Source organism: Streptomyces sp. NPDC001056 (assembly GCF_053598955.1).
Window position 1 is genome coordinate 113,629 of sequence record NZ_JBSFLI010000018.1, and the last position, 54,434, is coordinate 168,062.

Annotated in this window: 58 protein-coding genes, 1 tRNA gene, 1 pseudogene and 1 riboswitch (2 of these 61 only partly in view); of the genes and pseudogenes, 34 read left to right on the forward strand and 26 right to left on the reverse strand. The window is 71.1% G+C overall.

The genetic code is table 11. From position 1 onward, the window contains the following. The 9 genes from ACWDD7_RS21875 to ACWDD7_RS21915 all read left to right on the forward strand — a co-directional run. Positions 1–480 carry the final stretch of a transglycosylase family protein gene (locus ACWDD7_RS21875; RefSeq protein WP_450458564.1) on the forward strand. Its footprint begins 627 nt before the window's first position, so 480 of the gene's 1,107 nt are visible here — the last part of the coding sequence; its start codon lies off the left edge, out of view; the stop codon is at positions 478–480. Between the two features lie 177 nt (positions 481–657). Next, positions 658–827: riboswitch (cyclic di-AMP (ydaO/yuaA leader) on the forward strand. A 4-nt stretch (positions 828–831) separates the two neighbouring features. Continuing rightward, positions 832–1,548 carry a transglycosylase family protein gene (locus ACWDD7_RS21880; protein ID WP_450458565.1) on the forward strand — a complete coding sequence of 239 codons (717 nt, stop codon included), beginning with the start codon at positions 832–834 and terminating at the stop codon, positions 1,546–1,548. Positions 1,549–2,129: 581 nt separating this feature from the next. After that, positions 2,130–3,410 carry a phosphopyruvate hydratase gene (gene eno, locus ACWDD7_RS21885; protein ID WP_351864102.1) on the forward strand — a complete coding sequence of 427 codons (1,281 nt, stop codon included), beginning with the start codon at positions 2,130–2,132 and terminating at the stop codon, positions 3,408–3,410. A 128-nt stretch (positions 3,411–3,538) separates the two neighbouring features. Further along, complete coding sequence (locus ACWDD7_RS21890) at positions 3,539–4,015, forward strand: FtsB family cell division protein (protein ID WP_450458566.1); 477 nt, start codon at positions 3,539–3,541, stop codon at positions 4,013–4,015. A gap of 45 nt (positions 4,016–4,060) precedes the next feature. Continuing rightward, a complete protein-coding gene (locus ACWDD7_RS21895) occupies positions 4,061–4,600 on the forward strand; it encodes a DUF501 domain-containing protein (RefSeq protein WP_351864096.1) in 540 nt (179 codons plus the stop codon). Further along, positions 4,597–5,568, forward strand: a complete 972-nt coding sequence (locus ACWDD7_RS21900; RefSeq protein WP_450458567.1) for a Ppx/GppA phosphatase family protein — start codon at positions 4,597–4,599, stop codon at positions 5,566–5,568. Before ACWDD7_RS21895 ends, ACWDD7_RS21900 begins: the two co-directional genes overlap by 4 nt. 5 nt (positions 5,569–5,573) lie before the next feature. Beyond that, positions 5,574–6,017 (forward strand): GNAT family N-acetyltransferase, encoded by a 444-nt coding sequence (locus tag ACWDD7_RS21905; protein ID WP_351864091.1) that lies wholly within the window; start codon positions 5,574–5,576, stop codon positions 6,015–6,017. A gap of 498 nt (positions 6,018–6,515) precedes the next feature. After that, entirely contained in the window at positions 6,516–7,889 is a 1,374-nt protein-coding gene (locus ACWDD7_RS21910) for an NAD(P)/FAD-dependent oxidoreductase (RefSeq protein WP_285563124.1), read from the forward strand. A 195-nt stretch (positions 7,890–8,084) separates the two neighbouring features. Continuing rightward, a complete protein-coding gene (locus ACWDD7_RS21915) occupies positions 8,085–9,383 on the forward strand; it encodes a class I SAM-dependent methyltransferase (protein WP_450458568.1) in 1,299 nt (432 codons plus the stop codon). A gap of 77 nt (positions 9,384–9,460) precedes the next feature. Here the strand turns inward: ACWDD7_RS21915 and ACWDD7_RS21920 are convergent, their stop codons facing one another. Both ACWDD7_RS21920 and ACWDD7_RS21925 read right to left on the reverse strand, forming a co-directional pair. Beyond that, complete coding sequence (locus ACWDD7_RS21920; RefSeq protein WP_450458569.1) at positions 9,461–11,989, reverse strand: ABC transporter permease; 2,529 nt, start codon at positions 11,987–11,989, stop codon at positions 9,461–9,463. Beyond that, positions 11,989–12,759, reverse strand: coding sequence for an ABC transporter ATP-binding protein (locus tag ACWDD7_RS21925; protein WP_351864084.1), 771 nt, complete (start codon positions 12,757–12,759; stop codon positions 11,989–11,991). Before ACWDD7_RS21925 ends, ACWDD7_RS21920 begins: the two co-directional genes overlap by 1 nt. A gap of 372 nt (positions 12,760–13,131) precedes the next feature. Between ACWDD7_RS21925 and ACWDD7_RS21930 the strand changes: the two genes are divergently transcribed. Next, positions 13,132–13,218: transfer RNA gene (locus tag ACWDD7_RS21930), tRNA-Leu, on the forward strand. Positions 13,219–13,420: 202 nt separating this feature from the next. Next, complete coding sequence (locus ACWDD7_RS21935) at positions 13,421–14,311, forward strand: Bax inhibitor-1/YccA family protein (protein WP_450458570.1); 891 nt, start codon at positions 13,421–13,423, stop codon at positions 14,309–14,311. 76 nt (positions 14,312–14,387) lie between these two features. Here the strand turns inward: ACWDD7_RS21935 and ACWDD7_RS21940 are convergent, their stop codons facing one another. Next, the gene (locus ACWDD7_RS21940; protein WP_351864080.1) at positions 14,388–14,618 is read right to left on the reverse strand and encodes a DUF4287 domain-containing protein; all 231 of its coding nucleotides are present in this window, start codon (positions 14,616–14,618) and stop codon (positions 14,388–14,390) included. A gap of 99 nt (positions 14,619–14,717) precedes the next feature. On the opposite strand from ACWDD7_RS21940, the gene ACWDD7_RS21945 reads away from it, so the two are divergent. After that, the gene (locus ACWDD7_RS21945) at positions 14,718–15,029 is read left to right on the forward strand and encodes a hypothetical protein (protein WP_351864077.1); all 312 of its coding nucleotides are present in this window, start codon (positions 14,718–14,720) and stop codon (positions 15,027–15,029) included. 30 nt (positions 15,030–15,059) lie between these two features. Here ACWDD7_RS21945 and ACWDD7_RS21950 read toward each other — a convergent pair whose 3' ends face one another. The 3 genes from ACWDD7_RS21950 to ACWDD7_RS21960 form a co-directional block, all read right to left on the reverse strand. After that, positions 15,060–15,857, reverse strand: a complete 798-nt coding sequence (locus ACWDD7_RS21950) for a hypothetical protein (RefSeq protein WP_351864074.1) — start codon at positions 15,855–15,857, stop codon at positions 15,060–15,062. A gap of 306 nt (positions 15,858–16,163) precedes the next feature. Beyond that, positions 16,164–17,384, reverse strand: a complete 1,221-nt coding sequence (locus ACWDD7_RS21955) for an acetyl-CoA C-acetyltransferase (RefSeq protein WP_351864071.1) — start codon at positions 17,382–17,384, stop codon at positions 16,164–16,166. 133 nt (positions 17,385–17,517) lie between these two features. After that, complete coding sequence (locus ACWDD7_RS21960) at positions 17,518–18,537, reverse strand: SGNH/GDSL hydrolase family protein (protein WP_450458571.1); 1,020 nt, start codon at positions 18,535–18,537, stop codon at positions 17,518–17,520. 156 nt (positions 18,538–18,693) lie between these two features. Between ACWDD7_RS21960 and ACWDD7_RS21965 the strand changes: the two genes are divergently transcribed. Beyond that, positions 18,694–20,085: a cystathionine beta-synthase gene (locus ACWDD7_RS21965; RefSeq protein ID WP_351864066.1), complete on the forward strand. Its 1,392-nt coding sequence runs from the start codon at positions 18,694–18,696 to the stop codon at positions 20,083–20,085. A 62-nt stretch (positions 20,086–20,147) separates the two neighbouring features. Here ACWDD7_RS21965 and ACWDD7_RS21970 read toward each other — a convergent pair whose 3' ends face one another. The 3 genes from ACWDD7_RS21970 to ACWDD7_RS21980 are packed head-to-tail and all read right to left on the reverse strand — an operon-like array spanning position 20,148 to position 21,360. Next, on the reverse strand, positions 20,148–20,336 hold the full coding sequence (locus tag ACWDD7_RS21970) for a DUF397 domain-containing protein (protein ID WP_450458572.1): 189 nt from the start codon (positions 20,334–20,336) through the stop codon (positions 20,148–20,150). Beyond that, complete coding sequence (locus ACWDD7_RS21975) at positions 20,333–20,527, reverse strand: DUF397 domain-containing protein (protein WP_450458573.1); 195 nt, start codon at positions 20,525–20,527, stop codon at positions 20,333–20,335. The genes ACWDD7_RS21970 and ACWDD7_RS21975 overlap by 4 nt, the downstream gene beginning before the upstream one ends. After that, the gene (locus ACWDD7_RS21980) at positions 20,524–21,360 is read right to left on the reverse strand and encodes a helix-turn-helix domain-containing protein (protein ID WP_450458575.1); all 837 of its coding nucleotides are present in this window, start codon (positions 21,358–21,360) and stop codon (positions 20,524–20,526) included. Before ACWDD7_RS21980 ends, ACWDD7_RS21975 begins: the two co-directional genes overlap by 4 nt. Before the next feature lie 121 nt (positions 21,361–21,481). On the opposite strand from ACWDD7_RS21980, the gene ACWDD7_RS21985 reads away from it, so the two are divergent. From ACWDD7_RS21985 to ACWDD7_RS22000, 4 genes are all read left to right on the forward strand, one after another. Continuing rightward, on the forward strand, positions 21,482–21,940 hold the full coding sequence (locus ACWDD7_RS21985; protein ID WP_450458576.1) for a hypothetical protein: 459 nt from the start codon (positions 21,482–21,484) through the stop codon (positions 21,938–21,940). Between the two features lie 163 nt (positions 21,941–22,103). Continuing rightward, positions 22,104–22,277 (forward strand): hypothetical protein, encoded by a 174-nt coding sequence (locus ACWDD7_RS21990; RefSeq protein ID WP_450458577.1) that lies wholly within the window; start codon positions 22,104–22,106, stop codon positions 22,275–22,277. Positions 22,278–22,330: 53 nt separating this feature from the next. Then, on the forward strand, positions 22,331–22,690 hold the full coding sequence (locus ACWDD7_RS21995) for a hypothetical protein (protein ID WP_392216116.1): 360 nt from the start codon (positions 22,331–22,333) through the stop codon (positions 22,688–22,690). Positions 22,691–22,794: 104 nt separating this feature from the next. Then, the gene (locus ACWDD7_RS22000; protein WP_450458578.1) at positions 22,795–23,232 is read left to right on the forward strand and encodes a VOC family protein; all 438 of its coding nucleotides are present in this window, start codon (positions 22,795–22,797) and stop codon (positions 23,230–23,232) included. 463 nt (positions 23,233–23,695) lie between these two features. Here the strand turns inward: ACWDD7_RS22000 and ACWDD7_RS22005 are convergent, their stop codons facing one another. Next, entirely contained in the window at positions 23,696–24,142 is a 447-nt protein-coding gene (locus ACWDD7_RS22005) for a hypothetical protein (RefSeq protein WP_392216120.1), read from the reverse strand. Between the two features lie 95 nt (positions 24,143–24,237). Continuing rightward, positions 24,238–24,882, reverse strand: coding sequence for a carbonic anhydrase (locus ACWDD7_RS22010; protein ID WP_450458579.1), 645 nt, complete (start codon positions 24,880–24,882; stop codon positions 24,238–24,240). Between the two features lie 387 nt (positions 24,883–25,269). On the opposite strand from ACWDD7_RS22010, the gene ACWDD7_RS22015 reads away from it, so the two are divergent. Next, entirely contained in the window at positions 25,270–26,112 is an 843-nt protein-coding gene (locus ACWDD7_RS22015) for a MurR/RpiR family transcriptional regulator (RefSeq protein WP_351864044.1), read from the forward strand. Positions 26,113–26,284: 172 nt separating this feature from the next. Next, entirely contained in the window at positions 26,285–26,839 is a 555-nt protein-coding gene (locus tag ACWDD7_RS22020; RefSeq protein ID WP_351864041.1) for a hypothetical protein, read from the forward strand. Positions 26,840–26,850: 11 nt separating this feature from the next. Here ACWDD7_RS22020 and ACWDD7_RS22025 read toward each other — a convergent pair whose 3' ends face one another. The 5 genes from ACWDD7_RS22025 to ACWDD7_RS22045 all read right to left on the reverse strand — a co-directional run bounded on the left by ACWDD7_RS22025 (position 26,851) and on the right by ACWDD7_RS22045 (position 30,716). Beyond that, a complete protein-coding gene (locus ACWDD7_RS22025; protein WP_351864039.1) occupies positions 26,851–27,225 on the reverse strand; it encodes a roadblock/LC7 domain-containing protein in 375 nt (124 codons plus the stop codon). 11 nt (positions 27,226–27,236) lie between these two features. Next, positions 27,237–27,728 carry a roadblock/LC7 domain-containing protein gene (locus ACWDD7_RS22030; RefSeq protein WP_392216125.1) on the reverse strand — a complete coding sequence of 164 codons (492 nt, stop codon included), beginning with the start codon at positions 27,726–27,728 and terminating at the stop codon, positions 27,237–27,239. Positions 27,729–27,759: 31 nt separating this feature from the next. Then, complete coding sequence (locus ACWDD7_RS22035) at positions 27,760–28,731, reverse strand: transcriptional regulator (protein ID WP_450458580.1); 972 nt, start codon at positions 28,729–28,731, stop codon at positions 27,760–27,762. After that, complete coding sequence (locus tag ACWDD7_RS22040) at positions 28,728–29,111, reverse strand: hypothetical protein (RefSeq protein WP_351864031.1); 384 nt, start codon at positions 29,109–29,111, stop codon at positions 28,728–28,730. The genes ACWDD7_RS22035 and ACWDD7_RS22040 overlap by 4 nt, the downstream gene beginning before the upstream one ends. Positions 29,112–29,291: 180 nt before the next feature. Continuing rightward, positions 29,292–30,716, reverse strand: coding sequence for a diaminopimelate decarboxylase (locus ACWDD7_RS22045; RefSeq protein ID WP_450458582.1), 1,425 nt, complete (start codon positions 30,714–30,716; stop codon positions 29,292–29,294). Positions 30,717–30,854: 138 nt separating this feature from the next. On the opposite strand from ACWDD7_RS22045, the gene hutU reads away from it, so the two are divergent. The 4 genes from hutU to hutI all read left to right on the forward strand — a co-directional run bounded on the left by hutU (position 30,855) and on the right by hutI (position 36,344). Continuing rightward, positions 30,855–32,519, forward strand: coding sequence for a urocanate hydratase (gene hutU / locus ACWDD7_RS22050; protein ID WP_450458583.1), 1,665 nt, complete (start codon positions 30,855–30,857; stop codon positions 32,517–32,519). 89 nt (positions 32,520–32,608) lie between these two features. Further along, positions 32,609–33,811 (forward strand): allantoate amidohydrolase, encoded by a 1,203-nt coding sequence (locus tag ACWDD7_RS22055; RefSeq protein WP_450458609.1) that lies wholly within the window; start codon positions 32,609–32,611, stop codon positions 33,809–33,811. Beyond that, the gene (locus ACWDD7_RS22060; RefSeq protein ID WP_450458584.1) at positions 33,808–35,142 is read left to right on the forward strand and encodes a formimidoylglutamate deiminase; all 1,335 of its coding nucleotides are present in this window, start codon (positions 33,808–33,810) and stop codon (positions 35,140–35,142) included. The genes ACWDD7_RS22055 and ACWDD7_RS22060 overlap by 4 nt, the downstream gene beginning before the upstream one ends. Positions 35,143–35,168: 26 nt before the next feature. After that, a complete protein-coding gene (gene hutI / locus ACWDD7_RS22065; protein WP_450458585.1) occupies positions 35,169–36,344 on the forward strand; it encodes an imidazolonepropionase in 1,176 nt (391 codons plus the stop codon). A gap of 106 nt (positions 36,345–36,450) precedes the next feature. Here the strand turns inward: hutI and ACWDD7_RS22070 are convergent, their stop codons facing one another. Continuing rightward, a complete protein-coding gene (locus tag ACWDD7_RS22070; RefSeq protein WP_450458586.1) occupies positions 36,451–37,347 on the reverse strand; it encodes an RNA polymerase sigma factor SigF in 897 nt (298 codons plus the stop codon). 246 nt (positions 37,348–37,593) lie between these two features. Between ACWDD7_RS22070 and ACWDD7_RS22075 the strand changes: the two genes are divergently transcribed. From ACWDD7_RS22075 to ACWDD7_RS22085, 3 genes and pseudogenes are all read left to right on the forward strand, one after another. Further along, positions 37,594–37,980 carry an STAS domain-containing protein gene (locus ACWDD7_RS22075; RefSeq protein WP_450458587.1) on the forward strand — a complete coding sequence of 129 codons (387 nt, stop codon included), beginning with the start codon at positions 37,594–37,596 and terminating at the stop codon, positions 37,978–37,980. A gap of 382 nt (positions 37,981–38,362) precedes the next feature. Continuing rightward, a complete protein-coding gene (locus ACWDD7_RS22080) occupies positions 38,363–38,959 on the forward strand; it encodes an ATP-binding protein (RefSeq protein WP_450458588.1) in 597 nt (198 codons plus the stop codon). 111 nt (positions 38,960–39,070) lie between these two features. Next, positions 39,071–39,608: pseudogene (locus ACWDD7_RS22085) on the forward strand (hypothetical protein). 91 nt (positions 39,609–39,699) lie between these two features. Here the strand turns inward: ACWDD7_RS22085 and ACWDD7_RS22090 are convergent. Then, entirely contained in the window at positions 39,700–41,205 is a 1,506-nt protein-coding gene (locus tag ACWDD7_RS22090) for a peptide MFS transporter (protein ID WP_450458589.1), read from the reverse strand. A 498-nt stretch (positions 41,206–41,703) separates the two neighbouring features. On the opposite strand from ACWDD7_RS22090, the gene ACWDD7_RS22095 reads away from it, so the two are divergent. Together ACWDD7_RS22095 and ACWDD7_RS22100 are read left to right on the forward strand one after the other, a co-directional pair. Further along, positions 41,704–42,381, forward strand: coding sequence for a response regulator transcription factor (locus ACWDD7_RS22095; RefSeq protein WP_020940464.1), 678 nt, complete (start codon positions 41,704–41,706; stop codon positions 42,379–42,381). Between the two features lie 41 nt (positions 42,382–42,422). Next, positions 42,423–43,694 carry an ATP-binding protein gene (locus tag ACWDD7_RS22100; protein WP_450458590.1) on the forward strand — a complete coding sequence of 424 codons (1,272 nt, stop codon included), beginning with the start codon at positions 42,423–42,425 and terminating at the stop codon, positions 43,692–43,694. 3 nt (positions 43,695–43,697) lie between these two features. On the opposite strand, the gene ACWDD7_RS22105 is transcribed toward ACWDD7_RS22100, so the two are convergent. Beyond that, positions 43,698–44,204: a GtrA family protein gene (locus tag ACWDD7_RS22105; protein WP_392216140.1), complete on the reverse strand. Its 507-nt coding sequence runs from the start codon at positions 44,202–44,204 to the stop codon at positions 43,698–43,700. Between the two features lie 228 nt (positions 44,205–44,432). On the opposite strand from ACWDD7_RS22105, the gene ACWDD7_RS22110 reads away from it, so the two are divergent. From ACWDD7_RS22110 to ACWDD7_RS22120, 3 genes are read left to right on the forward strand one after another with little or no spacing between them, the layout of a single operon-like run. Continuing rightward, positions 44,433–45,572, forward strand: coding sequence for a 5-(carboxyamino)imidazole ribonucleotide synthase (locus tag ACWDD7_RS22110; RefSeq protein ID WP_450458591.1), 1,140 nt, complete (start codon positions 44,433–44,435; stop codon positions 45,570–45,572). Continuing rightward, positions 45,569–46,090 (forward strand): 5-(carboxyamino)imidazole ribonucleotide mutase, encoded by a 522-nt coding sequence (gene purE, locus ACWDD7_RS22115; protein ID WP_450458592.1) that lies wholly within the window; start codon positions 45,569–45,571, stop codon positions 46,088–46,090. Before ACWDD7_RS22110 ends, purE begins: the two co-directional genes overlap by 4 nt. A gap of 5 nt (positions 46,091–46,095) precedes the next feature. Next, positions 46,096–47,274: a dipeptidase gene (locus ACWDD7_RS22120; protein ID WP_351876852.1), complete on the forward strand. Its 1,179-nt coding sequence runs from the start codon at positions 46,096–46,098 to the stop codon at positions 47,272–47,274. Between the two features lie 94 nt (positions 47,275–47,368). Here ACWDD7_RS22120 and ACWDD7_RS22125 read toward each other — a convergent pair whose 3' ends face one another. Both ACWDD7_RS22125 and ACWDD7_RS22130 read right to left on the reverse strand, forming a co-directional pair. Further along, positions 47,369–47,761, reverse strand: a complete 393-nt coding sequence (locus ACWDD7_RS22125; protein ID WP_450458593.1) for a VOC family protein — start codon at positions 47,759–47,761, stop codon at positions 47,369–47,371. A 19-nt stretch (positions 47,762–47,780) separates the two neighbouring features. Further along, the gene (locus tag ACWDD7_RS22130; protein WP_351876850.1) at positions 47,781–48,149 is read right to left on the reverse strand and encodes a VOC family protein; all 369 of its coding nucleotides are present in this window, start codon (positions 48,147–48,149) and stop codon (positions 47,781–47,783) included. A gap of 83 nt (positions 48,150–48,232) precedes the next feature. On the opposite strand from ACWDD7_RS22130, the gene ACWDD7_RS22135 reads away from it, so the two are divergent. After that, on the forward strand, positions 48,233–48,739 hold the full coding sequence (locus ACWDD7_RS22135) for a CGNR zinc finger domain-containing protein (protein ID WP_351876849.1): 507 nt from the start codon (positions 48,233–48,235) through the stop codon (positions 48,737–48,739). 122 nt (positions 48,740–48,861) lie between these two features. On the opposite strand, the gene ACWDD7_RS22140 is transcribed toward ACWDD7_RS22135, so the two are convergent. Then, on the reverse strand, positions 48,862–50,205 hold the full coding sequence (locus ACWDD7_RS22140; protein ID WP_450458594.1) for a UDP-glucose dehydrogenase family protein: 1,344 nt from the start codon (positions 50,203–50,205) through the stop codon (positions 48,862–48,864). Positions 50,206–50,404: 199 nt separating this feature from the next. Here ACWDD7_RS22140 and ACWDD7_RS22145 point away from each other — a divergent pair, with 199 nt between their 5' ends. Continuing rightward, entirely contained in the window at positions 50,405–51,562 is a 1,158-nt protein-coding gene (locus ACWDD7_RS22145) for an acyl-CoA dehydrogenase family protein (protein ID WP_285563242.1), read from the forward strand. 199 nt (positions 51,563–51,761) lie between these two features. Here ACWDD7_RS22145 and ACWDD7_RS22150 read toward each other — a convergent pair whose 3' ends face one another. Further along, positions 51,762–52,193: a tyrosine-type recombinase/integrase gene (locus ACWDD7_RS22150; protein ID WP_450458595.1), complete on the reverse strand. Its 432-nt coding sequence runs from the start codon at positions 52,191–52,193 to the stop codon at positions 51,762–51,764. A 61-nt stretch (positions 52,194–52,254) separates the two neighbouring features. Here ACWDD7_RS22150 and ACWDD7_RS22155 point away from each other — a divergent pair, with 61 nt between their 5' ends. Continuing rightward, positions 52,255–52,674: a hypothetical protein gene (locus tag ACWDD7_RS22155; protein WP_450458596.1), complete on the forward strand. Its 420-nt coding sequence runs from the start codon at positions 52,255–52,257 to the stop codon at positions 52,672–52,674. 51 nt (positions 52,675–52,725) lie between these two features. Here the strand turns inward: ACWDD7_RS22155 and ACWDD7_RS22160 are convergent, their stop codons facing one another. The 3 genes from ACWDD7_RS22160 to ACWDD7_RS22170 all read right to left on the reverse strand — a co-directional run. After that, positions 52,726–53,160, reverse strand: coding sequence for a hypothetical protein (locus tag ACWDD7_RS22160; RefSeq protein ID WP_450458610.1), 435 nt, complete (start codon positions 53,158–53,160; stop codon positions 52,726–52,728). Positions 53,161–53,285: 125 nt separating this feature from the next. Continuing rightward, entirely contained in the window at positions 53,286–54,116 is an 831-nt protein-coding gene (locus ACWDD7_RS22165; RefSeq protein ID WP_450458597.1) for a helix-turn-helix domain-containing protein, read from the reverse strand. Then, positions 54,113–54,434, reverse strand: partial view of a DUF6879 family protein gene (locus tag ACWDD7_RS22170; RefSeq protein WP_450458598.1) — the 3' portion only. The gene runs 203 nt beyond the window's last position; 322 of the gene's 525 nt are visible here — the last part of the coding sequence; the start codon falls outside the window, past its right edge — the gene reads right to left on this strand; it ends in the stop codon at positions 54,113–54,115. Before ACWDD7_RS22170 ends, ACWDD7_RS22165 begins: the two co-directional genes overlap by 4 nt.

Consider the following 54,434-nt stretch of genomic DNA (forward strand, 5'->3'; position numbering starts at 1 on the left):
GGCAAGCCCACCGGCACCTCCGGCACCGGCGTCCCCAGCCCGGACCCGTCCGACTCCTCCGGCCCCTCCGACTCCTCGGACCCGTCCGTCCCGGCCACGCCGTCCGCCCCGGCCGGCACCCCCACGGCGCCCGCCCCGTCCACCGGCACCCCGGACAATGCCCGGCAGAACGTCGGTTCTTGGGACCTGGTGGACACCGGAGCCCTGAGCGGCGGCCGTCATCGCGGCGGCAACGCGGACGAAAGCAGGACAAACGGGCAGAACGACTCCTCCTCCGGGCGCCACGCCTCGCGTGAGCCGGGCGCCTACACGGTCCGCGAGGGCGACTCGCTGAGCTCCATCGCCGACTCCCTTGACGTCGACGGGGGATGGCACGCGCTCTACTCCGCGAACAAGAAGGTCGTGGGTGCCGACCCGAACCTCATCACCGCCGGTCAGACCCTGAAAGTCGGTGACGAAACGGGCGCGGCGCAGGGGTAGTTGACGCCCCACTTGATCGCTAAATGTCCGGTTTGGTGAAAGTGTGGGATGAGTCTCAGAAGCCCTGATCGTCTTTGAAATTCCGCGGATCGCGTGGCTACGGTCAAGGCCGCTCGTCACCACGGGCCCCGGCGGCCGCAACGCCGAATCCTGCCAGCGGCTGCCCGGGAACAGTCGTCGCGTCAAGCGCCGCAGGCAGGAGCGGGGGACCCAAGGTAAGCGCCGGACCCGGCAGTTGATGCCGGACCGGCTAGGGGTGAAGCCACGCCTCCATGTGGGGGTGTGGCCGGGCAACTCAACCGGCCCGAATCCGACAGCTCACCTCGCAGGCGTCGGTGAGGGGATCGTTCCATGCTGTTTTCCGGCAAGGGCAAGCACCGTCGTCCGTCCAAGGCCGTCCGCGCCGTCACGCTCGCCGGTGTCACCGGTGTCGCCGTCGCCGCTCCGCTGATGGCGGCCGGCAACGCCTCCGCCGCCACCGCCTCCCAGTGGGACGCGGTCGCCCAGTGCGAGGCCGGCGGCAACTGGGCCATCAACACCGGCAACGGGTACTACGGCGGTCTGCAGTTCTCCGCCTCGACCTGGGCCGCGTACGGCGGCACCGCCTACGCGTCGACCGCCGACAAGGCCACCAAGTCGCAGCAGATCACCATCGCCGAGAAGGTCCTCGCCGCGCAGGGCAAGGGCGCCTGGCCGGTCTGCGGCACGGGCCTGACCAGCACCCCGTACGGCGGCTCCGCCTCGACGGCCACCACGTCGAACAGCACCGCCACCCGGTCCGCGGGCCGGCAGGCCGCCACCCGCTCCACCGAGCGCACCACCCCGGCCCCGAGCAGGTCCGCGAGCGCCTCCGCCGGCTCGGCCGCGAGCAAGACCGTCACCACCCCGACCGGCAAGAAGGTCAAGAAGGGCGACGGCGAGTACAGGGTCGTCAAGGGCGACACCCTCAGCTCCATCGCGGTCAGGCACCACGTGGCCGGTGGCTGGAAGAAGCTGTTCGAGCTGAACAAGGACATCGTCGACAACGCCGACCTCATCTACCCGGGCCAGCAGCTGCACCTGAAGTGACGCCCGGCCGCTGACGGCTCCGCCCGCCGGACCTCCCCCCGGAAAAAGGTCTGCCCCCAGCGGACCCTGCCCCCCCGCGGGCCCTGCCCCCCGGCGGACCCTGCCCCCCCCCAGCGGACCCTGCCCCCCCAGTGGGCCCTGCCCCCCCAGTGGGCCCTGCCCCCCCAGTGGGCCCTGCCACCCCGGCGGGCCCTGCCACCCCGGCGGGCCCTGCCCCCCGGCGGACCTCACCCCCCGGCGGACCTCACCCCCCGAAGGGTCCGCCCCCCGAAGGGTCCGCCCCCCGACGGACACCCCCCGAAAGGTCCGTCCCCCCGTCCCCACGGGCTCCCCGTCCCGGCGCGTTTTCCCCCGTTCGCGCCGGGGCGGGGTCTTTTGTTCTCCCGTTCTTCAGCAGGGTCTCACCGTCGAACCCCTTTGTTCCGACGGTGAACAATGGGTACCGTCTGCATGTCTCCGCCGCCCACCAGACGGTCGGTCGGTGGCCGACGACCCCGGGACGGTTAGGCTCTAGTCGCAAGGCACAGCCGTAAGGCAGACCGCCCCGCAGTTCCAGCGTCACATCCAAGAAGGAGATGCTCGTGCCGTCCATCGACGTCGTCGTAGCCCGGGAAATCCTGGACTCCCGAGGCAACCCCACGGTCGAGGTCGAGGTCGGCCTCGACGACGGCAGCACGGGTCGTGCCGCCGTACCGTCCGGCGCCTCCACGGGTGCCTTCGAGGCCATCGAGCTGCGCGACGGTGACCCCAACCGCTACATGGGCAAGGGCGTCGAGAAGGCCGTCCTCGCCGTCATCGAGCAGATCGGCCCGGAGCTGGTCGGCTACGACGCCACCGAGCAGCGCCTGATCGACCAGGCCATGTTCGACCTCGACGCCACCGACAACAAGGGCTCGCTCGGCGCCAACGCCATCCTCGGCGTCTCCCTGGCCGTCGCGCACGCCGCCTCCGAGGCGTCCGACCTGCCGCTCTTCCGCTACCTGGGCGGTCCCAACGCGCACCTGCTGCCGGTGCCGATGATGAACATCCTGAACGGCGGCTCGCACGCCGACTCCAACGTGGACATCCAGGAGTTCATGATCGCCCCGATCGGCGCGGAGTCCTTCTCCGAGGCGCTGCGCTGGGGTGCCGAGGTCTACCACACCCTCAAGAAGGTCCTGAAGAACAAGGGCCTGGCCACCGGTCTCGGCGACGAGGGCGGCTTCGCCCCGAACCTCGGTTCCAACCGCGAGGCCCTGGACCTGATCCTTGAGGCCATCAAGGAAGCCGGCTACGCGCCCGGTGAGCAGATCGCCCTCGCGCTCGACGTCGCCGCCTCCGAGTTCTACAAGGACGGCAAGTACCTCTTCGAGGGCAAGGAGCGCTCCGCCGCCGAGATGACGGAGTACTACGAGGAGCTGGTGGCGGCCTACCCGCTGGTCTCCATCGAGGACCCGCTGTTCGAGGACGACTGGGCCGGCTGGAAGGTCGTCACCGACAAGCTCGGCGACAAGGTCCAGCTGGTCGGCGACGACCTGTTCGTCACCAACCCGGAGCGTCTGGCCCGCGGCATCGAGGAGGGCAGCGCCAACGCCCTGCTGGTCAAGGTCAACCAGATCGGTTCGCTGACCGAGACCCTGGACGCCGTCGAGCTGGCCCAGCGCAACGGTTTCAAGTGCATGATGTCCCACCGCTCCGGCGAGACCGAGGACGTCACCATCGCCGACCTGGCCGTCGCCACCAACTGCGGCCAGATCAAGACCGGTGCCCCGGCCCGCTCCGAGCGCGTCGCCAAGTACAACCAGCTGCTGCGCATCGAGGAGATCCTCGACGACGCCGCGGTGTACGCCGGCCGCAGCGCCTTCCCGCGCTTCAAGGGCTGAGCCACCCCCGGCCACCTCTTGGCCAGTCGTACGTACGTCCCCGTACCCGGTCCCGTACCGTGTCCGGGGACGTACGCACGTGGTGCGACCGCGTGAAATGGGCGTGAAAGGGGAGGCGGAGAGCCGACATGGCGGCAAGGGACCGGGACCGTTTCTCCACCGCGACCAGGCTGCGGCTGCTCGGCGAGCAGACGGCGGCCCGGGTCTACCGCTCGCAGACCAAGCGGCAGGCGCGCCGCTCCCGGCTGACCGGCCGGGCCGCGCTGCTCGCGCTGGTGCTGTGCTCGCTGGTGGTCGCCCTCGCCTACCCGATGCGGCAGTACGTCTCCCAGCGCGCCCAGATCTCCGACCTCCAGCGGCAGCGGGCCGAGGCCCGCGAGCGCGTCGAACAGCTGCGTGACCTCAAGGCGCGCTGGCAGGACGACGCCTATGCCGAGCAGCAGATCCGCAGGCGCCTGCACTACGTGATGCCCGGGGAGACCGGGTACGTGGTGGTCGACCCGGGCACGGCCCGGCAGTCCCGTACCGACCTCGGGGCCGCCCACCGGCCCTGGTACACGAACATCTGGGACGGGGTCGACAAGTCCGACGCCTCCGACCAGTGACCGGCCCCGGCCGGTGACCCACAGAAAGCCACTCTGAAAGCAGTCATGGAAACCCCTCCGCCGCCCACCCCGCGCACCGAGCCCACCGACGCGGACGTCGAGGCCTTCAAGCAGCAGCTCGGCCGCCCCCCGCGGGGCCTGCGGGCCATCGCGCACCGCTGCCCGTGCGGACAGCCGGACGTCGTGGAGACGGCGCCCCGCCTGCCCGACGGCACCCCCTTCCCGACGCTGTACTACCTGACGTGCCCCAAGGCCGCCTCGGCCATCGGCACGCTGGAGGCCGACGGCGTGATGAAGGAGATGACCGAGCGCCTCCAGAGCGACCCGGAGCTGGCCGCCGCCTACCGGGCCGCGCACGAGGACTACATCCGGCGCCGGGACGAGATCGAGGTCCTCCAGGGCTTCCCGAGCGCCGGCGGCATGCCGGACCGGGTGAAGTGCCTGCACGTCCTGGTCGCCCACTCGCTGGCCGCGGGCCCCGGCGTCAACCCGCTCGGCGACGAGGCGCTCGCGATGCTGCCGGAGTGGTGGCGCAAGGGCGCGTGCGTGACGCCCGCGGAGGAGCCGAAGGGGGAGGCGCAGTGACCCGTGTCGCCGCGATCGACTGCGGTACGAACTCCATCCGGCTGCTGGTCGCCGACGCGGACCCGCGGACGGGCGAACTGGTCGAGCTGGACCGCCGGATGACGATCGTGCGGCTCGGCCAGGGCGTCGACCGCACCGGCCGGCTCGCCCCCGAAGCGCTGGAGCGCACCTTCGCCGCGTGCCGCGAGTACGCCGGGGTCATCAAGGAGCACGGCGCCGAACGGCTGCGTTTCGTCGCCACCTCGGCCTCCCGCGACGCCGAGAACCGCGACGAGTTCGTGCGCGGCGTGCTGGACATCCTCGGCGTCGAGCCGGAGGTCGTCACCGGCGACCAGGAGGCCGAGTTCTCCTTCACCGGCGCGACCATGGAGCTCACCGGCCGCACGGATCTCGCCAGGCCCTACCTGGTGGTGGACATCGGCGGCGGGTCCACCGAGTTCGTCGTCGGCGACGACCATGTGCGGGCCGCGCGCTCCGTGGACGTCGGCTGCGTGCGGATGACGGAACGGCACCTGGTGCACGGCGGCGAGGTCTCGGACCCGCCCACCGAGGAGCAGATCGCCGCGATCAGGGCGGACGTCGAGGCCGCCCTGGACCTCGCCGAGCAGACGGTTCCGCTGCGCGAGGCGCGCACCCTGGTCGGCCTCGCGGGCTCGGTCACCACGGTCTCGGCCATCGCCCAGGACCTGCCCGACTACGACTCCGCGCGCATCCACCACTCCCGTGTCTCGCGCGCCCGCGTCCGCGAGATCACCGAGCACCTCCTGCGCTCCACCCACGCCGAACGCGCCACCATCCCCTCCCTGCACCCGGGCCGCGTCGACGTCATCGGGGCCGGCGCCCTGGTCCTCCTCGCGATCATGGAACGCACGGGCGCCGAGGAGGTCGTCGTCAGCGAACACGACATCCTCGACGGCATCGCTTTCAAGGTGGCGGAAGAGGCCGAGAAGGGGAAGCAGGGCGGCTGACGCCCATGGCGGACTGGGGGATGCGGCGGGCCTCGGCGTCGGACGCCGAGGCGGTGGCCGACCTGCGCGCCGTGGTGCTGCGGGCGGATCTGGAACGGCTCGGGCGGTACGACCCGCAGCGGGTGCGGCAGCGGCTGCTCGCCGGATTCGGCCCGGCGCACACCTGGGTGATCGAGGTGGGCGGCGCGTTCGCGGGCTGCGTGGCGCTGCGGCCGGCCGAGGACGCCCACTGGCTGGAGCACTTCTACCTGGCGCCGCGTCTCCAGGGTGGCGGCATCGGTTCGGGCGTGCTGCGCGAGCTGCTTCGGCGGTGCGACCGCCGGGGCGCCCGAGTCCGGTTGAACGTGCTGCGGGGGAGTCCGGCCCGGCGGCTCTACGAGCGTCACGGGTTCACGGTGGAGACCGAGGACCCGGTGGACGTGTTCATGGTGCGCGAGCCCCGCCGATGAGCGCCGGACCGACCTGCCGCCGGGCCCGCCGGCCTCGCCCGGCAGGTGGCGTGGCTCTCTTTTGTTACCCATCGGTAGCATCCGGCTGAGCAGGTCGGATAACGTTTGAGCGTCTCCGGGGGGCCTTCGCGGGTCCCCCGTTCGTGCCCCGGTGGAAACCTTCGTGAAGTTCTTCACAAGGAAATGGGTCCTGAGTGCTGCCCCAAGGGGGCCGGTTGGCCCTTCCGGGGAGTCAAAACCCGTTTGAACATGTTCAGATGAGGTGCGCAAAGATGGCCGGAAGGGGAGGTTCCACAGGCCGTCCCGGAGCCCCTACGATCACCTCGCGGACCCGGATCAGCAGCTCACACGGCCTTGACAACGGTACGAACCGGTTCGCGGTTCCCCCTTGCCGCCGTGATCTTCATCAAACGGGCCGCGGAGTTTAGCACAGCCCCTCCAGAAGCTTGTGAAGGGGCGCACGAGCCACCCCCCCTGAGCGGGTGGATACTCGATGCCATGAGCACCACGGAGCGTCCCAGGATCCTCGTAGTAGGCGGTGGGTACGTAGGCCTGTACGCAGCTCGGCGCATTCTCAAGAAGATGCGCTACGGCGAGGCGACCGTCACGGTCGTCGACCCCCGGTCGTACATGACCTACCAGCCCTTCCTCCCCGAAGCCGCCGCCGGCAACATCTCCCCTCGCCACGTCGTCGTCCCGCTGCGACGCGTGCTGCCGAAGGCGGAGATCCTCACCGGCCGGGTCACCACCATCGACCAGGACCGCAAGGTCGCCACGATCGCCCCCCTGGTGGGCGAGGCGTACGAGCTGCCGTTCGACTACCTGGTCATCGCCATGGGCGCGGTCTCCCGCACCTTCCCGATCCCCGGCCTCGCCGAGCAGGGCATCGGCATGAAGGGCATCGAGGAGTCCATCGGCCTGCGCAACCACGTGCTGGAGCAGCTGGACAAGGCCGACTCCACGACCGACGAGGAGATCCGCCGCAAGGCGCTCACCTTCGTCTTCATCGGCGGTGGCTTCGCGGGTGCGGAGACCATCGGCGAGGTCGAGGACATGGCCCGCGACGCGGCCAAGTACTACAAGAACGTGTCCCGCGAGGACATGCGGTTCATCCTCGTCGACGCCGCCGACAAGATCCTTCCCGAGGTCGGCCCGAAGCTCGGCCAGTACGGCAAGGAGCACCTGGAGAGCCGCGGCGTGGAGATCTACCTCTCCACCTCGATGGACTCCTGCGTCGACGGCCACGTGGTCCTCAAGAACGGCCTTGAGGTCGACGCCAACACGATCGTGTGGACCGCCGGCGTCAAGCCGAACCCGGCCCTGTCCCGCTTCGGTCTGCCCCTCGGCCCGCGCGGCCACGTCGACTGCGAGCCCACGCTCCAGGTCAAGGGCACCGACTACATCTGGGCCGCGGGCGACAACGCCCAGGTCCCGGACCTCGTCGGCCGCAAGGCGGGCAACGAGAACGCCTGGTGCCCGCCGAACGCCCAGCACGCGCTGCGCCAGGCCAAGGTCCTCGGCGACAACGTGGTCTCCGGCATGCGGGGCTTCCCGCAGAAGGAGTACGAGCACGCCAACAAGGGTGCGGTCGCCGGTCTCGGCCTGCACAAGGGCGTGGCGATGATCGTCATGGGCAAGACCAAGATCAAGCTCAAGGGCCGTCTCGCCTGGTACATGCACCGCGGCTACCACGGTCTGGCGATGCCGACCTGGAACCGCAAGATCCGCATCTTCGCCGACTGGACGCTGGGCATGTTCCTCAAGCGCGAGGTCGTGTCGCTGGGCGCCATGGAGAACCCCCGCGAGGAGTTCTACGAGGCCGCCAAGCCGGCGCCGGTCGCCGCCGCGAAGACCGAGGCCAAGGCTTCCTGACACCCGGTCACCCGCACCATCCGAAAGACCTCCCGCCATCCGTGGTGCGGGAGGTCTTTCGGCGTTCCCGGACCCATTCGGATGGCTACTGCAACCATTTTGCCCAGTCGTAACTCCTTTGCGGGACTGTGCCGGACGGCCGACGGTGTTTACGTGGTATCCGGCATCCGGGATCTCATCTTGGAGGTGTGCGTCATGACCGACGCCGCGTCGCGGCTGAGCAGTCTTGCCGAGCAGGTACTGGGGGCCCCGCTCCCGGTACGGCTGCGGGCCTGGGACGGATCGCAGGACGGACCCCCCGGCGCCCCCACGCTCGTCCTGCGCAACCGGCGCGCCCTGCGTCGCATCCTCTTCAAACCGGGGGAGTTGGGCCTGGCCCGCGCCTGGGTCGCCGGCGACCTGGACGTCGAGGGCGACCTCTACGCGGCGCTGGACCTGATGGCCGGGCTGATCTGGGAACGCGACGACGACGGCCGTACGCTCCTTCAGGCGCTGCGCGACCCCGGCGTACGGGCCGCCGGCCGCGAGCTGCTGAAGCTCGCCGGGCCGCCCATCCCGCCCGCCCCGCCGCAGGAGGAGGTGCGCAGGCACCGCCATCTGCACACCCGTCACAGCGACAGGCGGGCCATCAGCCACCACTACGACGTCGGCAACGACTTCTACGAGATCGTCCTCGGCCCCTCCATGGTGTACTCCTGCGCCTACTGGGAGTCCTTCGGGAAGGACGCCACCCTGGAGGACGCCCAGCGCGACAAGCTCGAACTGGTCTGCCGCAAGCTCGGCCTGAAGGAGGGCCAGCGGCTGCTGGACGTCGGCTGCGGCTGGGGCTCCATGGCCCTGCACGCGGCCCGTGAGTACGGTGTCAGCGTGGTCGGCGTCACCCTCTCCCAGGAGCAGGCCGGCTATGCCCGCAAGCGCATCGCGGACGAGGGCCTGACCGACCGGGTGGAGATCAGGGTCCAGGACTACCGGGACGTCCGCGACGGCCCCTTCGACGCGATCTCCTCCATCGGCATGGCCGAACACGTCGGCGCCGAACGCTACCTGGAGTACGCGCGCCAGTTGTACGGCCTGCTGAAGCCCGGTGGCCGGCTGCTCAACCACCAGATCGCCCGCCGCCCGCAGAACGACGAATCGGCGTACAGCGTCGACCGGTTCATCGACGCCTACGTCTTCCCGGACGGCGAGCTCGCCCCCATCGGCACCACCGTCACCCAGCTGGAGCGCGCCGGGTTCGAGGTGCGCGACGTGGAGGCGCTGCGCGAGCACTACGCGCGCACCCTGCGCGAGTGGGTGGCCAACCTGGAGGCCGACTGGGACCGGGCGGTCCGGCTGACCAGCCCCGGCAGGGCGCGCGTGTGGCGGCTGTACATGGCCGCCTCGGCGCTCGCCTTCGAACGCAACCGCATCGGCGTCAACCAGGTCCTGGCGATCCGCACCCCGTCCTCGGGCGCCCCCGGACTGCCGCCGCGCACCCGCGTCTGGCAGGGCTGAGGCGCCGAGGGGCCCCGCTCCGGTGACGGAACGGGGCCCCTCGCACGTCGTACGGCGCCGTGTCGTACGGCCGTTCGCTACTCGGCCTTGATCGCCGCCAGCATGTTCAGCCGGGCCGCGCGGCGGGCCGGCCACAGGGCGGCCAGGACGCCGACCACGCCCGCGAGGAGCAGGAAGAGCGCCAGCCGGTCCCAGGGCAGGACCAGTTCGTACGTCGGCATCTTGGTGCCGAGCAGCTCGCCGGCCGCCCAGCCGAAGAACACGCCGAGGCCGATGCCGAGCACGCCGCCGAAGAGCGAGATCACCAGGGACTCCAGGCGGACCATCCGCTTGACCGCACGGCGGTCCAGGCCGATCGCGCGGAGCATGCCGATCTCCTGGGAGCGTTCGAACACCGACATCGCCAGGGTGTTGATGACGCCGAGGACCGCGACGATCACCGCCATGCCGAGCAGGCCGTAGACCATGTTCAGCAGCATGGTGAACACCTGGGCGATGCTGTCGGAGATGTCCTTCTTGTCCTGGATCTTGATCGCGGGGTTGGTGCCCAGGGCCTTCGCCAGCCGGTCCTTGGTCGCCTCGGAGGCGCCGTCGGTCGTCTTGACCATGACCTGCATGTCGGTCGGCTGACGCAGATGCGGGGTGAGCACCTTGTTGTCGAGCATGATGCCGCGGATCATCTGGTTGCCGTCGTAGACGCCGGCGACCGTCAGGGTCTGCGCCTTGCCGTCCTCGAAGTGGGCGGTGACGTGGGAGCCGGGCGTCCAGCCGTACTCCTTGGCACGGTCCTTGTCCACGACGATGCGCGTGCCGCCCACCGTGAAGCTGCCCTGGACCACCGTCAGATCCGTGAGCCGGGCGATGGACGCGCCGTCCACGCCGGTCACGTACTCGGTCTTGCCGTCGATGCGGGAGGCGGCGTTGCGCAGCGGACTGCTGGCGCTCACGCCGTCGGTGGCGGCGAGCTTCTTCGCCACGTCCGGGGAGAGCGGGGAACCGTTCGCCATGGAGACGACGTAGTCGGCGCGGATCGCCGAGGCGGCCATCTTGTCGATGGACGACTGGAGGCTGCCGGCCATCACCGTCATGCCGGTGATCAGGGTCAGTCCGATCATCAGCGCGGAGGCGGTGGCTGCCGTACGGCGCGGGTTGCGCACCGAGTTCTGGCGGGCCAGCTTGCCCGAGACGCCGAACACGCGCAGCAGCGGGGCGGCGGCGGCGATCAGCGGGCGGGACAGCAGCGGGGTCAGCACGAACACACCGATGATCAGCAGCACGGCGCCGAGGCCCATCGGGCCCTCGCCGGAGTCGGCGTCCATCGAGGTGGCGGCGATGATCACCGCGGCACCGGCGGCCGCGAACAGCGCGCCGATCGTGTTGCGCAGCACCAGCGACCTGGTCGTCGCCTGGGCGTGCACGCTGTTCATCGCCGCCACCGGCGGGATCTTCGCGGCCCGGCGGCCGGGCAGCCAGGCGGCGAGCATGGTGATGAGGATGCCGACCGCGAGGGCGGCCGCCACGGTCTCCGGGCTGATCACCAGCGGCCCGTCGGGCATGCTCGCGCCCAAGGACCCCACCAGGGCGCGCAGGCCCGCGCCGATGCCGATGCCCGCGGCGAGGCCGGTCACACCGGCGACCGCGCCGACCACGAACGCCTCGATCAGCACCGAGCGGGTGACCTGGCGGCGGGAGGCGCCGACCGCCCGCATCAGGGCCAGTTCCCTGGTGCGCTGGGCGACCAGCATGGTGAACGTGTTGGCGATGATGAACGTGCCGACGAACAGGGCGATCCCGGCGAACACCAGCAGGCCGCGCTTCATGCTGCTCATCGAGTCGGCGATCGTCTTCGCCTGGTCCTCGGCGAGCTTCTTGCCGGTGGTGGTCTCCACCCGGTGCGCGGGCAGCGCCCGGTCGAGGGCGTCCTTCAGCGCGGCCTGACCGGTGCCCGGCTTCGCCCTGACGTCGATCTCGTCGTAGGTGCCCTTCTTGTGGAACAGCTTCTGCGCGGTCGGCGTGTCGAACAGGGCGAGGCTGCCGCCCGCGGTCACATTGCCGTCGTCGGTGGTGAAGATGCCGGCGACGGTCGGGGTGAGCACGGGGCCGTCGACCGAGAGACGCACGGTGTCGCCGACCCGGTAACCGGCCCGCCGGGCGGTCCTGGAGTCGAGCAGCACCTCGTTCGCGCCGTGCGGCGCGTGGCCGCTGACCAGCGGGTACCGGGTGTCCTTGGTGCCCCAGTAATTGCCGCCGCGGGACTGCCAGTTGCCGCCGGCGAGCTTGCCGTGCTTGTCGGCCACGGCGGTGAAGCCGCTGACCACACCGGTGGCGGAGGCGGCGCCGGGGACCCGGGCGGCCTCGTCCAGCATGGCCCGGGTCAGGTCCGGCGTCCGGCCGACCTTGTCGCCCTCGGATTCCTGGTACTTGGGTACGACGGCCACGTCGACCTGGTCGAAGCCCTTGGCGGCGCTGTTCTGGTAGGCGTCGGAGATGGTGTCGGTGAAGACGAGCGTCCCGGAGACGAAGGCCACGCCGAGCATCACGGCGAGCACCGTCATCAGCAGCCGGGCCTTGTGCGCGAGGACGTTGCGCAGGGCGGTGCGGAACATCAGCTGGTACGGCCCTTCGCGTCGAACTGCTTCATGGTGTCGAGGACCGAGTCGGCGGTCGGGCCGTACAACTCGTCGACGATGCGGCCGTCGGCCAGGAAGACCACACGGTCCGCGTAGGCCGCGGCCACCGGGTCGTGGGTCACCATGACCACCGTCTGGCCCAGCTCGCGCACGGAGTTGCGCAGGAAGCCGAGGACCTCGGCGCCGGACCGCGAGTCGAGGTTTCCGGTCGGCTCGTCACCGAAGATGATCTCCGGCTTGGAGGCTAGGGCGCGGGCCACCGCGACGCGCTGCTGCTGGCCGCCGGACAGCTGGGAGGGCCGGTGGCCCAGCCGCCCGGACAGGCCCACCATCTGGATGACCCGGTCCAGCCACTCCTTGTCGGGCTTGCGCCCGGCTATGTCCATGGGGAGGGTGATGTTCTCCAGCGCGGTCAGGGTCGGCAGCAGGTTGAACGCCTGGAAGATGAAGCCGATCTTGTCCCGGCGCAACCTGGTGAGCTGCTTGTCCTTCAGCGAGCCCAGCTCGGTGTCGCCGATGCGCACGGAGCCCGAGGAGAAGGTGTCGAGGCCGGCCACGCAGTGCATCAGCGTGGACTTGCCGGAGCCCGACGGACCCATGATCGCGGTGAACTCGGCCTGGCGGAAGTCGACGGAGACCCGGTCCAGGGCGACCACCCGGGTCTCACCCTGCCCGTAGATCTTCGACAGCTCCGTGGCGCGGGCGGCCACGGTCGTGGCCTTGCCTGCGGTGGGTGTGGTGGTCACGGGTCGGTGCTCCTCGGGACGGCGTGTTCGTGGTGACCTCTCCATCGTCCCGGCGCCGAGGGCCCGGGAAGTCAGCCGCTGTTCCGGTTCCCGGGGGCGACTCCGGATGGACCAGGAGGGTGTCACGTCATACCTGGGGAGGACCCCGGCCCTCAGAACAGGGGGAGCGCCCTCCTTCGGACGGTGAAATTCCGTCATTTCACATACACGTGCACGTGCGCCACGTCACGCTACTGGCAAGTGCGGATGGCCAGTTCCGTGGTCTGATGCACCCTCAGACGTCAATAAAATAAGACAACATCGGTCCGTCGTTCCGCTGTTCGGGGGATGCGTCCCGATAGGCTCGGACCCTCGAAGCGGAGCCCACGGCCTGCCCGGATGGTGGAATGCAGACACGGCGAGCTTAAACCTCGCTGCCCCTTCGCGGGCGTGCCGGTTCAAGTCCGGCTCCGGGCACCACTCACTCCACGCGCTCGGCCAGGTAGCAAGCAGGTAGCAAGTTCGTCATGGAAGGCGATCACCCATGGCCGGGGCGCACTCCTCCGCGTAGCGTGTGGGTCAACACGGCAGGGGAAAGATCCTCCTCAGGTAGCACGATCGATCCTTTGCCAATCCATTACGCTTGAGCCAAGGCTGCGCGAGGCAGCCATGGAGGAGTGAGATGAGGAGCAGCAACCCGGTCTTCTCGCGACGGGGGTTCAGCCGCGACCACGGCTACGCCGGCTTCAACACCGCAGCGCAGGCCGGGTACGCAGGGACCAACCCGTACGCGCAGAACCCCTACGCGCAGGGCGGCCACACCCAGAACCCGTACGCGCAGGGCGCTTACGGGCAGCCGGGCGTCCAGTACGGCGCCCCGTCGCAGGCCCCGGCCGCCACCGGCCGGATGACCATGGACGACGTCGTCGTCCGCTCGGCCATGACGCTCGGCACCGTCGCGCTCGGCGCCGTCCTCGCCTGGGCCCTGCTGCCGGTCTCGCCCACGAGCTACGGCCTGGCCGTCGGCTCCGCGGTGATCGCGTTCGTCCTGGCGATGGTCCAGAACTTCAAGCGCACCCCGGTGCCCGCGCTGATCCTCGGGTACGCGGCCTTCGAGGGCGTCTTCCTCGGCGTCGTCAGCGAGATGTACAACAGCCGCTGGCAGGGCGCACCCTTCCAGGCGGTGCTCGGCACCATGGCCGTCACCGGCGCCACCCTCCTGATCTACAAGGCGGGCTGGATCCGCGTCACCGCGCGCTACGCCCGCATCGGTCTCGCCATCGCGATGGCCTTCGTGGCCGTCATGGTGGTCAACCTGCTGCTGGTCGTGTTCGGCGTCGCCGAGAACGGCGGGCTGCGCAGCTTCGGCCCGCTCGGCGCGCTCGTCGGCATCGTCGCGATCCTGCTCGGCGCGTTCTTCCTGACCCTCGACTTCAAGCAGATCGAGGACGGTATCGCGTACGGCGCGCCGCGGGGCGAGGCATGGCTCGCCGCCTTCGGCCTCACCGTCACCCTGGTGTGGATCTACCTGGAGATGCTGCGGCTGGTGGCGATCTTCACCAACAACGACTAGCGCGCGTACGGCGCTTCGCTCGGCCAGGGGCCCCGGGTTCTCGCCCGGGGCCCTCTGCCGTCCGGGGGCGGGGTGTTCAGAGCAGCTTGCGAGCCGCCCTGCGCAGGTCGTACTCGTGCACGATGGCCTTCGCGTGGCCGTACGCCAGGTCGTACTCGTGCCGGAGCCAGCTGACCTTCTCCTCGAAGCGGACCAGGGCGGGGCCCTCCTCGACGGTGCGCAGCCAGTCGGAGACCTCACGACCGGTGCAGTGCGGGATGCGGGCGAGCATGTTGCGATGGGTCTCCTCGGAGAAGACTTGGGACATCGGCACCTCCGGGCGCAAAGGGGATGTAAGCCGGTCCTTCACGTCACCGTGCCCGAGCGTTCGCCACTTGGCAACAGTGCGGCGCGTTACGCTCGGCGCGTGGTTGATACGACGCCCCTCACCCAAGCAGTGGATCACTTCGCCGACCGGTTGCGCGCCGCACCGCAGAGCAGGCTGCAGCGCAGCGCCGCCGCGGAGGCCCTCGCGCTGGCGCGGGAGTTGTCCCGGCGGGCGCAGGCGGCGGAGGAGCCGGGCGCCGAGCCGCGGGAGATGCCGGACGCGGGGATGTTCGCGGTGGCGGACCAGATCCTGGTGGCCGCACACGACTTGGCGCTGGTGCTGAAGGACGACGCCGAGGTCGGCGAGGCGGTGCGGCTGGTCGAGGAGGCGCGGGGGAGGGCGGGGGTCTGAGGCCCCCGCGGGGTTCGACGTGCCGTCTCGCTACAGGGAGGCGATGACGCGGTCCGCCAGGATGTAGATCATGTCCGCGCCGCACGCGAAGGTGAGGGTGTACGCGCCGGAGACGCCCGAACCGCCCAGCAGGTAGGGGGCGTCGCCCGCCTCCACGGCCCGCGCGAGGCGCTCGGCCGTCTCGCGGTGACCCGGCGTCATGCACAGCGTGGTGCCGTCGGCGAAGACGTAGACGTCGAGGGTGCCCAGCGGCCCGGGGCGGACGTCGGACAGTTCCACGCGCTCGTCGGCCAGGTGCTCCAGCGTGTCGGCCGTGCGCTCGTGGTCGTCCGCGGCCGACTGGGCCGGGACGAAGTCCGGGTGGGAGGGGTGGCGGCGGCGGGCCGCGGCCAGCTCCGGGGACTCTCCCCCGGCGGGGGCACCCCCCGCGAACTCGTCGGCGTCGGCGGCCGGCTCCGCCACCGGTTCGAGGCCGGCGAAGTCGGACTGCCGCGGCAGGAACGGCTCGTGGTCGGGCAGGCCGAGCAGCGAGGGCGCGTCGGAGGCGTCCCGGGCCTCCTGCGCGGCCCAGAAGGCACGCGCCTCGGCGAGTTCCCGCTCCCGCTCCTCCGCGAGCGCCTCGGCCACGGCCGCCCGTATCCGCTCGGTGTCGGCATGGGTGCGGGCGTGGGGCAGCAGCGCGTGCATCGCGGCGGACTGGTTCTCCGCGAGCTGTGCCTGCAACTCCGTGAGCTGGCGGCGCAGCTTCAGCACGGTGCGCAGGACGGCGACGCCCACGGCGCCCGTGGCGGCCGTGGTGAGCAGCAGGGCGATCGGCATGGCGCTCACTGACGTACTCCCAGGTTCAAAGTCGACCCCCGACTTCCTACATCAGCTTGAAGGGCGGACTACCCAACTGTCAGTGCGTAACGTCACGAAACGGACAGTTCTTTGGCTTCATGGCCGCGCCGCACAGGGTGCCGTCCGGTGCTGACCTGCGCCGATGCCCGGGACGGGGAGATAGGTCACATCCTGGGGGAGATTGGATCACAGAAAGGCCCAGAACCCACTGGTTTCCGGGGTTCTGGGCCGATCCCTGACCTGAAGTGCCTGATTCGCTACGGACGGTGGGTCAGGTGGTGTGGATGCGCCGGGTCAGCTGAGGCGCTCGATGACCATCGCCATGCCCTGGCCGCCGCCGACGCACATCGTCTCCAGGCCGAACTGCTTGTCGTGCCACTGGAGGGAGTTGATCAGCGTGCCGGTGATCCGGGCGCCGGTCATGCCGAAGGGGTGGCCGACGGCGATGGCGCCGCCGTTGACGTTCACCTTGTCGAGGTCGAAGCCCAGCTCGCGGTAGGACGGGATCACCTGGGCGGCGAAGGCCTCGTTGATCTCGACCAGGTCGATGTCGTCCGAGGTCAGACCGGCCCGGCGCAGCGCCTGCCTGCTCGCCTCGACCGGGCCGAGGCCCATGATCTCGGGGGAGAGGGCGGAGACGCCGGTGGACACGATGCGGGCGAGCGGGGTCAGGCCCAGCTCGCGGGCCTTGGTGTCGCTCATGATGACGAGGGCGGCGGCGCCGTCGTTGAGCGGGCAGCAGTTGCCGGCGGTGACCAGGCCGTCGGGGCGGAAGACCGGCTTCAGGCCGGCGACGCCCTCCAGGGTGACGCCGGCGCGCGGGCCGTCGTCCTTGTTGACCACGGTGCCGTCGGGGAGCGTGACCGGGGTGATCTCGCGCTCCCAGAAGCCGGCCTTGATGGCCTGCTCGGCGAGGTTCTGCGAGCGGACGCCGAACTCGTCCATCTCCTGGCGGGTGATGCCCTTCCAGCGGGCCAGGTTCTCGGCGGTCTGTCCCATCGCGATGTACGCGTCCGGGATCAGGCCGTCCTCCCGCGGGTCGTGCCAGGTGGTGCCCTCCTGCTGGGCGACGGCCTCGGTGCGGGCCTCGGCCTCGGCGAACAGCGGGTTGCGCGTGTCCGGGATGCTGTCGGAGCTGCCCTTGGCGAAGCGGGAGACGGTCTCGACGCCGGCCGAGATGAAGACGTCGCCCTCGCCGGCCTTGATGGCGTGCAGGGCCATGCGGGAGGTCTGGAGGGAGGAGGAGCAGTAGCGGGTGATGGTGCAGCCGGGCAGGTGGTCCATGCCCATCTGCACGGCGACGATCCGGCCGAGGTTGTTGCCCTGCTCGCCGCCGGGCAGACCGCAGCCGAGCATCAGGTCGTCGATGTCCCTCGGGTCCAGCTCGGGGACCTTGGCGAGCGCGGCCTGGATGATCGTGGCGGCGAGGTCGTCGGCGCGCAGATCCTTGAGCGAGCCCTTCCCGGCGCGGCCGATGGGGGAACGGGCGGTCGAGACGATCACGGCTTCGGGCATCGAGGCTCCAGGTGAACGGGCGGGTTGGTGCAGGGCCGGTCTGGAAGTTACCTGCCCGTAGTTGGCAGGTCATCGGTGTGGGAGTGTGACACTGACCGCAGTTTCTAAGCGCTTGCTTTTCCGAGGGGGGTCGTCACGGGGACGGTGTCGCCGGTTCCGGCTCGGGAACGCGGCGGCGGTGGCGGCGTTTCAGGAGGGCCCAGGGGCCGCGCGGGCCCGTCGGGATGGCGGCCGTCACCTCCGTGCCGGCCTCCGAGGCGGCCTCGGCGGCGGCGCGGGCCACCGGGAGGAAGCCCTCGCGGCGGGTGACGTCGGGCCGGTCCTCCTCCGCCGGCCACAGGCCGAGCGCCGCGCACACCGTGGGGAGGACGGCCATCGCCGCCGTCGCGTAGCCCTCGGCCGAGGGGTGGTAGTTGTCCGGTCCGAACAGCTCCCGGGGGTTCGCCGCGAACTCCGGTCCCAGCAGGTCGCCCAGCGAGACCGTGCGGCCCCCCTGTTCCACCACCCCGATCGTCTGCGCCGCCGCCAGCTGCCGCGACGCCCGCCGCGCCAGCCAGCGCAGCGGCTGCTGCACCGGTTCGATCGTGCCGAGGTCGGGGCAGGTACCGACCACCACCTCCGCGCCGGCCGTGCGCAGCCGCCGTACCGCGGCCGACAGATGCCGTACCGAACGCGTCGGCGGCATCCGGTGGGTCACGTCGTTCGCGCCGACCATGATCACGCAGATGTCCGGCGCGGACGGCCCGGCCGACAGCACCAGCGAGACCTGGCGGTCCAGATCGTCGGACTGCGCACCCGGCAACGCCACGTTCCGCAGCTCCACCGGGCGCTCCGCCACCGCCGCGAGCCCCGAGGCCAGCAGCGCGCCCGGCGTCTGCCCCGCCCGGTGCACCCCCTGCCCCGCGGCCGTGGAGTCGCCGAGCATCACCAGGCGCAGGGCGGGCTCACCGGGAACGACGTACGGGCGGCCGTACATCCCCTCCGCCACCGGCACCCGGTCGCCGCCGCCGTTGCCCACCTGGCGCCGCGCCAGCCGTACCTCCGCGAGCAGCAGCCCGACCGCGGCCGCCCCGATCAGCCCGGCCCCGCCGCCGCCGTACGCCGCCCCGGCCGCGATCCGCCGGGCCACCCGCGCCCTCGACATGTTCGTCATGCGCCGCCGCCACCTCCTCGTAGCCGTACACCCACTCCTTGCCCCGTACAGGGCGTGCGCCAATCTCGACGGCGAGTGAACGACCGCCCGAGCCGGGCCAGGGGCCTTAGGCTGACGGCACCACTAAGACCTCTTTTGCAGCGACCGGAGACAACGGTGCGATTCCACGACTCGATGATCAGCCTCGTCGGCGACACCCCGCTGGTGAAGCTCAACAACGTGACCAAGGGCATTCAGGCGACCGTCCTGGCCAAGGTGGAGTACTTCAACCCGGGCGGTTCCGTGAAGGACCGCATCGCCCTGCGCATGATCGAGGCAGCCGAGGAGAGCGGGGAGCTGAAGCCCGGCGGCACCATCGTGGAGCCGACCAGTGGCAACACGGGTGTGGGCCTGGCCATCGTGGCCCAGCAGAAGGGCTACAAGTGCATCTTCGTGTGCCCTGACAAGGTGAGCACCGACAAGATCAACGTGCTGCGTGCCTACGGCGCCGAGGTCGTCGTCTGCCCGACCGCCGTGGACCCCGAGCACCCGGACTCGTACTACAACGTCTCCGACCGCCTGGTGCGCGAGACGCCGGGCGCCTGGAAGCCCGACCAGTACTCCAACCCCAACAACCCGCTGTCGCACTACCACTCCACCGGTCCGGAGCTGTGGGACCAGACCGAGGGCAAGATCACCCACTTCGTGGCGGGCGTGGGCACCGGCGGCACCATCTCCGGTACCGGCCGCTACCTGAAGGACGCCAGCAAGGGCAAGGTCAAGGTCATCGGCGCCGACCCCGAGGGCTCCGTCTACTCCGGCGGCTCCGGCCGGCCGTACCTGATCGAGGGCGTCGGTGAGGACTTCTGGCCGACCGCCTACGACCGCACCGTCGCCGACGAGATCATCGCCGTGTCCGACAAGGACGCCTTCCAGATGACCCGCCGCCTGGCCAAGGAGGAGGGCCTGCTGGTGGGCGGCTCCTGCGGCATGGCCGTGGTCGCCGCGCTGCGCGTCGCCGAGGGACTCGGCCCGGACGACGTCGTCGTGGTGCTGCTGCCGGACAGCGGCCGCGGCTACCTCTCGAAGATCTTCAACGACGAGTGGATGGCCGACTACGGCTTCCTGGAGGACGAGGGCCCGAGCGCCCGCGTCGCCGACGTCCTGAACGACAAGGCCGGCGCGGTCATCCCCTCCCTCGTGCACATGCACCCGGAGGAGACCGTCGGGCAGGCCATCGAGGTGCTGCGCGAGTACGGCGTCTCGCAGATGCCGGTCGTCAAGCCGGGTGCCGGTCACCCGGACGTGATGGCCGCCGAGGTCGTCGGCTCGGTGGTGGAGCGTGAGCTGCTGGACGCCCTGTTCTCCAAGCGCGCCTCGCTGGAGGACCCGCTGGAGAAGCACATGAGCGCCCCGCTGCCCCAGGTGGGCTCCGGCGAGCCGCTCGGCGACCTGATGCAGGTGCTGGGCACGGCGGACGCGGCGATCGTCCTCGTCGAGGGCAAGCCGACCGGCGTGGTCAGCCGCCAGGACCTGCTGGCCTTCCTGGCCAAGGGCGGCAACAAGTAGCCGATCCGACACGGGCCCCCTTCCCGGGTGGGAGGGGGCCCGTTTTTCGGTGCCTGGTGCGTTCAGACGCTCTGGCGAGAGGCGAACTGGACGAACGCGGACCAGGAGCTGGCGCGGAAGGTGAGGGTGCCGGCGTCGCGGTCCTTGGTGTCGCGGACGGGGACGGTGCCGGGGACGTTGGCGGCGACCTCGACACAGTTGCCGCCGTTGCTGCTGTAGGAGGAGGTGAACCAGCGGGGTGAGTCCGTCACGGGGTGTCCTTCTGAGAGGCGAACTGGACGAACGCGGACCAGGAGGCGGTGCTGAAGGTGAGGGTGCCGGCGTCGCGGTCCTTGGTGTCGCGGACGGGGACGGTGCCGGGGACGTTGGCGGCAACCTCCACGCAGGCGCCGCCGTTGTTGCTGTAGGAGGACGTGAACCAGCGGGGGGAGTCGGTCGTCACGGGGTGCCCTTTCGTACCTCATTGATCATGGCTACCGATGCCGCCTGAGGCAGAGCTTCGGCCTGCAATTGATGGTAGGCCGACAACAGGGGGAGTACGGCTGTCGTTTCGCGATCCACGTGTCCCCGCAACTGGGACTCCGCGTATGCGACCACGGACAGGTCCGGCATCGTCAGCAGGTACATGGGGAGGTCAAACGTACGGCGCTCCCCTATGCCGTACGGGGCGATCTGGAGCACGGTGTTCGGCAGTTCGGCGAACTGAGTCAGCCGATCAAGCTGAGCGTTCATGACCTTGGGGCCGCCGACCGGCCTGCGAACGCAGCTCTCGTCCATCACGACCAGCATCATGGGCGGGCGAGGCCGCTCCAGGGCGGCTTGCCGCTCCGCCAGGAACGCGACTCGCTCATCAGCTTGTTCGGGTGTGATGGCGCCTCGCCGCACCGCGCTGTTCGCCAGCACCCGTGCGTACTCCGGTGTCTGGAGCAGCCCGGGGACGATCCCGATCTCGTACAGCCGGATCTCCGCGGCCCTCCCCTCGTACTTGATGTACTCCGGGAAGCCCTCCAGCAGGTTGCCGTGCTTGATCTCGCGGTACTCGCGCTCGAACGACTCCGCTGTGTCCGCGATGCCGAACGCCCTGTCAGCACTACGCGCAAAGCGAAGGGTTGGAGGCTTCCGACCAGTTTCGATGGCCGAGATATGCACGCTGGAATATTCAGTGAGGGTGGCGAGGTCCTCCTGGGTCCAGCCGCGCGCCTCTCGCTTGCTGCGCATACGTGCCCCGAAGGCCGCCTGGGGCGAGGCGTCCGGGTTCAACTCCTTGCGGTTCAAGGGTCGTTCGACATCCTTCCGTTCCAGCCTGACCAGTTGAAGGGATTTCCACTGTAGGTCACTCTGAAGCCGCACGGTAGCGATTCCGCTACACAGAGGAGTGGTTGAGAAAGGCTGGGCGATGTATCCCCACACCAGCACGGCCGTCGAGGTCGCGGAGATCACCAACTCGCTCGCGGCGGTCCTGGACGAGGCCGCCATCGAACTCCCCCAGTTCCACGGCGGGTTGGCCCCGAACGAGAGCCGGGAGTCCGTCATCCGCCTGGGCGACTGCGACGTGAGGCAGGGGCGTGCCCTTCTCGGTCTGCTCCTCGACGGGCTGGTCCTGCGGCAGAGGCATGCCGACGAGCACCCGACGAGCGCTCCGGTGAGACCCGTGACGCGTGAGCGGAGGCCGGACGACCTGCTGGCCCGGCTGAAGTCCGCCTTCCGTGAGGCCGGTTGGCTGGTCGACCTGGAGGTCATCCAGACGGCCTGGGGGCCGCGCCTCGCCTTCCGTGACGGCCTGGGGCTCGACCACGCGGACGAGCTGATCCTGACGGTCCAGGCCGGCGTCAGGGCCAGGGTGATCAAGGCTTGACGATGACTCTCGCGGTGTACCGGGTGGACCGCCAGGGGAACCGGCACGTCGTGCGCGAGGAACACGAGGTGACTCCCCTCAAGGCGCCGGAATTCTCCAGCGCCTGGCCGCCGTGCCAGTGCCCGAGGCACCGCCACCGCAACCGCCCATGAGATCCCGGCCTTTGACGCGAGGCTTCTGCCTCCTGTGCCGCCACACCACGTACGTCTTCTGGATCGGTCCGGTCGAGCACGACGGACAGCGCGCGCCGGCCTACGCCTGCGAGGACTGCTGCGCATTTGTACGGACCTACATCCACCAGTGCAACCAGCAGCGGGACCAGCGTCCCGCCACATGACCGCCCTTCATTGCGACCGCGCCCGGGAGCCCACGATGTTCCGATGCAAGGCCATGACCGGCTTGGACGACGCCGTCCGAGCCCTCGCGCAGCAGATTCCGTCCCCGCGTGCGGACATCGACTGGGCGCCGTCGCCGTCGCTCCGGTGCATGCTCGAAGACGTGCCGCACGACCACCACGCGGCGTTCCTCCGCACCGGCGCGAGCGCGGCTCCGGACTCCGATGTCTTCGTGTGCTGGCGCGACGGGGCGTCCGCGCAGTGGATCGAGGACATCGAGTGCTGCATGAACAGGCCGAACCCCCTGGCCACGGGTTGCACCCTCTTCAAGGGGCATCCCGGACGGTGCGAGTGGCAGTACGCCGACCCCGAGGACACGGCCATCCAGGCGGCGGCCGACCGCCTCACCCTGTGAGCCGGCAACCCACTCCGGAGCTTGTGTTTCCCGGACCACCAGAGATCGGCGCCGTTCGGGCCGGCGGCATACCCTGAACCCCGTCCGCACAGTCTGGGGGAGTCATGACAAGTAGGTTCACCGAGCTGGCCGTTGACTGCCATGATCCGGAGAGACTCGCGGCCTTCTGGTGCGAGGTCCTGGACCTCAAGGTGATCGACCGGAGCGAGGGCAAGGTCGAGATCGGCTCCTGGGTGCCGACCGTCGAGGATGTTCGGGCCCGCCAGATGCCGCCCACCCTGCTGTTCATCCAGGTGCCCGAGGGCAAGAACGTGAAGAACCGGCTTCACCTCGACGTCAGCCCGATCGACAGCAGCACCGAGGACGAGGTGACCAGATTGCTCGGCCTCGGCGCCACGAAGACAGATGTAGGCCAGGGCTCAGACCGAAACTGGGTGGTCATGGCAGACCCCGAAGGCAACGAGTTCTGCGTCCTGCGCACCCTGGCACCGCAGAACCAGGCCGCGAGCGGTACCCGCACGCCGTCAACCCCTACGACGTGACAGCGGACATGGTGTTGCGGCTTCTCGCCGAGCGCCGGATTCCCGTGGCCAGCTTCATGATCGCCCGGTCCCTCGCCCGCGAGCCCGTGACCTCGGCGAACCCGGGATGACCGCGGCCGTTCGAATCGACGCGGAAGTGGTACGAAGGCGTCACGTGCACGCAGCACCCGCTTAACACGCGTCCGGCACATTAGTGGGTGTCGGCGTCACGGACCTCCGGAGCGGCTCCCGGACCTCCATGGACGCCCAGGATGCGCGGCTCGGCCCTGACCCGGCCCGCGTCCCTCGCGGGGACCGCCGTCGTCCCGCCCCCCGGCAACGGGGGTGCGGCGGTCCCCGCGCAAGACTTCTCGGCGGTCAGGGAGCCGCCGGGCGCGGCCTCCGCCCGGCGGCCAAGGAGTCGCGGGGCACGATTCCTCCCGGCATCCACGGTCCGCCGGGGCTGCTCGCCCCCGGTGGGCCGTCAGTCGTCCCGGCCGGACCGGGCCCGCAGCCCCGACAGCAGCTCCGGGCGCTGGCGTATCGCCTGGGCCGCGTTGACACCGACGATCCCGAGCCACGCCACCACCATTCCGGCGAGTCCCGTGAGGGCGCCGGCGATGGCGGACAGCGGGACGGCCAGGACCAGGGTGAGCACGGCGAAGCCGTACCGCTCGCCCCAGGAGTCCACCGGGTTCGGGCGCCGGGCGGTGCCGCGCGCGGCCGCCATCTGCTGCTCCGCCAGCTGCCGCCGCACCCGGCGGTCCACCGCGCCGTCGAGCCGCTGCTCCACCTTCTCCAGGAAGGACTCGACCAGGGCGGAGTCGTAGTCGTCCCCCAGGTCCCTGCGGGCCCGTACGGTCGCGTCGAGGTCCTTCCGCAGCTCGGCGTCGTCCTTGAGTCCGACGTCCTGCGGGTCACGTGCGCTCATGCACTCACCCTAGGAAACGCCGGGCCTCCGCCGCACTGGGGAAAGCCCCCCTGTCGGGGTGGTGGGAACCCCGTGGTGGGAACCCCGAGAACCCCTCAGGGCAGCAGCGACACCAGCCCCGATCCGGCGTCGAGCCGCGCGGCCACCACCCGTGCGGCCCCGAAGGCGGGGTCGGCCCGGATCGCGTCCCGTACCCACGTGGTCTGGGCCCGCAGGGTGTGCTCCGCCCAGTCGCCGGGCCGGCCCCGGGTGCGCCGGGCGGCCGGGGCGATCTCCTCGACCAGCAGCTCCAGATGGTCCGGCACCGGCGCCCCGGTGCGCAGCCGCTCCAGCGTGGCGGCGACCGCGGCACACCGCTCGTGTCCGAGGACCAGCACGAGCGGGGCGCCGAGTTCCTGGACGCCGTACTGCGCGGAGCCGAGCACGGCCTCGTCCAGCACCTGCCCGGCGGTGCGGATGCACAGCAGCTCCCCGAGCGCCTGGTCGAGGACCAGTTCCGGCGGGGCGGGGGCGTCCACGCAGCCGAGGACCACCGCGTGCGGGCGCCGCCCGGTGGGACGGCCGTACACCCGCCGGGCATGGCCGCGGGCGTAGCGCGCGTTGCCGGCGAGGAGTTCGTCCAGGACGGCCGCGGCGGCGGGCCGGGGCTCACCCGCGCCGGGTGGGGGGACGAGGGAGGGACGGTGGGGACGGGGTGCGGGCGCGGTCGGCGTCCGTAAGGCCCGGTGGGGGGTGGCCATGACGCTTCCTCGGTGTCGTGCCAGTAGTGTTCACCGTAAGCGGGCGGGTCATCACTCTGGGTGGCGGTTTAGCGACACTTGGCTGTTTTCGCGCCTGATCATCGCTACCGCGATACCACCCCTTGAACGACACGCCCCTGGACGGTGTCTTCTCGAACGCCGCTTTCGCGGACGACGTCGCGCCGGACTTCCGCCGCATCCGTGCCTGGTGCGCGCGGCGGCCTCGGCGTTCCGAGGGGCGATGTCCGCACGGCCGGGGGCGCGGCGGAGCGGGTCCAGGCTGTATAACGGTATACAGCGAAACCTTGTCTGAATATCAGCCCGTGTCCGGCACGGCCTCGGCGCTGTACTCTCCCGGGGCGTCGAGGATCCGAGGGGGAGTACGTGATGAGCGGGACCGACAGCCCGGCCAACCGGTTGCAGGCGCTCTTCGAGGGCCACCGGCTCACGCCGACCCAGCGTCGTATCGCGCACAGCATGGTGCGGCGCGCCGCCGACGTGCCCTTCCTGTCCAGCGTGGAGCTGGCCGAACTGGCCGGGGTCAGCCAGCCGTCGGTGACCCGGTTCGCGGTCGCCCTCGGCTTCGACGGGTATCCCGCGCTGCGCCGGCATCTGCGCGAGGTCGTGCCCGCCGAGCCCGCGCCCGAGAACGGCGTGCACAACGAGTACCAGCTCGCCGTCGAGGCCGAGATCGAGAACCTGCGGCACCTCGCGGAGCTGCTCGCCGATCCGCGCCCGGTGCGGGAGGCGGGCCGGGTTCTCGCGGCCTCGCGCCCGCTGCCGGTGCTCGGGCTGCGCGCCGCCGCCTCCCAGGCGTACGGCTTCGCGTACTTCGCCGCCAAGGTCCACCCGGACGTCCGCCTGCTCGACGAGGGCGGCACGATGATCCAGGACCGCATCGACGCCGCCGTCCGCGCGGGCGCCAGTGCCCTGCTGTGCTTCGCGCTGCCCCGGCATCCGCGGGAGGTGGTCGACACCCTCGCCTACGCCAAGGACGTGGGTCTGACCGTCGTCACCGTCGCGGACTCCGCGTTCGCGCCCGTCGCCAAGCACTCGGACCTGCTGCTGCCCGCAGCCGTCGGCACCGGCCTCGCCTTCGACACCGCGTGCGCGCCGATGCTGCTGGGCCGGGTGCTGCTGGAGGCGGTCTGCGACGACCTGCCGGACGCGCAGGCCCGCCTGGAGGAGTTCGACGCGAAGGCCGCCGCGCGGGGGCTCTTCGTGGAGTGAACCCCGTCCTCTCAGGTTCGTCTCACGTTCCCCCGTTAACGTCTCCGCCGGACGGACACGGTGGGGACTCGTGACACGGGAGGCCGACGTGGCGCGCGCGGGACGCGGAGAACGCAGAGAAGGCAGAGAACGCAGAGAACGCGGAGAACGCGGAGGACAGGGACTGGCCCGGGTGGCCGTCGTCGTGCGGGCGGGGGCCGCCCCGCTGTGGTGGTTCGGGGTGGTGGCCGCCGGAGTCGGCGCCGTGCCCGAGGGACTGACGGGGCGCCGGATCGGGGCGCTCGCCGGGGCCGCGCTCTTCGTCGTCGGCGCCGTGGTGGTCGCGTCGGCGCGTCGGCGCCGGTACGACGCGCTCGCCCGGGGCGTGGTCCGCGCGGGCAGGCACGACGTCCTCCAGGACCGCGCGGTGACCGTGCGTGCCTGGCGCCGCGGGCACCGCTGGTGGCTCGTGCTCGCCTGGGCCGTCGCGATCGGCTCGGCCTTCGCGGTGCCGGTCGCGGGCGGGCTGCTGCTGGCCGGGTGCGGCACCGGGCTGTGGTGGAAGGCCGCGTGGCTCGGGCGGCGCGAACGGGCCCTGGAGACCCTGCTCTGGGCGCGCGTCGACTGGCTCGACCGGCGCGGCGGCCGCCCGGCGGGCAAGGCGGTCAAGGGCCTGCGTGGTACGGGCGTCGCGGCCGGCGACGCGGCCCCGGGCGGGGCCCGCCGCCGTACCGCGGCCCTCGTCTGACCTGGGAGGACCTAGACCTCCAGGTCCTCCTCGATCCGCTTCAGCTGGTGGCGGGCCATCGCCAGGTTGGCCCGGCCGGAGTCCAGGACCAGGTAGAGGAACAGGCCGTTTCCGCCGCGCCCCTGGAGGAGGCGGATCAGGTGGTACTGGTCGGAGAGCGTGATGAGGATGTCCTCGATCTCGCTCTTGAGGCCCAGCATCTCCATCGTGCGCATCTTGGCGCGGATCACATCGGTGTTGCCGGCGGCGGCCACGTTCAGGTCGAAGGTCTTGCTGCCGCCCATCGTGCCCAGCGCCATCCCGCTGGTGTAGTCGACGAGCGCGACGCCGGTGGCGCCCTCGATCGAGGTCAGCGCCTCTTTGAGGGCGGTCTCGGTGTTGGCCATGTCGGGTCCTCTCAACTGTCGGTTGTCGTGCGTGCGGTGGTCGTGCGCGGCGCCCGGGTGCTCCGGGCGCGCGCGGGCGCGGAGGTCTGGCGTGCGGAAGTGTCGCGGGCGGCGGCCGCGGCCTCGGCGGCGTCCAGGAGTTCGCCGATCCGGGCGCCGGAGCGGCGGCCCTCCAGATGCAGTCGGCCGACGTTGACCCGGTCCTGCGCGAGCAGGGTCAGTACGGCGCTGCGCCCGGCCGCGTAGGTGGCGACGTAGCCGCGCTCGCCACGCACCAGCAGCTCGCGCAGGCCGCCGTTGCCGGTGGCGTCGGCGACCCGTACGGCGACGCCGAGCGCGGCCGCGGTCAGCGCCGCCAGCCCCTCGGGGTCGACGCCGGGCGTGTCATGGGCGACGACGAGTCCGTCGACGCCGGCCGTGAGCGCGCCGGTGAGCTGCGGCACCCGGGTGCGCAGCCGGTGCAGCTCCTCCAGGACGGTCCGGAGGTCGTCCTCGGACACCATCAGCTCTCTCCTCTCGGCGGGGCGTGGCCGTTCAAAGCGCCTCCAGCGCATCCCTGAGCCTCTTCAGCAGCGCGATGTCGGGGTCGGTGACCGGGGGCAGGGGCGGGGGAAGGCTCCGGGCCTGTTCCGGTGCGGTCGTGGGGGCGGTCGCGGGGGCCGTCGCGGGGGCGGGCGGCTTCGGAGCCACGGGCCTCAGGTGCCCGGCCGCGGCCAGCCTGCGGACGTCGACCAGCGTGTGGAACGCCTGCCGGCCCAGCTCCCGGGCGATGTCGGCGGCGGTACGGGTGCCGTTCACGCGGTCCAGGACGGCGCGTTGGCGGGGGGTGACGGGGGTGGGGCGGGCGCGGGCGGCGCCTGCCGACCGCCCGCCGGGTCCGGGCGCTCGACCTGCGGACGGGGCCGGGCCGATCGGCTGGGTACGGCCCGTGGCCGGGCCCCGGTGGGCCACCGGGGCGCTCGCCGCGGCCGGGTCCGCGCGGATCAGGGGGGCGGTGTCCGCGGCCGGTTCGGGCCACAGCCGGTGCAGTTGCAGCCGGCGGCGCAGGGTCTCGCGTTCGAGCGCGACCACCGGGACCGAGGGCAACGGGCCGGTGCGGGGCGCGCCGTCGTAGTGGAACCGGCCCGGGGTGCTGCTCGGCGCGAGGGCGAAGTACCCGGCGTCGTACAGCGCGTCCAGATGGCACAGCTCCAGCGCGCCCGCCGGTAACAGCCCGGACTCCAGGAGGAGTTCGGCCGCGTGCAACGGGCCCTCGCTCGCGGCCGCGGCCCGCTGCCAGGCGGCGGTCGCCAGGGTGCCGTGGGCCGTGAGGAGCACGTCGAGACCCGGGGCGAGGGGACTCTCGGCGTGCACCACCCGGCCCTCGGCGAGGTACAGGGTGCCGTGCTCGCGGACCAGGACACCGGTGGCCCGCTCCTCGGCCAGCCGGGTCAGCATCGGGGACAGCGCGCGGGTGGCGGACCTGTCCCGCACCGGCAGCGGCGGCGGCGTACGGACCATGGTCATCCCAGCACCAGGCGGGAGGCCATCTCGCCGAGCCGTATGCGGGCGAGCGCGAGGTTGCCCTCCTCGCGGCCCAGCCACAGGTGCAGGAACACGCTGCTGTCGAAGGACGTGTCCACGAACCGCAGCAGGTGGTAGCTGTCCGCGTTGCTCACGATCACGTCCTCCACCGGCGGGCGGTCCGCCCCCTGGGCCGTGAACGTGCCGTGCTCCGCGGCCAGCCGGGCCAGCTCGGCGGCCTCGGCGGCGGCCGTCTCGTGATCGCCGCCGGGCGCCTCCCCGACCGTGCCGAGCGCGAGGCCGCTCGTCCAGTCCACCAGCGCGGCACCCCGGGCACCGGGCAATCGCATCGCTTCCAGCAGGCACTCGTCGATTCCGGGCACCGCGTGGCTCCCCTCCCGCCTGGGACTCCGGCTGAGTGACCCCGACACTACGCAACGTGTGGGGGAGGAGTGAGCTGTTCGGCATTTTCCGGTGGAACATGCTTACGGCGTACTAGTGTTTCCCAACTGGCCTCTGTGGCACCGGAGTTGATCCATTTGTTCGAGTGAGGCGGGGGCGCGTCAACGGCTCCCGGGTGTAAGCGGGGTGGTGAGCGCCGACGCGTGCGCGCCCCCGGACTCCGCCACCACCTCCGCGACCGTCTGCGGCTCCCGTACGGTGGCGAAGGCGACGCCTCCCGCGCCGTCCGGTCCGAAGCCGTAGATCCCGGGCCGGGTGAGGGAGTTGTAGGCGTAGTGGTGCGCGAAGTAGTACGCGCCCGTGTCCAGCGCCGCCGCGTAGTCCCCCTGCTCCAGCGCGGGCAGTGCCCGCCCCTCGGCGAGCAGGTCGCCCGAGAAGCAGGCCGGGCCCGCCACGTCCTGCACCACCTCGGGACCCGGCTTGGGCCGCCCCTGCGCGTCGTACGCGGCGATCCGCAGCGGCCACGCCCCCGGCGCGTACACCGTCCGCGTCGCCACCTGCACCCCCGCGTGCGTCACCGCGATCCGCCGCCCGCCCGAGCGCTTGGCGTACTCCACCCGCGCCACCACCGTGCCGTGCTTGGCCAGCAGCGACCGCCCGAACTCGGTCACCAGCCCGTACCGCCCCGCGCGCAGCCCCGGTACCCGCTCGGCCAGCAGCCGCGCGTACCGCGCGTACGTCGGCGCCGTCGCCTCCCCCGCGAAGTTCACCGGCAGCCCGCCGCCGATGTCGAGCGTGTCGACCTGCCGCCGCCCCACCCGCGCGTTGATCTCCTCCGCCAGCGCGTACGTCTCCGCCACGCCCCGGGCCAGCAAGGGCAGCGGAACGCCCTGCGAGCCGGTGTGCGCGTGCAGCCGGGTCAGCCACGGCCGTTCCGCGTACGCCCGTACGACCCACTCGCGCGCCCCCTCGTCGCGCAGCGCCACCCCGAACTTCGAGGTCTCCGTCGCCGTCGACGTCGCCCCGATGCTGCCGCCGCCGATCTGCGGGTTGACCCGGATGCCGAGCGGGGACCGGGCGGGCGCGGCGGGGGCGCCTCCCGTGCCTCCCGCGCCTCCCGCGCCTCTCGGGCCGTGGGCGCGGACCAGGGCGTCCAGGCGGTCCAGCTCCTGCGGGTTGTCGGCGTTCACGGCGATGCCCAGTGCCAGCGCCTCGCGCAGCTCCGCCGGGGTCTTGGCGGGGGAGTCCAGCACGATCCGCACGGCCGGCACGCCGGCCGCGCGCGCCAGCGCCAGCTCGCCGGGGCTCGCCACCTCGGCGCCGATGCCCTCCTCGTGCAGCAGCCGCAGCACCGGCACCAGCGGGGTCGCCTTCACCGCGAACGCGTGCAGCACCGGGGTGCCGGGCGCGAGCACCGCCTCGAACGCCGTCCGCAGCGCCGCCGCCGACTCCCGGATGCCCCGCACGTCCAGCAGCCCCACCACGGCCGCGTCGGGGCCGAGCAGGCCCTGCTCCACGGCGGCGCGCACCGCCTCGTCCCGGCGCGCGGCCCGCTCCCTCGCCTCGGCCTCGACGTCGTGGTCCACGGCGTTTCCCTCCTGTCGGCGGTCAGCTGCTTCCAGCCAAACACCCGGGACGCGCGGACGCGGCCGCCCCGGTGTGTTGACTAGTTCTATTCAGGAAGTCAGGATATGAATAGACGTAGCAACAGCAGGAGGCAGACGATGTCGGGACCCCGCCCCGTACGAGCACCGCGCGGCACGGAACTCAGCGCCCTGGGCTGGCAGCAGGAGGCCGCCCTGCGCATGCTGCAGAACAACCTCGACCCCGAGGTGGCCGAGCACCCCGACAAGCTCGTCGTCTACGGCGGCACCGGCAAGGCCGCCCGTGACTGGCGCTCCTTCGACGCGATGGTGCGCACCCTGCGCACCCTCAAGCCGGACGAGACCATGCTGGTCCAGTCCGGCCGCCCGGTCGGCGTGATGCAGACCCACGAGTGGGCGCCGCGCGTCCTCATCGCCAACTCCAACCTGGTCGGCGACTGGGCCAACTGGGAGGAGTTCCGCCGCCTGGAGGCCCTCGGCCTGACCATGTACGGCCAGATGACCGCCGGTTCCTGGATCTACATCGGCACGCAGGGCATCCTCCAGGGCACCTACGAGACCTTCGCCGCCGTCGCCGCGAAGAAGTTCGACGGCACCCTGGCCGGAACCATCACCCTCACCGCCGGCCTCGGCGGCATGGGCGGCGCCCAGCCGCTCGCGGTCACCATGAACGACGGCGTCGCCATCTGCATCGACTGCGACCCGCGCGCCATCGACCGCCGCATCGAGCACCGCTACCTGGACGTCAAGGCCGACAACCTCGACCACGCCCTCCAGCTCGCGACCGAGGCCCGTGACGCCCGCCGCCCGCTGTCCATCGGCGTCCTCGGCAACGCGGCCGAGCTGGTCCCGCAACTGCTCGCGATGAACGCCCCCATCGACATCGTCACCGACCAGACCTCCGCCCACGACCCGCTGGCCTACCTGCCGCTCGGCGTGGCCTTCGAGGACATGGCCGACGCCGCCGCCAAGGACCCGGCCGGGTTCACCGCGCGGGCCCGCGAGTCCATGGCCAGGCACGTCGAGGCCATGGTCGGCTTCCTGGACGCCGGCGCCGAGGTCTTCGACTACGGCAACTCCATCCGCGGTGAGGCCCGACTCGCCGGTTACGACCGCGCGTTCGCCTTCCCCGGCTTCGTCCCCGCCTACATCAGGCCGCTGTTCTGCGAGGGCAAGGGCCCCTTCCGCTGGGCCGCGCTGTCCGGCGACCCGGCGGACATCGCCAAGACCGACAAGGCGATCCTCGACCTCTTCCCGGAGAACGAGTCCCTCGCGCGCTGGATCAAGATGGCCGGCGAGCGGGTCCACTTCCAGGGCCTGCCCGCGCGCATCTGCTGGCTCGGCTACGGCGAGCGGGACAAGGCCGGCGAGCGGTTCAACGACATGGTGGCCTCCGGTGAGCTGGCGGCGCCGCTGGCGATCGGCCGCGACCACCTCGACTGCGGGTCCGTCGCCTCGCCGTACCGCGAGACCGAGGCCATGCTCGACGGCTCCGACGCGATCGCCGACTGGCCGCTGCTGAACGCCATGGTCAACGTGGCCTCGGGCGCGTCCTGGGTGTCCATCCACCACGGCGGCGGTGTGGGCATGGGGCGGTCCATCCACGCCGGTCAGGTCACGGTGGCCGACGGCACGAAGCTCGGCGGCGAGAAGATCCGGCGCGTGCTCACCAACGACCCGGGGATGGGCGTCATCCGGCATGTGGACGCCGGGTACGACATCGCCGAGGACGTCGCCCGGGACCGGGGCGTCCGGGTGCCGATGCGTGAGGGTGACGGCGCGTGAGCCAGGACCGGGGCGCGCGTTCCGCCCTGCGGGACGCCCGCCCGCAGCCGGGCGGCGCCGGCGTCGTGAGCGGCTCCTCCTTCCACGAGATGTGGGCCGAACTGCTGCCCGTCGGCCGCAACGCCGACTCCGGTGGATACCGGCGCTACGCCTGGACCGGGCCCGACGCCGAGTGCCGGGCCTGGTTCAGGCAGCAGGCCGAGGGACGCGGGCTGGCCTACGAGGTCGACCGCAACGGGAACCAGTGGGCCTGGCTCGGGGACCCGGCCGCCGGGGACGCCGTGGTCACCGGGTCGCACCTGGACTCCGTGCCGGACGGCGGGGCCTTCGACGGGCCTCTCGGGGTGGTGTCCTCCTTCGCCGCGCTCGACGAACTCCTCCGCAGGGGAGCGCGGTTCACCCGGCCCCTCGCCATCGTCAACTTCGGTGACGAGGAGGGGGCCCGGTTCGGGCTCGCCTGTGTCGGCTCGCGGCTGACCTCGGGCGCGCTGACGGTCGAGGACGCGCACCGGCTCACCGACGGGGACGGGATCACCCTGCCCCGGGCCATGGAGGCCGCCGGGTACGACCCCGACGCCATCGGGCCCGACCCCGAACGGCTGGCCCGGATCGGCGCCTTCGTCGAACTGCACGTCGAACAGGGCCGCGCGCTGGACCTGTCCGGCGACCGGGTCGGCATCGCCAGCGCCATCTGGCCGCACGGACGCTGGCGGTTCGACTTCCGGGGCGAGGCCAACCACGCCGGCACCACCCGTCTGGCCGACCGCCACGACCCGATGCTGTCGTACGCCGAGACGGTGCTCGCCGCCCGCCGCGAGGCCGGACTCGCCGGTGCCGTCGCCACCTTCGGCAAGATCGTGGTGGACCCGGGCGGCGTCAACGCGATCCCCTCGCGGGTGCGCGGCTGGCTCGACTCCCGCGCCGCCGACCAGGAGACCCTGGACACGGTGGTCGGCGGCATCGAGAAGGCGGCCCGGGAGTACGCGGACGCGCACGGCGTGGACCTGGACGTCGTACGGGAGTCCTTCACGCCCGTCGTGGAGTTCGACCACGCCCTGCGCGACGAACTCGGCCGCATCCTGGGCCGGGACACCGACCTGACGGTGCCCGTCCTCGGCACCGGCGCCGGACACGACGCCGGGATCCTCTCGGGGAGCATCCCCACCGCCATGCTGTTCGTGCGCAACCCCACCGGTGTCTCGCACTCCCCGGCCGAGTTCGCGGCCGAGGACGACTGCGTGGCCGGGGTGGGCGCGCTCGCCGACGTACTGGAAGGGCTGGCCTGCAGGTGACCAAGGCGACCTACTGGTTGGAGCACGCCTGGCTCGGCGACCGTGTCGAGCCGGGGGTGCTGGTCGAGACCGGGGACGGGCGGATCGGTGCCGTGCGCACCGGGGCGTCCGTCCCGCCGCCCGGCGCCGAGGTGCTGCGCGGCCTCACCCTGCCCGGGCTGGCCAACGCCCACAGCCACGCCTTCCACCGGGCGCTGCGCGGCACCGTCCAGACCGGCTCCGGCACCTTCTGGACCTGGCGCGAGGTGATGTACTCCGTCGCCGACCGGCTGACCCCGGACACCTACCACGCGCTCGCCCGCGCGGTGTACGCCGAGATGGCGCTGGCCGGCATCACCTGTGTCGGCGAGTTCCACTACGTGCACCACGCCCACGGCGGCACCCCCTACGCCGACCCCAACGCCATGGGCGAGGCGCTGATCGCGGCCGCCGCCGAGGCCGGCATCCGGATCACCCTCCTCGACACCTGCTACCTCTCGGCCGGTTTCGGGCGGGCCCCCGACCCCCACCAGCTGCGCTTCTCCGACGGCAGCGCGGAGTCCTGGGCCGAACGCTGTGCGGTTCTCAAGGAACGGGATCACGCACGGATCGGGGCGGCGATCCACTCCGTACGGGCCGTGCCCGCCGACCAGTTGGCGACCGTGGCCCGCTGGGCCGAGGAACGGCGGGCCCCGCTGCACGTGCACCTGTCGGAGCAGACCGCCGAGAACGACGCCTGCCTCGCCGCGCACGGCCGCACCCCCACCCGGCTGCTCGCCGACCACGGCGTCCTCGGGCCGCGCACCACCGGGGTGCACAACACCCACCTCACCGACGAGGACATCGCCCTGCTCGGCGGGTCGCGCACCGGCACCTGCATGTGCCCGACCACCGAACGCGACCTCGCCGACGGCATCGGCCCGGCCGTCGCCCTCCAGCGGGCGGGCTCCCCGCTCTCCCTCGGCTCCGACAGCCACGCCGTCGTCGACCTGCTCGAAGAGGCGCGCGCGATGGAGCTGAACGAGCGGCTGCGCACCCGCACCCGGGGCCACTGGACGGCCGCCGCCCTGCTGCGGGCCGCCACCGCCGACGGTCACGCCGCCCTCGGCTGGGACGAGGCCGGCCGCATCGAGCCGGGCGCGCTCGCCGACCTGACGACGATCGCCCTGGACTCGGTCAGGACAGCGGGCCCGGAGCCCCGGCTGGGCGCCGAGACGGCCGTATTCGCGGCGGGCGCGGCCGACGTACGGCATACGGTCGTGGGCGGCCGGCAGGTCGTGCGCGACGGCGCGCACACGCTCGTACCGGACGTGCCCCGCGCGCTGGCCGCGGCCGTCGAAGCCCTGCGCTGACCCCGATCGCCCCCCACGAGGACACCATGAGCAGCAGCACCGTCATCACCAACATCGCGGCACTGGTCACCAACGACCCCTCTCTCGGCGACAACTCCCCCCTCGGCCTGGTCCAGGACGCCGCCGTGGTCATCGAGGGCGACCGCGTCGCGTGGACCGGCGATTCAAGGGAAGCACCCGCCACTGACAACCGGGTCGACGCGGGCGGCCGGGCGGTGCTGCCGGGGTTCGTGGACTCCCACTCCCACCTGGTCTTCGCCGGGGACCGCACCCAGGAGTTCAACGCCCGGATGTCGGGCCGCTCCTACTCGGCGGGCGGCATCCGCACCACCGTCGCCGCCACCCGCGCCGCGAGCGACGCGGAACTGGAGGCCAACCTCACCCACTACCTGGCCGAGGCGCTGCGCCAGGGCACCACCACCTTCGAGACCAAGTCGGGCTACGGTCTGACCGTCGAGGACGAGGCCCGCGCGCTGCGCATCGCGGCCAGGCACACCGACGAGGTGACGTACCTCGGCGCGCACATCGTCCCGCCCGACCACGCCGACGACCCGGCGGCCTATGTCGCCCTGGTCACCGGCGAGATGCTGGACGCCTGCGCCCCGCACGCCCGCTGGATCGACGTGTTCTGCGAGAAGGGCGCCTTCGACGGCGACCAGGCCCGTGCGATCCTCACCGCCGGCCGGGCGAAGGGCCTGCACCCGCGCATCCACGCCAACCAGCTCTCCTACGGCCCCGGCGTGCAGCTGGCCGTGGAACTGGACGCGGCCAGCGCCGACCACTGCACCCACCTCACGGACGCCGATGTCGACGCCCTGGCGGGCGGCGACACGGTCGCCACGCTGCTGCCCGGCGCCGAGTTCTCCACCCGCGCCGAGTGGCCGGACGCCCGTCGGCTGCTGGACGCCGGGGTCACCGTCGCCCTGTCCACGGACTGCAACCCGGGCTCGTCCTTCACGTCCTCCGTGCCCTTCTGCATCGCGCTGGCCGTGCGCGACATGGGCATGACCCCCGACGAGGCCGTCTGGTCCGCCACGGCGGGCGGCGCCGCGGCCCTGCGCCGCACCGACATCGGCCGCCTCACCCCCGGCGCCCGCGCCGACCTGACCCTCCTCGACGCCCCGAGCCACGTCCACCTCGCCTACCGCCCGGGTGTGCCCCTGGTCAGCGGGGTGTGGCGGAGCGGCGTGCGCGTGGTGTGAGCCGGGCGGCCCGGCGGGGCGCAGACACGCCGAAGCGGCCCGGACGAGGAATCCGGGCCGCTTGCGCCGGCGCGTGGGGGACGGACGGGGACGGTCGTCCCGGGAGTCATTCCTCCACCGTGAGTCCCTTGCGCAGGCGTACCAGCGTGCGGGACAGCAGGCGGGACACGTGCATCTGGGAGATGCCGAGCTCCTCGCCGATCTCCGACTGGGTCATGTTGGCCACGAAGCGCAGGGAGAGGATCTTCCGGTCGCGCTGGGGCAGCCCGGCGATCAGGGGCTTGAGGGACTCGATGTACTCGATGCCCTCGATCCCGTGGTCCTCGTAGCCGATGCGGTCCGCGAGCGCGCCCTCGGTCTCGTCCTCCTCGGGCTGGGCGTCCAGCGAGGAGGCGGTGTAGGCGTTCGAGGCGGCCATGCCCTCGACGACCTCGTCGTTCGAGATGCCGAGGCGCTCGGCCAACTCCGTCACCGTCGGCGCGCGGTCCAGCTGCTGGGCCAGCTCGTCCCCGGCCTTCGCCAGGTCCAGGCGCAGCTCCTGCAGCCGGCGCGGTACGCGCACGGACCAGGAGGTGTCACGGAAGAAGCGCTTGATCTCGCCGATGATGGTCGGCATCGCGAAAGTGGGGAACTCGACGCCGCGGGCCAGCTCGAAGCGGTCGATCGCCTTGATCAGGCCGATGGTGCCGACCTGGATGATGTCCTCCATCGGCTCGCTGCGCGAGCGGAAGCGGGAGGCGGCGAACTTGACGAGGGCGAGGTTCAGCTCGACGAGGGTGTTGCGCACGTACGCGTAGTCGTGCGTCCCTTCCTCCAGCACCTCAAGGCGCTCGAAGAGGGTCTTGGACAGGGCCCGTGCGTCGACGGGGCCGATCTCGTCGTACGGGGGGATCTCCGGGAGTCCCTCGAAGGGGTCGTGGAGATCGATGGGATGATCCAGTTGTTCCGGTGGGGGTGTCGACGTCGCGGTCGGGGTGGGCGAGGCGTCGAGCCGGGGTGACATGGGTGTCCTCCATCGTTCTCGGCATATGGCTGCCGAAGCCATCAGGTGCACTACGGAGTGCGGCGCCTCCAAAGCCGGCGTGTAGAAGTACGTGTCCTTACTAGCCCTATCGGCTTTGCCGGAGCGATCGCAAGTGCGTTCTGTTCTTCTATGTCCGATTATGTGCGGTTGTTCGGGTGTCGCGGTGCGTGTGGAAGGCGTAATGTTCGAGGGCATCAGCGGCCACGACCTCGGGAGAGAGACGGCATGGACCACGGGATGGTCGGCAGCGCACAGTCGGGCCGGCTTCTGGTGGAGGTGCGTGAAGAGGGCTCCAGCGCGGTGGTCACACCGGCGGGTGAGCTCGACCACCACACCGCCGATCTGTTGCGCGATCCCCTCGACGACCTCCTGGGCAAGGGTTTCTCGCGACTCGTGGTGGACTGCTCGCGCCTGGAGTTCTGCGACTCCACGGGGCTGAACGTCCTGCTCGGGGCCCGTTTGAAGGCGGAGGCCGCCGGTGGTGGCGTCCATCTCGCGGGAATGCAGCCCGTAGTCGCCCGCGTGTTCGAGATCACCGGGGCCGAGGCGGTCTTCACCGTCCACGACTCCGTGACGGACGCCCTGGCCGGGGAGGATGACGGCACCGGCTGAGCCCGCGATCGGCGCGGCCGGGTGCGGCACGGCTTCCCCGCCCCTCCCGTCCGGACTCCGGGGTCCCGTGTTTCCCACGGGAAAGAGGGTGTTCCGGCGCCCGGGTCGGGCAGGAGACATGCGGACGGCCGTCCACCACCGAGGCGGCGTCGCCGGGCTCCGGGGTGTGACGTATCCGAGGGCGTGCGACGGTCTCGAACGGGCAGGAACCTGCCCGGACGGACCGGCCGCGGGCAGGGCGCCGAGCGAACGGCGGACGGGACTGATGTGCGAACGACGGGACGTACGGCGGGCGGCGGCGCCGGCGTGGACGGACCGGCCGGTGCCGGAGAGCGCCGGACTTTTCAATCGTGAACTGGTGATTCGGTGAGGTGAAGCGCTGATGAGCACCACCCGGCCCTGCTCGCCGGGCGACCGTGGCCACGAGCCCAGCGGCGCTTCCGGGGCGCCCGGGACCTCCGCGGTGTCCGAGGCATCGGGGGAGGACACGCCGGCCGGCGTCGGCTCGGGCTCCGTGGCGTCCGCGCCGCCCTCCGGGTCCGCCGCGGACGCCACGGGGGCGGCACGCGGCCGGCAGGTCCGCAGACTCGGTCTCCAGGGGGCCAGCGGCGTCGTCCCGCTCGCCCGCGACTTCGCCCGGCAGGCGCTGTACGACTGGGGCTGGCTGCCCGCCGCGACCGCGGACCAGCGGGCCGCCGCCGAGGACGTGCTGCTCGTCGTCTCCGAACTCGTCACCAACGCCTGCCTGCACGCCGAGGGCCCCGACGAACTCGCCCTCGCCTGCGACAACAAGGTGATCCGCCTGGAGGTCACCGACCGCGGCACCGGGCAGCCGGCCCCCCGCACCCCCCACCGCGCCGGCCGCCCCGGCGGCCACGGCATGTTCATCGTCCAGCGCCTGTGCCTGGACTGGGGTGTCCTGCGGGTCCCGGACCGCCCCGGCAAGACGGTGTGGGCGGAACTGGGCGCTCCGGCCTGACGGCGCCGAACGGCCCCGGCCCCGGGGCCGCGTGACCGCCGCCCCGGACGGCCGGCGCAACCCCGGCCTGTACGCGTCTTCCCTCCTCGGGCCCCCAGGCGTACCTGGACCGTGGTCCTGGCGGTGGCGGCGCTGCTCCTGCTGCCCCTCGCGGGTCCCGCCGCGGCGGACGGCCCTGCCGTACGGCTGTCCGCGGCGCGGGCCGGCACCGGCGGCTCGGTCACCGTCCACGGCACCGGCCGGCGCCCGAACACCCTGCTGATGCTCCTGGTCTGCGGCCGGGCCACACCCTCCCGGGGCGTCATCGGCGGCACCAACTCCTGCGCCGACGCCGACGGCCGCGCCGAGGTCTTCCAACTCGGCACCGCGCACGGCGTGTTCGCCCCGCAGTGGGACGACCAGCAGTGGCACGGCACCCTCGCGCCCGGCAGGAAGGCGCGGATCGAGCTGCCGGTCGAACTGTCCGCCGGGGCGCCCCTGGGGCGTGACCCTCTTCTGGCTCCTGCTCTGCCTGGTCGTACCGGCCGCGTTGTTCCGCGCCGGGACGGCGGTGGTGGACCGGGTACGGCCACGCCGCCCGGCCGCCCGCGCTCCGCATGACGACAGCCCGACGAGTCGTACGACTCCCACCAGGAAGGGACCCACGTGAGCACGCGAAGGAGAAGTACGGCGGACAGAGACGACGAGGGCCGCCCCACCCACCCGGGGTGCGACGGCCCTCGTCGGCCGAGTACCGGCGACTAGCGCACGTCGCCCATCAGCTTGTTGACCTTGCCGCGGTACATCCACACCGCCACACCGGCGACCACCGCGAGGACGGCCTCCAGCATCACGAAGCCCATCCTGTCGAGGTTGACCCCGCCGATCGCCGGGTTCGACAGCAGCGCGGTGACGGAGTCGCCCGCGGTGACCGCGAGGAACCAGACGCCCATCATCTGCGAGGCGTACTTCTTCGGCGCCATCTTCGTCGTCACGGACAGACCCACCGGAGACAGCGTCAGCTCACCGACGGTCTGGAGGAAGTAGATGCCGACCAGCCACATCGCCGCGGCCTTGTGACCGTCCTGCGCGATGGACAGCGGCGCGAGGAACACGAAGAAGGAGGCGCCGACCAGCACCAGACCGGACGAGAACTTCACGATCGTGCTCGGCTCCTTGCCGCGCCGGTTCAGCGCGAGCCACAGCCAGGCGAAGACCGGCGCGAGGGCCATGATCATGACCGGGTTGACCGACTGGTACCAGGAGACCGGGAAGTTCCAGCCGAAAATGGTGTTCTTGGCGGAGGCGTCCGCGAACAGCGACAGGGTCGAACCACCCTGGTCGTAGATCATCCAGAACACCGCGGCGGCCACGAAGAACCAGACGTACGCCCGGACCTTCGACCGCTCCTCGCCGTCGAGGTCCTTGTCGCGCAGGATCCGGCCGATGACCAGGATCGGCACGATGAGGCCGATGAGGGTCAGCGGGATCAGCGCCCAGTTGAGGGTGAAGTGACCGGTGAAGCCGACGAGACCGTAGAAGACCACGGCGATGACCAGCCAGATCAGGCCCTTGCGCAGGGTGGCCGACTTCTCCTGGGCCGTCATCGGCGTCGGGACGACCTTGCTCTGCTCGCTGAGGTGGCGGCCGCCGAGCAGGTACTGGGCCAGACCCAGCGCCATGCCGAGCGCGGCCAGCGCGAAGCCGAAGTGCCAGTTGACGTTCTCACCGATGGTGCCGATGACCAGCGGAGCGACGAACGCGCCCAGGTTGATGCCGATGTAGAAGAGCGTGAAGCCACCGTCGCGGCGCGGGTCCTTCGGGCCGTCGTAGAGGTGACCGACCATCGTGGAGATGTTGGCCTTGAGCAGGCCGGAACCGATGGCGACCAGACCCAGGCCGACGAAGAAGCTCACGGCAGCCGGCAGAGCCAGGCACAGATGGCCCAGCATGATGATCAGACCAGCGATCGCGACCGTCTTGCGCGGGCCGAGGAACCGGTCGGCGACCCAGCCGCCAGGCAGGGCGAGCAGGTACACGAGCGACAGGTACACGGAGTAGATCGCCGTCGCCGTGCCCGCGCTCAGGTGCAGTCCACTCGGGGCCACCAGGTAGAGGGGGAGGAGGGCCCGCATGCCGTAGTAGGAGAACCGCTCCCACATCTCGGTCATGAACAGAGTGGCCAGGCCGCGGGGGTGGCCGAAGAAGGTCTTCTCGGTGCCGGGGGTGCCCGGGTGGACCGAGTCCTTCGTCAGGCTGGACGCCATGGTCGTTCCTTGCTGGTCGGGACGCGCGGTGGAGCGTTGCGCGCCCGGTGGGGGTAGCGGCCGGCACCGGCGGGGTCGTCCGTCCGCCCCCAACGCCCGGGGGGAGTCCGCTCCGGATCGCGAAGCGGTGGACGGCGACCACCGGGATCCACGCTCCGTGACGCGACAGTGCGTTCGGAGCCCGGCCAGAGGTCATTCCTTTCAGGGCCGGTCATGCCTGACCGGCCCGCACACAACAAGGACCTTCAGCGTCATATCCCGCCAAAGGTCCCCGGGTGCACTACAGGCGTTCACGTCACTCTACGTCAGGACACCGCCCGGTATGGAAGGACTTGAGACACGGATCACAGGTGTCGGGGGAACCACGCAACGGATTTCGAAGGTCACATCTACGATCGCATCCCACAGGTGATGGTTCGTACCAATGGGCGCGCCAGGTAAGAATCCCTGGAACCGATCACACCCCAGCACCGCACGCGGGCGGTCTACCATCACCTCATGACCCGTGTACTGCTCGCCGAGGACGACGCGTCCATCTCGGAGCCGCTGGCCCGCGCCCTACGCCGGGAAGGTTACGAGGTCGAGGTGCGCGAGGACGGACCCACCGCGCTCGACGCCGGAATGCAGGGCGGTGTCGACCTGGTCGTGCTCGACCTGGGCCTGCCCGGCATGGACGGCCTGGAGGTCGCCCGCCGGCTGCGCGCCGACGGCCACACCGTGCCGATCCTCATCCTGACCGCGCGCGCCGACGAGGTGGACACCGTCGTCGGCCTGGACGCGGGCGCCGACGACTACGTCACCAAGCCCTTCCGGCTCGCCGAACTGCTCGCCCGGGTACGGGCGCTGCTGCGCCGCGGTGCCGCCGAGCCGCAGCAGCCGCCGGCCACGCACGGCGTGCGCATCGACGTCGAGTCGCACCGCGCGTGGATGGGCGACGAGGAACTCCAGCTCACCGCCAAGGAGTTCGACCTGCTGCGGGTGCTGGTGCGCGACGCCGGCCGCGTGGTGACGCGCGACCAGCTGATGCGCGAGGTCTGGGACACCACCTGGTGGTCCTCCACCAAGACCCTTGACATGCACATCTCCTGGCTGCGCAAGAAGCTCGGCGACGACGCGGCCAACCCCCGCTACATCGCCACGGTCCGGGGCGTGGGCTTCCGCTTCGAGAAGAGCTGAGCCCCGCGCCGGGGGCCAGTGATCACCTCAGGTAACGGAACATGCGCCGACGTCTCATCCAGTCCACCCTCGCCGTCGTCCTCGTGGTGATCGCCGTCTTCGGCGTCTCCCTGGTGATCGTCGAGACCCGGACGATCACCAACAGCGCCCAGGAGCGGGTGGAGTCCGAGGCGGCGCGGCTGGCCAGCATCGTGGACAGCCGGATCCTGGCCGCGGAGAACGTCAACGCCGACGCGCTGCGCAACCCGGTCAGCAAAGAGCAGTACGCGGTGATCGAGATGCCCGGCCGGCCGCCGATCGAGATCGGCACCCGGCCCGTGGGCGACGTCATCCACGCCACCCAGCACGGCGAGGAGGGCGAGACGGTCACCGTGCAGGAGCCGCGCTCCGCGGTGACCCGCGAGGTCGGCCGCACCCTGCTGATCATCGGCCTGGTGGCGCTGCTCGCGGTGGTCGCGGCCGTCCTGCTCGCGGTGCGCCAGGCCAACCGGCTCGCCTCCCCGCTGACCGACCTCGCCGAGACCGCGGAGCGGCTGGGCTCCGGCGACCCGCGCCCGCGGCACAAGCGCTACGGCGTCCCCGAGCTGGACCGGGTCGCCGACGTGCTGGACTCCTCCGCCGAGAAGATCGCGCGCATGCTGACCGCCGAGCGGCGGCTCGCCGCCGACGCCTCCCACCAGCTGCGCACCCCGCTCACCGCGCTGTCCATGCGCCTGGAGGAGATCACCCTCACCGACGACCCGGACATCGTGAAGGAGGAGGCGAACGTCGCGCTCACGCAGGTCGAGCGGCTCACCGACGTGGTCGAGCGGCTGCTGACGAACTCCCGCGACCCGCGCACCGGCTCCGCCGTCACCTTCGACCTGGACGAGGTCATCCAGCAGCAGCTCGCCGAGTGGCGGCCCGCCTACCGAGGCGTGGGCCGGGCCATCGTCAGCTCGGGCAAGCGGCACCTCCAGGCCGTCGGCACCCCGGGCGCGGTCGCCCAGGTGCTGGCCGCGCTGATCGAGAACTCGCTGATGCACGGCGGCGGCACCGTCGCCCTGCGCACCCGTGTCACCGGCAACCAGGCCGTGGTCGAGGTCACGGACGAGGGGCCCGGGGTGCCGGCCGACCTGGGGGCACGGATCTTCGAGCGGACCATCAGCGGCCGCAACTCCACGGGCATCGGCCTCGCCGTCGCCCGGGACCTCGCCGAGGCGGACGGCGGCCGCCTGGAACTGCTCCAGTCCCAGCCCCCGGTCTTCGGTCTGTTCCTCTCCCGCACACCCCCGGCACGCAAGCCGGACGAGGAACTGCCGACGGTCCGCTGAGCGCTACGGCACCCGCTGCGTCTTCGGCGCGGGCTCACTGGGGGAGCGGCGGGACTCCGCCGCCAGGATCGACTCCGCCTCCTGCGCGGGCAGCGCGCGGAACACCCAGGTGCGGTACGACCAGAACCGGAACAGGGTGGCGATGCCGATGCCGAGGAACTTGAAGACGTTGCTCTCCAGCGGGCTGTCCCAGCGGAGGCCGTAGGTGGCCAGGAAGAGCACGCCGTTCTCGATCACCAGGCCGACCGCGCTGAAGAACAGGAAGAGCGTGAGTTCCTTGGTGCGGCCGCTGCGGTCGCGGTCCCGGTACGTCCAGTAACGGAAGCCCACGTAGTTGAAGGCGATGGCGACCACGGTCGCGATGATGCTGGCGCGCACCACCGGCAGGCTGGAGACGTGCCGGACCAGGTTGAAGACGCCGAGATTGACCAGGACTCCGGCGCCGCCGACGGCGCCGAACTTGGCCACCTCGCCCACGAGCCGTTGCAGCCCCGAGGAACGCTGTTCCATGGCGTTGCAGCTCCCGTCGGTAGATTTTCGTCAACTCCGCCATGCTATCGGCGCAAACCGCCCGACGCCTGAGGACCAGGCCAGTACCGGGAAACAGGTCGGAAAGAGGCCGGAAAGCGGTGAGTAAGAGCCGCCGACTGGGCGGGGAGCGGTCGGGAACGGACACGCGAGGGGCCGCCGCGCAGGGACGCGATCCGGCCGGTCCGCGGTGGCCGATACGCTAGAGGCGTGACGTTCCCGGTAGTCGGCATGGTCGGCGGGGGCCAGCTCGCGCGTATGACGCACGAAGCGGGCATCCCGTTGGGCATCAGGTTCAAGCTCCTCAGTGACACCCCTCAGGATTCCGCGGCACAGGTCGTGAGCGAAGTCGTCATCGGCGACTACCGCGACCTGGACACGCTGCGTGAGTTCGCGCGCGGCTGTGACGTGATCACCTTCGATCACGAGCACGTGCCCACCGAGCACCTCAGGGCCCTGGAGGCGGACGGCATCCCCGTGCGCCCGGGGCCCGACGCGCTCGTGCACGCCCAGGACAAGGGCGTGATGCGGGCGCGGCTCGACGCGATCGGCATCCCGTGCCCACGGCACCGGATCGTCGCCGACCCGGAGGATGTCGTCCGGTTCGCGGCGGAAGGGGACGGGTTCCCCGTCGTCCTGAAGACCGTCCGCGGCGGCTACGACGGCAAGGGCGTGTGGGTCGTGGAGACCGCCGAGGAGGCCACCGAGCCGTTCCGGGCGGGCGTGCCGGTCCTCGCGGAGGAGAAGGTCGACTACGTCCGCGAGCTGGCCGCCAACGTCGTACGCTCCCCGCACGGCCAGGCCGTCGCCTACCCGGTGGTGGAGTCCCGGCAGGTCGACGGCGTCTGCGACACGGTCATAGCCCCGGCCCCCGACCTGGACGAGGACCTGGCGCTGCACGCCGAGCAGATGGCCCTCACCATCGCCAAGGAACTGGGCGTCGTCGGGCACCTCGCCGTCGAGCTGTTCCAGACCCGGGACGGCCGCGTCCTCGTCAACGAGCTGGCGATGCGCCCGCACAACTCCGGCCACTGGACCCAGGACGGCGCGATCACCTCGCAGTTCGCCAACCACGTCCGCGCGGTCCTCGACCTGCCCCTCGGCGACCCGCGCCCGCGCGCGAAGTGGACCGTGATGGTCAACGTCCTGGGCGGCGACTACCCGGACATGTACTCCGCGTACCTGCACTGCATGGCCCGTGACCCGAAGCTCAAGATCCACATGTACGGCAAGGACGTGAAGCCCGGCCGCAAGGTCGGACACGTCAACACCTACGGCGACGACCTGGACGACGTGCTGGAGCGCGCCCGTCACGCAGCCGGCTATCTGAGAGGCACCATCACCGAATGAGCCCTGTTGTTGGCATCGTCATGGGGTCGGACTCCGACTGGCCCGTCATGGAGGCCGCCGCCAAGGCCCTGGACGAGTTCGAGATCGCGTACGAGGTCGACGTCGTCTCCGCGCACCGGATGCCCCGCGAGATGATCGCGTACGGCGAGCAGGCTGCCGACCGCGGGCTCAAGGTGATCATCGCCGGGGCCGGGGGCGCCGCCCATCTGCCGGGCATGCTCGCCTCCGTCACCCCGCTGCCGGTCATCGGCGTCCCGGTGCCGCTGAAGTACCTCGACGGCATGGACTCCCTGCTGTCGATCGTGCAGATGCCGGCCGGCGTCCCGGTCGCCACGGTCTCCGTCGCCGGTGCCCGCAACGCCGGGCTGCTCGCGGCCCGCATCCTCGCCGCGCACGACGAGGACCTGCTGCACCGCATGCGCGACTTCCAGCACGACCTGAACGACCAGGCCACCGAGAAGGGCAAGCGGCTGCGGGCCAAGGTCGAGGGCGCCGGCGGCTTCGGCTTCGGGAAGTGAGCGCCGTGACGACGCTGGACGAGGCGCGGGCCCTGCTGCGCGAGTTCCCCGTGGTCGACGGGCACAACGACCTGCCCTGGGCGCTGCGCGAGAAGGCGGGCTACGACCTGGACCGTCTGGACATCGCGGGCCACCAGCACGAGCACCTGCACACCGACATCCCCCGGCTGCGCGCCGGCGGCGTCGGCGCGCAGTACTGGTCGGTGTACGTCCCGGCCGAGCAGCCCGACCCGGTCGCCGCGACGCTGGAGCAGATCGACTGCGTACGGCAGCTGCTGGACCGCTACCAGGCGGACCTCGCGCCCGCGCTGACCGCCGCCGACATGGAGGCGGCGCGCGGTGAGGGCCGTATCGCCTCCCTGATGGGCGCCGAGGGCGGCCACTCCATCGCCAACTCGCTGGGCACCCTGCGCGGCCTGTACGCGCTCGGCGTGCGCTACATGACGCTCACCCACAACTCCAACGTGGACTGGGCGGACTCGGCGACCGACGCGCCGAAGGCGAACGGCCTGACCGCGTTCGGCCGCGAGGTGGTCCGCGAGATGAACCGGCTCGGCATGCTGGTCGACCTCTCGCACGTGGCGCCGTCGACCATGCGCGACGCGCTGGACGCGACCTCCGCACCGGTGGTCTTCTCGCACTCCTCGGCCCGCGCGGTCTGCGACCACCCGCGCAACATCCCGGACGACGTCCTGGAGCGGCTGCCCGCCAACGGCGGCGTCGCGATGGTCACCTTCGTGCCGAAGTTCGTGCTCCAGGCGGCCGTCGACTGGACGGCCGCGGCCGACGAGAACATGCGCGCCCACGGCCTGCACCACCTGGACACCACCGCCGAGGCGATGAAGGTCCACCGTGCCTTCGAGGAGCGCACCCCGCGCCCCGTCGCCACGGTGCCGGTCATCGCCGACCACCTGGACCACATGCGCGAGGTCGCCGGCATCGACCACCTCGGCATCGGCGGCGACTACGACGGCACGGCCTTCACCCCGGACGGCCTCAGCGACGTCTCCGGCTACCCGAACCTGCTCGCGGAGCTGCTGGACCGGGGCTGGTCCAAGGCCGACCTCGCCAAGCTCACCTGGCAGAACGCGGTACGGGTGCTGGGCGCGGCGGAGGACGTGGCCCGCGACCTCCGGTCGAAGCGGGGGCCGTCGAACGCGACGATCGAGTCGCTGGACGGCTGACCTCGGACAGAGGGGGCGGGGCGGCCGATCGGCTGCCCCGCCCCCTTTTTCGGCCTCGCGTTTTTTGCCTCACGCGTGGGCCCTGCGCACGTTCTTACACGTGCTCGATCCGGCACAGGCAGAACGGATGCCCGGCCGGGTCGGCGTAGACCTGGAAGTCCTTCTTCTCCCGGTCCCCCAGGTCCAGCGGGCGGGCGCCGAGCGCCAGGACCCGCTCATGGGCCGCGTCGATCTCCGCCCAGGTGCTGCCCGCGTCGAAGTCCAGGTGGAGCTGCTGGCCGTTGCGATCGGCGCGGGGCCACTCCGGCGGCGTGTGGTCCTCGGCCCGCTGGAAGGCCAGCCGGGGGCCGCCGGGGACCTGGAGGGTGACCCAGGTGTCGTCCTCGGGCTCGGGCGTGCCCCCGGCCACCGCCGCGTAGAAGGCGGCCAGGGCGTGCGGGTCGGGGCAGTCGAGCACCACGTTGCGCAGACGGGCGACGGATGTCATGTGTCCTCCTCGGATCGGTTCAGCAGGCGCACAGGCAGAACGGATGCCCGGCCGGGTCGGCGTACACCCGCCAGGAGCGGCCGGGTTTCCCGGCGTCCAGGAGCGTCGCCCCCAGCGCGAGCACGCCCTCCTGGGCCGCGTCGAGGTCCGGCACGGTCAGGTCCAGGTGGAACTGCTGGCCGTTGCTCTCGGCGCGCGGCCACTGCGGCGCGGTGTGCCCCTCGGCCCGCTGGAAGGCCAGCGCCTGCCCGTCGGGCACCTTCAGGGTCACCCAGTCGCCGTCCTCGGCGACCTCCACCGTGCCCCCGAGCAGTCCGGCGTAGAAGCCGGCCAGCGCGCTGGGATCGGGACAGTCCAGGACCACCACACCGAGCTTGGCGAGAGCCATGACGACCTCCTTCTGTTACCCGTAAGAGCGGGTAACCGGTAACGGTGACCTCATACTCCCGGACAAGAGGTAACGTCGCAACCATGAGTGAGAGATCGGCCGCTCCCGGGGGCCTGGCCCTGGTCGAGTCCCTGGTCAACACCGTGGACCTGGAGGACGGCGCCGACTCGCTGGACACGGCGGAGGGGCGCGAGCGCTTCGGGATCTCCGAGGAGGACCTCGCCGAGGCTCGGGAGCTGCGGGAGTCGCTACGGGCCGTGCTGCTGGCCCACGCCGGGCATCCACCACACCGGGCGGTCACCCCGCTGGGCGAGCTGCTGGCCCGCGCGCCGCTCTACGTCGCCGTGGACGAGCGGGACGGCTCGGCGACCCTCGCCCCGGCCGCGGACGGCCCGCTGCTGTCCCGGGTCGCCGCCGCCGTCGCCGAGGCACTGGTGGCCGGCACCTGGAGCCGGCTGAAGGCCTGCGAGGCCGTGACGTGCCACTGGGCGTACTACGACCGCAGCCCGGCGGGGCGCGGCCGCTGGTGCTCGATGCGGGTGTGCGGGGCGCGGGAGAAGATGCGGCGGTACCGGGCCAAGGGGGCGTAAGGCGCGACGGGTCGGGTCCCCCGGTCACAGGGAGCCGGGGCAGAATGCGGGGCGGCGCCGGTTCGGCCGACTGAGCCTCGGCCGAACCGGCGCCGTTGCGCCGGACGGTGCTTCCGCGCGTCCTACGCGGTCGGACGCCCCATCGCCCGGTACGTCCATCCCGCCCGCCGCCACAGCTCCGGGTCGAGGGTGTTGCGCCCGTCCAGCATCACCCGGGCCGCCGCCACCGCGCCCAGCTCCGCCGGGTCCAGCTCGCGGAACTCGCCCCACTCGGTCAGGTGCAGCACGACGTCCGCGCCGCGCGCCGCGTCGAGGGCCGAGTCGGCGTAGCCCAGGGTCGGGAAGACCTTGCGGGCGTTGTCCATGCCCTTCGGGTCGTACACCGTGACCTGGCCGCCCTGGAGGTGTATCTGGCCCGCCACGTTCAGCGCGGGCGAGTCGCGGACGTCGTCCGAGTCGGGTTTGAAGGTGGCGCCGAGCACCGCGACCCGCTTGCCGAGGAAGGAGCCGCCGCCCAGCGCCTCGCGGGCCATCTCCACCATCTGGCCGCGCCGGCGCATGTTGATGGAGTCGATCTCGCGCAGGAAGGTCAGCGCCTGGTCCGCGCCCAGCTCGCCGGCGCGGGCCATGAAGGCCCGGATGTCCTTGGGCAGACAGCCGCCGCCGAAACCGATCCCGGCCCGCAGGAACTTGCGCCCGATCCGGTCGTCGTGCCCGATCGCCTCCGCCAGCTTGGCCACGTCGCCGCCGCCCGCCTCGCAGACCTCCGCCATCGCGTTGATGAAGGAGATCTTGGTGGCGAGGAAGGAGTTCGCGGCGGTCTTCACCAGTTCGGCGGTGGGGAAGTCGGTGACCACGAAGGGGGTGCCCTCCGCGATCGGCGTCGCGTACACCTCGCGCAGCAGCTTCTCGGCCCGCTCGCTGCGCACACCGGCCACGATCCGGTCCGGGTGCAGGGTGTCCTCGACGGCGAAGCCCTCGCGCAGGAACTCCGGGTTCCAGGCCAGCTCGGCGTCGCCGCCCGCCGGGGCGTGCTCGGCGAGATAGGCCGCCAGCCGGTCGGCCGACCCCACCGGCACCGTGGACTTGCCGACCACCAGGGCCGGGCCGCGCAGGTGCGGGGCGAGGGAGGCGATCGCGGAGTCGACGTACGACATGTCGCAGGCGTACTCGCCGTGCTTCTGCGGGGTGTTCACACAGACGAAGTGCACATCGCCGAAGGCGCCGACCTCGGCCCAGTCGGTGGTGAACCCGAGCCGTCCGGTGGAACCCGCGAACCCGGCCACGTGCCGGCGCAGCAGCTCCTTGAGTCCCGGCTCGTACATCGGGGTCTCGCCGCGCTCCAGCATGGCGATCTTCTCGGGGACGACATCCAGGCCCAGCACCTCGAACCCCAGCTCGGCCATGGCCGCGGCGTGGGTGGCGCCGAGATACCCGGTGCCGATCACGGTGATCTTCAGGCTCATGGACGCGCTCCAGCTCGGGGATTCTCTCGTGCGGGCCCGAGCATAGCCGGGCCGGTCGGGGGGCAACTTTCCCGCTGTCGCCAACCTCACGTAGGCGCGGTGGGGCGAGGGGCCTAAAATTTGAGTTACTTAACGGTAATTAGCGTTTGTAATGTCCGTGATGCGTCACTATCACTGCGTCTTTGGAGCGTGAGAGACCTTGGCCGGATCGGCTGACTTCGACCTGTACCGCCCGTCCGAGGAGCACGACATGCTCCGCGACGCCGTCCGCTCCCTGGTCGAGGCGAAGATCGCGCCGTACGCCGCCGCGGTGGACGAGGAGGCCCGCTTCCCGCAGGAGGCGCTCGACGCCCTGGTGGCCAACGACATGCACGCCGTGCACGTCCCCGAGGAGTACGGCGGCGCCGGCGCCGACGCGCTCGCCACGGTCATCGTGATCGAGGAGGTGGCCCGCGCCTGCGTGTCCTCCTCCCTGATCCCCGCGGTGAACAAGCTGGGCTCGCTCCCGGTGATCCTCTCCGGCTCCGAGGAGCTGAAGAAGAAGTACCTGGGCCCGCTGGCCAAGGGCGACGCGATGTTCTCGTACTGCCTCTCCGAGCCGGACGCGGGCTCGGACGCGGCCGGCATGAAGACCAAGGCGGTCCGCGACGGCGACCACTGGGTCCTCAACGGCGTCAAGCGCTGGATCACCAACGCGGGCGTCTCCGAGTACTACACGGTCATGGCGGTCACCGACCCGGCCAAGCGCTCCAAGGGCATCTCCGCCTTCGTGGTCGAGAAGTCGGACGAGGGCGTCTCCTTCGGCGCCCCCGAGAAGAAGCTCGGCATCAAGGGCTCCCCGACCCGCGAGGTCTACTTCGACAACGTCCGCATCCCCGCCGACCGCATGATCGGCGAGGAGGGCACGGGCTTCATGACCGCCATGAAGACCCTGGACCACACCCGCATCACCATCGCCGCCCAGGCGCTCGGTGTCGCGCAGGGCGCCCTGGACTACGCCAAGGGCTACGTCCAGGAGCGCAAGCAGTTCGGCAAGGCGATCGCCGACTTCCAGGGCATCCAGTTCATGCTCGCGGACATGTCGATGAAGATCTCCGCCGCGCGCGCCCTGACCTACCAGGCCGCCGCCGCCTCCGAGCGCGGCGACTCCGACCTCACCTACCTGGGCGCCGCCGCCAAGTGCTTCGCCTCGGACGTCGCCATGGAGGTCACCACCGACGCCGTCCAGCTCCTCGGCGGCTACGGCTACACCCGTGACTACCCGGTCGAGCGCATGATGCGCGACGCCAAGATCACCCAGATTTATGAGGGCACGAACCAAGTTCAGCGGATCGTGATGGCAAGGAACCTTCCCTAGCAGGGTTTTTGCAGGTCAGAAGCTATTTCGAAGGTCCGGAGGGACACCCTCGGCTTTCTGCCCGTTGCGGCCCGATCAGGACCGTTCCTGGGCGTCACGCTGGGGGAATCCTGGGCAGATGCCGGACTGAAAACAGCCACTGACCTGCACAAACAACACAGCCCCCGGCGCGACGCCGGGGGCTGTTGCCGTACGCGTATCAGGCGACCTCTGATGCCTCCGTCGGGTCGTCGGCGCCGGGCGTCAACATCGTCGCGATGGCGGCCCGGCCGCGCTGCTCGACCCCTTCGAAGATGTAGTGGTAGTGCTCCCTCAGCACGTCCGTACTGCTGTGGCCCATCCAGTCGGCCACATCGTTCTCGGGGACTCCGGCGTACAGCAGCCGCGACCCGTAGTAGTGCCGGAGTGAGTGCGCCTTGCAGTACTTCACCTGTCCCTTGCCGAGAGCCTCCATCCAGATCTTCGGGTAGAAGTACGACGCGTAGAGGTAGCCGGTCCGCGTCACGTTGGGGAAGAGAAGCCGCTCCGGCCCCCATACGCCGTGGTTCTTGATGTGCCGCCGCAGCTCGAATGCGACGTTCGGCGGGAGGGGGACGGAACGCCAGGAAGAGATGCTGTCTGCTGCCTTCACCCTCGTTCGTCGGTCCGTACAGGACGCCGTGCGTATCACGAAGGGAGCAACCTCCCCGAAGGTGACGCGGCAGCCGCTCAGCCTTGAGGACAAGGTGCGGGCCCGGATCGAAATGCACGGCGGGCGGGCAACGTCTTCCCAGGTGCTCCCGTTCGTCGGGGCGACCGCTGCCGAGGTCAAGGAACTGTCCGGAATCGTCGTGACCGTGGAACGGTCAGGGAAGAGCGGTCGTCCGTCCACCGTTTTCACAATCCGCGGTGTCAATTCTGGTGACTCTGCGCCGCAGCCGGCCAGCACGGACAGCAACAAGAACCGACGCACTTCCAGTCACGCAGAGACGCAGCCGGCCGGCGCGGAGCGTGAGGAGAACCGTGCACGTGTCGTCCCTCTGGACGCCTACGGCCCGGGACCGAGGCAGGCCCCGGAACCGAAGCGGCCGGAACCGCTCGGAGACTTCAACCCCTTCCGCGCCCTGCTCTGATCAACCGAACGAGCCCCGGCCTTTGTGGCCGGGGCTTCTTCGTTGCTTCGACTATGCGACTGGGCAGGCCAGTTCAGCGTTCGCCCGATTCGGGGAACACGTCACCACTGCCAGGGACAGATACGAGGGGCGTTCCAGGTAGAAGCCGTACGACACATCGGCCCCCGAGTGCAGTTGCTCGACAGCAGCGTTCACCAGCCGGGCCAGGCGCGTAGTGTCACGGTCCCTCTCTGCCGCGAACCGAGGCGCATACTCGGCCAGCCGCTCGCCAAGCCATGACGCGGCCTCCTTCGCCTCCTCCCACGTGCCACGAACTAAGGAACGCGGCTTGATCAGCCAGTACGCCGTTTCGATGGGCGGTAGGTCAGATGTCGGGAACTCCGCCACCACTTCCCGATAGCGCTTGAGTAGTTGCTCGGCGCCAGGTCCGCGCCTTCGGGGCCAGGGTCGCTCTTGTGCACTATGAGCACGCCGCCGACGCCGAATGCACCGGAGAGACGGGAGAGGAACTGTCGGGCCTCACTGCTGCCCAGATGATCAGCCGCTTCGGTTCCATGTGCCTTGCTGTCGCTCACCATGGCCCCTATCTTCGGCGGCCCACGATCGCGCCTCTAGCCTGTTTCCTGTTCCCGCAAGAATTCGTTGCGGATACCTTCGATCAGATCCCGCATTTCGTCACCGGCCAGCGCGGATCGCTCGAATCCTTCGAACTTGTCAACGTAGAGACTCACATCTCGCGGGTCCGTAACGACGACTTCGGCATGGACGGTTTCAACGGTCACCATGCGGTCGTCACGGATGACGAAGGCATGATTCGCGATGTCGTGTTGCTGAACCCGCAGAGGGACTATCCGGATGTCCACGTGGGACAGTCGTGAAATAGAGACGATGCGATCAAGCTGAGCAGCCATCATCTGCGGTCGCACGATGCGCCAGCGCAGAACAGGTTCGGTGATGATAAACCGGAGTGACTTTGCGTTGTCGTAGAGAACCGCTTGCCGTTCGAGTCGCCCATTGATCGTTCGCGTGAGTGCGTCTTCACTCAGGTTGTGGCGTTGGAGAATGGCCCGGATGTACTCGGGAGTCTGGAGCAGGCCCGGAACGAGCGCGGGTTGAAACAGCCGCAGTACAGACATCTGGGCTTCCAGAGCCTTGGCGGCCTGCTGGCCCTTGTGGACCCCGATGCGCTTGAGTAGGCGCCATGCCGTCGCCTCCGTCGCTGACGCGCGTGCGGCTTCCGCGTACTCCGCCTTGACCTCGTCCGAGACGCCGATGGCGGTCAGGATGCGCTCTACGTCCGTCGCGCTGGGTGCCAGCTTCGCATTCTCGATCTTGGACAGCTTGGACGGAGACATGAGGGCGCTGCGGGCCACCGCTTTGGCTTCCTTGCCGGATGCCACTCGCAGCGTCCGCAGCGCGGCTCCAAGCTGTGCTCTGTTCACGTCCCGTACTTGGCCCACCATTCGGTGAACGGTTCCGCGTGCGCGAGAGCCGCATCACGGTACCGCGTGAATTCCGCTGTTCGTTCCGGCGGTAGCACTTCCGATCCCAGGTACTTTCCGCTTCCGTCGTAGTTCATCACGGCCACGGATTCGGAGTCGAAGAACCAGAAATCCGGAACGTTCTCCAAGGGGTTGGGTTTGTCGGTGATGTCGAGGATGAAGAACTCTTCGCCCCCGCTCACATTCTTGTGGTAGCCCCAGCCGAGTTCGAACCTAAGATAGTCCGTGAGCGGGCGGGATAGGATATGGACCCGGTAT

Bases quoted from the DNA above. Each gene is read 5' to 3' on its own strand.
- ACWDD7_RS21880 (WP_450458565.1), top strand. From the start codon at position 832: ATGCTGTTTTCCGGCAAGGGCAAGCACCGTCGTCCGTCCAAGGCCGTC.
- ACWDD7_RS21890 (WP_450458566.1), top strand. From the start codon at position 3,539: ATGGCGGCAAGGGACCGGGACCGTTTCTCCACCGCGACCAGGCTGCGG.
- ACWDD7_RS21895 (WP_351864096.1), top strand. From the start codon at position 4,061: ATGGAAACCCCTCCGCCGCCCACCCCGCGCACCGAGCCCACCGACGCG.
- ACWDD7_RS21905 (WP_351864091.1), top strand. From the start codon at position 5,574: ATGGCGGACTGGGGGATGCGGCGGGCCTCGGCGTCGGACGCCGAGGCG.
- ACWDD7_RS21910 (WP_285563124.1), top strand. From the start codon at position 6,516: ATGAGCACCACGGAGCGTCCCAGGATCCTCGTAGTAGGCGGTGGGTAC.
- ACWDD7_RS21915 (WP_450458568.1), top strand. From the start codon at position 8,085: ATGACCGACGCCGCGTCGCGGCTGAGCAGTCTTGCCGAGCAGGTACTG.
- ACWDD7_RS21920 (WP_450458569.1), bottom strand. From the start codon at position 11,989: ATGTTCCGCACCGCCCTGCGCAACGTCCTCGCGCACAAGGCCCGGCTG.
- ACWDD7_RS21935 (WP_450458570.1), top strand. From the start codon at position 13,421: ATGAGGAGCAGCAACCCGGTCTTCTCGCGACGGGGGTTCAGCCGCGAC.
- ACWDD7_RS21940 (WP_351864080.1), bottom strand. From the start codon at position 14,618: ATGTCCCAAGTCTTCTCCGAGGAGACCCATCGCAACATGCTCGCCCGC.
- ACWDD7_RS21955 (WP_351864071.1), bottom strand. From the start codon at position 17,384: ATGCCCGAAGCCGTGATCGTCTCGACCGCCCGTTCCCCCATCGGCCGC.
- ACWDD7_RS21960 (WP_450458571.1), bottom strand. From the start codon at position 18,537: ATGACGAACATGTCGAGGGCGCGGGTGGCCCGGCGGATCGCGGCCGGG.
- ACWDD7_RS21985 (WP_450458576.1), top strand. From the start codon at position 21,482: ATGTATCCCCACACCAGCACGGCCGTCGAGGTCGCGGAGATCACCAAC.
- ACWDD7_RS21995 (WP_392216116.1), top strand. From the start codon at position 22,331: ATGACCGGCTTGGACGACGCCGTCCGAGCCCTCGCGCAGCAGATTCCG.
- ACWDD7_RS22000 (WP_450458578.1), top strand. From the start codon at position 22,795: ATGACAAGTAGGTTCACCGAGCTGGCCGTTGACTGCCATGATCCGGAG.
- ACWDD7_RS22005 (WP_392216120.1), bottom strand. From the start codon at position 24,142: ATGAGCGCACGTGACCCGCAGGACGTCGGACTCAAGGACGACGCCGAG.
- ACWDD7_RS22010 (WP_450458579.1), bottom strand. From the start codon at position 24,882: ATGGCCACCCCCCACCGGGCCTTACGGACGCCGACCGCGCCCGCACCC.
- ACWDD7_RS22015 (WP_351864044.1), top strand. From the start codon at position 25,270: ATGAGCGGGACCGACAGCCCGGCCAACCGGTTGCAGGCGCTCTTCGAG.
- ACWDD7_RS22025 (WP_351864039.1), bottom strand. From the start codon at position 27,225: ATGGCCAACACCGAGACCGCCCTCAAAGAGGCGCTGACCTCGATCGAG.
- ACWDD7_RS22030 (WP_392216125.1), bottom strand. From the start codon at position 27,728: ATGGTGTCCGAGGACGACCTCCGGACCGTCCTGGAGGAGCTGCACCGG.
- ACWDD7_RS22035 (WP_450458580.1), bottom strand. From the start codon at position 28,731: ATGACCATGGTCCGTACGCCGCCGCCGCTGCCGGTGCGGGACAGGTCC.
- hutU (WP_450458583.1), top strand. From the start codon at position 30,855: ATGTCGGGACCCCGCCCCGTACGAGCACCGCGCGGCACGGAACTCAGC.
- ACWDD7_RS22055 (WP_450458609.1), top strand. From the start codon at position 32,609: ATGTGGGCCGAACTGCTGCCCGTCGGCCGCAACGCCGACTCCGGTGGA.
- hutI (WP_450458585.1), top strand. From the start codon at position 35,169: ATGAGCAGCAGCACCGTCATCACCAACATCGCGGCACTGGTCACCAAC.
- ACWDD7_RS22070 (WP_450458586.1), bottom strand. From the start codon at position 37,347: ATGTCACCCCGGCTCGACGCCTCGCCCACCCCGACCGCGACGTCGACA.
- ACWDD7_RS22075 (WP_450458587.1), top strand. From the start codon at position 37,594: ATGGACCACGGGATGGTCGGCAGCGCACAGTCGGGCCGGCTTCTGGTG.
- ACWDD7_RS22080 (WP_450458588.1), top strand. From the start codon at position 38,363: ATGAGCACCACCCGGCCCTGCTCGCCGGGCGACCGTGGCCACGAGCCC.
- ACWDD7_RS22090 (WP_450458589.1), bottom strand. From the start codon at position 41,205: ATGGCGTCCAGCCTGACGAAGGACTCGGTCCACCCGGGCACCCCCGGC.
- ACWDD7_RS22095 (WP_020940464.1), top strand. From the start codon at position 41,704: ATGACCCGTGTACTGCTCGCCGAGGACGACGCGTCCATCTCGGAGCCG.
- ACWDD7_RS22100 (WP_450458590.1), top strand. From the start codon at position 42,423: ATGCGCCGACGTCTCATCCAGTCCACCCTCGCCGTCGTCCTCGTGGTG.
- ACWDD7_RS22105 (WP_392216140.1), bottom strand. From the start codon at position 44,204: ATGGAACAGCGTTCCTCGGGGCTGCAACGGCTCGTGGGCGAGGTGGCC.
- purE (WP_450458592.1), top strand. From the start codon at position 45,569: ATGAGCCCTGTTGTTGGCATCGTCATGGGGTCGGACTCCGACTGGCCC.
- ACWDD7_RS22125 (WP_450458593.1), bottom strand. From the start codon at position 47,761: ATGACATCCGTCGCCCGTCTGCGCAACGTGGTGCTCGACTGCCCCGAC.
- ACWDD7_RS22130 (WP_351876850.1), bottom strand. From the start codon at position 48,149: ATGGCTCTCGCCAAGCTCGGTGTGGTGGTCCTGGACTGTCCCGATCCC.
- ACWDD7_RS22135 (WP_351876849.1), top strand. From the start codon at position 48,233: ATGAGTGAGAGATCGGCCGCTCCCGGGGGCCTGGCCCTGGTCGAGTCC.
- ACWDD7_RS22140 (WP_450458594.1), bottom strand. From the start codon at position 50,205: ATGAGCCTGAAGATCACCGTGATCGGCACCGGGTATCTCGGCGCCACC.